46 protein-coding genes and 2 tRNA genes (1 of these 48 running past the window's edge) are annotated in these 57,671 nt (G+C 57.2%); 27 read left to right on the forward strand and 21 right to left on the reverse strand.

Annotated features, from left to right (window positions below):
• A partial coding sequence (locus RW023_RS05440; protein ID WP_315580246.1) for a DUF2510 domain-containing protein occupies nucleotides 1–408 on the reverse strand: 408 nt, incomplete at its 3' end.
• A gap of 159 nt (nucleotides 409–567) precedes the next feature.
• Between RW023_RS05440 and RW023_RS05445 the strand changes: the two genes are divergently transcribed.
• A complete protein-coding gene (locus tag RW023_RS05445) occupies nucleotides 568–2,136 on the forward strand; it encodes a TrkA C-terminal domain-containing protein (RefSeq protein ID WP_315580247.1) in 1,569 nt (522 codons plus the stop codon).
• Between the two features lie 15 nt (nucleotides 2,137–2,151).
• On the forward strand, nucleotides 2,152–2,667 hold the full coding sequence (locus RW023_RS05450; protein ID WP_315580248.1) for an NUDIX domain-containing protein: 516 nt from the start codon (nucleotides 2,152–2,154) through the stop codon (nucleotides 2,665–2,667).
• A 115-nt stretch (nucleotides 2,668–2,782) separates the two neighbouring features.
• Here the strand turns inward: RW023_RS05450 and RW023_RS05455 are convergent, their stop codons facing one another.
• Nucleotides 2,783–4,093 (reverse strand): M18 family aminopeptidase, encoded by a 1,311-nt coding sequence (locus tag RW023_RS05455; protein ID WP_315580249.1) that lies wholly within the window; start codon nucleotides 4,091–4,093, stop codon nucleotides 2,783–2,785.
• A gap of 261 nt (nucleotides 4,094–4,354) precedes the next feature.
• Between RW023_RS05455 and RW023_RS05460 the strand changes: the two genes are divergently transcribed.
• On the forward strand, nucleotides 4,355–4,813 hold the full coding sequence (locus RW023_RS05460; protein WP_315580250.1) for a MarR family winged helix-turn-helix transcriptional regulator: 459 nt from the start codon (nucleotides 4,355–4,357) through the stop codon (nucleotides 4,811–4,813).
• 58 nt (nucleotides 4,814–4,871) lie between these two features.
• Here RW023_RS05460 and RW023_RS05465 read toward each other — a convergent pair whose 3' ends face one another.
• From RW023_RS05465 to RW023_RS05475, 3 genes are all read right to left on the reverse strand, one after another.
• Complete coding sequence (locus tag RW023_RS05465) at nucleotides 4,872–5,312, reverse strand: GNAT family N-acetyltransferase (protein WP_315580251.1); 441 nt, start codon at nucleotides 5,310–5,312, stop codon at nucleotides 4,872–4,874.
• A gap of 67 nt (nucleotides 5,313–5,379) precedes the next feature.
• On the reverse strand, nucleotides 5,380–6,654 hold the full coding sequence (locus tag RW023_RS05470; protein WP_315580252.1) for a bifunctional glycosyltransferase family 2/GtrA family protein: 1,275 nt from the start codon (nucleotides 6,652–6,654) through the stop codon (nucleotides 5,380–5,382).
• A gap of 3 nt (nucleotides 6,655–6,657) precedes the next feature.
• On the reverse strand, nucleotides 6,658–7,758 hold the full coding sequence (locus RW023_RS05475; protein WP_315580253.1) for a phosphodiester glycosidase family protein: 1,101 nt from the start codon (nucleotides 7,756–7,758) through the stop codon (nucleotides 6,658–6,660).
• 148 nt (nucleotides 7,759–7,906) lie between these two features.
• On the opposite strand from RW023_RS05475, the gene RW023_RS05480 reads away from it, so the two are divergent.
• The gene (locus RW023_RS05480; protein ID WP_315580254.1) at nucleotides 7,907–13,192 is read left to right on the forward strand and encodes an endo-alpha-N-acetylgalactosaminidase family protein; all 5,286 of its coding nucleotides are present in this window, start codon (nucleotides 7,907–7,909) and stop codon (nucleotides 13,190–13,192) included.
• 110 nt (nucleotides 13,193–13,302) lie between these two features.
• On the opposite strand, the gene RW023_RS05485 is transcribed toward RW023_RS05480, so the two are convergent.
• From RW023_RS05485 to RW023_RS05500, 4 genes are all read right to left on the reverse strand, one after another.
• On the reverse strand, nucleotides 13,303–14,157 hold the full coding sequence (locus tag RW023_RS05485) for a hypothetical protein (protein ID WP_315580255.1): 855 nt from the start codon (nucleotides 14,155–14,157) through the stop codon (nucleotides 13,303–13,305).
• 20 nt (nucleotides 14,158–14,177) lie between these two features.
• The gene (locus tag RW023_RS05490) at nucleotides 14,178–14,831 is read right to left on the reverse strand and encodes a hypothetical protein (RefSeq protein WP_315580256.1); all 654 of its coding nucleotides are present in this window, start codon (nucleotides 14,829–14,831) and stop codon (nucleotides 14,178–14,180) included.
• The gene (locus RW023_RS05495; RefSeq protein WP_315580257.1) at nucleotides 14,764–15,102 is read right to left on the reverse strand and encodes a hypothetical protein; all 339 of its coding nucleotides are present in this window, start codon (nucleotides 15,100–15,102) and stop codon (nucleotides 14,764–14,766) included. The genes RW023_RS05490 and RW023_RS05495 overlap by 68 nt, the downstream gene beginning before the upstream one ends.
• Nucleotides 15,103–15,361: 259 nt before the next feature.
• Nucleotides 15,362–16,516 (reverse strand): methyltransferase domain-containing protein, encoded by a 1,155-nt coding sequence (locus RW023_RS05500; protein ID WP_315580258.1) that lies wholly within the window; start codon nucleotides 16,514–16,516, stop codon nucleotides 15,362–15,364.
• Between the two features lie 165 nt (nucleotides 16,517–16,681).
• Here RW023_RS05500 and RW023_RS05505 point away from each other — a divergent pair, with 165 nt between their 5' ends.
• From RW023_RS05505 to RW023_RS05525, 5 genes are all read left to right on the forward strand, one after another.
• On the forward strand, nucleotides 16,682–17,137 hold the full coding sequence (locus RW023_RS05505; RefSeq protein WP_315580259.1) for an RNA-binding S4 domain-containing protein: 456 nt from the start codon (nucleotides 16,682–16,684) through the stop codon (nucleotides 17,135–17,137).
• 252 nt (nucleotides 17,138–17,389) lie between these two features.
• Nucleotides 17,390–19,246, forward strand: coding sequence for a molecular chaperone DnaK (dnaK, locus tag RW023_RS05510; RefSeq protein WP_315580260.1), 1,857 nt, complete (start codon nucleotides 17,390–17,392; stop codon nucleotides 19,244–19,246).
• Complete coding sequence (locus tag RW023_RS05515; protein ID WP_315580261.1) at nucleotides 19,243–19,896, forward strand: nucleotide exchange factor GrpE; 654 nt, start codon at nucleotides 19,243–19,245, stop codon at nucleotides 19,894–19,896. The genes dnaK and RW023_RS05515 overlap by 4 nt, the downstream gene beginning before the upstream one ends.
• Before the next feature lie 45 nt (nucleotides 19,897–19,941).
• Nucleotides 19,942–20,985 carry a DnaJ C-terminal domain-containing protein gene (locus tag RW023_RS05520; protein WP_315580262.1) on the forward strand — a complete coding sequence of 348 codons (1,044 nt, stop codon included), beginning with the start codon at nucleotides 19,942–19,944 and terminating at the stop codon, nucleotides 20,983–20,985.
• Nucleotides 20,985–21,509 carry a heat shock protein transcriptional repressor HspR gene (locus tag RW023_RS05525; RefSeq protein WP_315580263.1) on the forward strand — a complete coding sequence of 175 codons (525 nt, stop codon included), beginning with the start codon at nucleotides 20,985–20,987 and terminating at the stop codon, nucleotides 21,507–21,509. The genes RW023_RS05520 and RW023_RS05525 overlap by 1 nt, the downstream gene beginning before the upstream one ends.
• A 79-nt stretch (nucleotides 21,510–21,588) precedes the next feature.
• Here the strand turns inward: RW023_RS05525 and RW023_RS05530 are convergent, their stop codons facing one another.
• On the reverse strand, nucleotides 21,589–22,167 hold the full coding sequence (locus RW023_RS05530; RefSeq protein WP_315580264.1) for a GtrA family protein: 579 nt from the start codon (nucleotides 22,165–22,167) through the stop codon (nucleotides 21,589–21,591).
• 86 nt (nucleotides 22,168–22,253) lie between these two features.
• Here RW023_RS05530 and RW023_RS05535 point away from each other — a divergent pair, with 86 nt between their 5' ends.
• The 6 genes from RW023_RS05535 (at nucleotide 22,254) to RW023_RS05560 (ending at nucleotide 29,673) form a co-directional block, all read left to right on the forward strand.
• Nucleotides 22,254–23,567, forward strand: coding sequence for a MurT ligase domain-containing protein (locus RW023_RS05535; RefSeq protein ID WP_315580265.1), 1,314 nt, complete (start codon nucleotides 22,254–22,256; stop codon nucleotides 23,565–23,567).
• Nucleotides 23,564–24,370 carry a glutamine amidotransferase gene (locus tag RW023_RS05540; protein WP_315580266.1) on the forward strand — a complete coding sequence of 269 codons (807 nt, stop codon included), beginning with the start codon at nucleotides 23,564–23,566 and terminating at the stop codon, nucleotides 24,368–24,370. The genes RW023_RS05535 and RW023_RS05540 overlap by 4 nt, the downstream gene beginning before the upstream one ends.
• On the forward strand, nucleotides 24,360–25,160 hold the full coding sequence (locus RW023_RS05545; RefSeq protein ID WP_315580267.1) for a hypothetical protein: 801 nt from the start codon (nucleotides 24,360–24,362) through the stop codon (nucleotides 25,158–25,160). The genes RW023_RS05540 and RW023_RS05545 overlap by 11 nt, the downstream gene beginning before the upstream one ends.
• A 193-nt stretch (nucleotides 25,161–25,353) precedes the next feature.
• Entirely contained in the window at nucleotides 25,354–27,969 is a 2,616-nt protein-coding gene (clpB, locus tag RW023_RS05550; protein ID WP_315580268.1) for an ATP-dependent chaperone ClpB, read from the forward strand.
• A gap of 113 nt (nucleotides 27,970–28,082) precedes the next feature.
• A complete protein-coding gene (locus RW023_RS05555; RefSeq protein WP_315580269.1) occupies nucleotides 28,083–28,856 on the forward strand; it encodes a helix-turn-helix domain-containing protein in 774 nt (257 codons plus the stop codon).
• A gap of 10 nt (nucleotides 28,857–28,866) precedes the next feature.
• A complete protein-coding gene (locus RW023_RS05560; protein WP_315580270.1) occupies nucleotides 28,867–29,673 on the forward strand; it encodes a serine hydrolase domain-containing protein in 807 nt (268 codons plus the stop codon).
• Here RW023_RS05560 and RW023_RS05565 read toward each other — a convergent pair.
• Nucleotides 29,657–30,442 carry an exodeoxyribonuclease III gene (locus RW023_RS05565; protein ID WP_315580271.1) on the reverse strand — a complete coding sequence of 262 codons (786 nt, stop codon included), beginning with the start codon at nucleotides 30,440–30,442 and terminating at the stop codon, nucleotides 29,657–29,659. The two genes, RW023_RS05560 and RW023_RS05565, sit on opposite strands and share 17 nt — an antisense overlap.
• Nucleotides 30,443–30,480: 38 nt before the next feature.
• Between RW023_RS05565 and RW023_RS05570 the strand changes: the two genes are divergently transcribed.
• Entirely contained in the window at nucleotides 30,481–31,242 is a 762-nt protein-coding gene (locus tag RW023_RS05570) for an SDR family oxidoreductase (RefSeq protein ID WP_315580272.1), read from the forward strand.
• Nucleotides 31,243–31,306: 64 nt separating this feature from the next.
• Complete coding sequence (locus RW023_RS05575; protein ID WP_315580273.1) at nucleotides 31,307–34,078, forward strand: choice-of-anchor M domain-containing protein; 2,772 nt, start codon at nucleotides 31,307–31,309, stop codon at nucleotides 34,076–34,078.
• Nucleotides 34,079–34,143: 65 nt separating this feature from the next.
• Here the strand turns inward: RW023_RS05575 and RW023_RS05580 are convergent, their stop codons facing one another.
• Nucleotides 34,144–35,790: a pentapeptide repeat-containing protein gene (locus RW023_RS05580; RefSeq protein WP_315580274.1), complete on the reverse strand. Its 1,647-nt coding sequence runs from the start codon at nucleotides 35,788–35,790 to the stop codon at nucleotides 34,144–34,146.
• Nucleotides 35,791–36,128: 338 nt separating this feature from the next.
• On the opposite strand from RW023_RS05580, the gene RW023_RS05585 reads away from it, so the two are divergent.
• Nucleotides 36,129–36,467, forward strand: coding sequence for a helix-turn-helix domain-containing protein (locus RW023_RS05585; RefSeq protein ID WP_315580275.1), 339 nt, complete (start codon nucleotides 36,129–36,131; stop codon nucleotides 36,465–36,467).
• Between the two features lie 32 nt (nucleotides 36,468–36,499).
• Nucleotides 36,500–37,327: an IS3 family transposase gene (locus RW023_RS05590; protein WP_315580276.1), complete on the forward strand. Its 828-nt coding sequence runs from the start codon at nucleotides 36,500–36,502 to the stop codon at nucleotides 37,325–37,327.
• Between the two features lie 73 nt (nucleotides 37,328–37,400).
• On the opposite strand, the gene RW023_RS05595 is transcribed toward RW023_RS05590, so the two are convergent.
• The 5 genes from RW023_RS05595 to RW023_RS05615 all read right to left on the reverse strand — a co-directional run bounded on the left by RW023_RS05595 (nucleotide 37,401) and on the right by RW023_RS05615 (nucleotide 42,857).
• Nucleotides 37,401–37,871 carry a response regulator gene (locus tag RW023_RS05595; protein ID WP_315580277.1) on the reverse strand — a complete coding sequence of 157 codons (471 nt, stop codon included), beginning with the start codon at nucleotides 37,869–37,871 and terminating at the stop codon, nucleotides 37,401–37,403.
• Complete coding sequence (locus RW023_RS05600; RefSeq protein WP_315580278.1) at nucleotides 37,868–39,970, reverse strand: ATP-binding protein; 2,103 nt, start codon at nucleotides 39,968–39,970, stop codon at nucleotides 37,868–37,870. The genes RW023_RS05595 and RW023_RS05600 overlap by 4 nt, the downstream gene beginning before the upstream one ends.
• On the reverse strand, nucleotides 39,971–41,383 hold the full coding sequence (locus RW023_RS05605; RefSeq protein WP_315580295.1) for a DASS family sodium-coupled anion symporter: 1,413 nt from the start codon (nucleotides 41,381–41,383) through the stop codon (nucleotides 39,971–39,973).
• Between the two features lie 139 nt (nucleotides 41,384–41,522).
• Complete coding sequence (locus RW023_RS05610; RefSeq protein ID WP_315580279.1) at nucleotides 41,523–42,029, reverse strand: hypothetical protein; 507 nt, start codon at nucleotides 42,027–42,029, stop codon at nucleotides 41,523–41,525.
• 9 nt (nucleotides 42,030–42,038) lie between these two features.
• Nucleotides 42,039–42,857, reverse strand: a complete 819-nt coding sequence (locus RW023_RS05615) for an HAD-IIA family hydrolase (protein WP_315580280.1) — start codon at nucleotides 42,855–42,857, stop codon at nucleotides 42,039–42,041.
• Between the two features lie 46 nt (nucleotides 42,858–42,903).
• Between RW023_RS05615 and RW023_RS05620 the strand changes: the two genes are divergently transcribed.
• Complete coding sequence (locus RW023_RS05620) at nucleotides 42,904–43,527, forward strand: RNA methyltransferase (RefSeq protein ID WP_315580281.1); 624 nt, start codon at nucleotides 42,904–42,906, stop codon at nucleotides 43,525–43,527.
• Here RW023_RS05620 and RW023_RS05625 read toward each other — a convergent pair.
• From RW023_RS05625 to RW023_RS05635, 3 genes are all read right to left on the reverse strand, one after another.
• On the reverse strand, nucleotides 43,524–44,273 hold the full coding sequence (locus RW023_RS05625) for a glycerophosphodiester phosphodiesterase family protein (RefSeq protein WP_315580282.1): 750 nt from the start codon (nucleotides 44,271–44,273) through the stop codon (nucleotides 43,524–43,526). The two genes, RW023_RS05620 and RW023_RS05625, sit on opposite strands and share 4 nt — an antisense overlap.
• A gap of 52 nt (nucleotides 44,274–44,325) precedes the next feature.
• Nucleotides 44,326–45,744 (reverse strand): DUF4032 domain-containing protein, encoded by a 1,419-nt coding sequence (locus tag RW023_RS05630; RefSeq protein ID WP_315580283.1) that lies wholly within the window; start codon nucleotides 45,742–45,744, stop codon nucleotides 44,326–44,328.
• A gap of 97 nt (nucleotides 45,745–45,841) precedes the next feature.
• Complete coding sequence (locus RW023_RS05635; protein ID WP_315580284.1) at nucleotides 45,842–46,972, reverse strand: sn-glycerol-3-phosphate ABC transporter ATP-binding protein UgpC; 1,131 nt, start codon at nucleotides 46,970–46,972, stop codon at nucleotides 45,842–45,844.
• Between the two features lie 209 nt (nucleotides 46,973–47,181).
• On the opposite strand from RW023_RS05635, the gene RW023_RS05640 reads away from it, so the two are divergent.
• From RW023_RS05640 to RW023_RS05655, 4 genes are all read left to right on the forward strand, one after another.
• Nucleotides 47,182–49,062, forward strand: a complete 1,881-nt coding sequence (locus tag RW023_RS05640) for a serine/threonine-protein kinase (protein ID WP_315580285.1) — start codon at nucleotides 47,182–47,184, stop codon at nucleotides 49,060–49,062.
• Between the two features lie 140 nt (nucleotides 49,063–49,202).
• Nucleotides 49,203–50,054: a thioredoxin domain-containing protein gene (locus RW023_RS05645; protein WP_315580286.1), complete on the forward strand. Its 852-nt coding sequence runs from the start codon at nucleotides 49,203–49,205 to the stop codon at nucleotides 50,052–50,054.
• A gap of 228 nt (nucleotides 50,055–50,282) precedes the next feature.
• A tRNA-Thr gene (locus RW023_RS05650) sits at nucleotides 50,283–50,358 on the forward strand.
• A 213-nt stretch (nucleotides 50,359–50,571) separates the two neighbouring features.
• On the forward strand, nucleotides 50,572–53,904 hold the full coding sequence (locus RW023_RS05655) for an RICIN domain-containing protein (protein ID WP_315580287.1): 3,333 nt from the start codon (nucleotides 50,572–50,574) through the stop codon (nucleotides 53,902–53,904).
• 88 nt (nucleotides 53,905–53,992) lie between these two features.
• Here the strand turns inward: RW023_RS05655 and RW023_RS05660 are convergent, their stop codons facing one another.
• Nucleotides 53,993–54,679 carry a uracil-DNA glycosylase gene (locus tag RW023_RS05660; RefSeq protein WP_315580288.1) on the reverse strand — a complete coding sequence of 229 codons (687 nt, stop codon included), beginning with the start codon at nucleotides 54,677–54,679 and terminating at the stop codon, nucleotides 53,993–53,995.
• Nucleotides 54,680–54,812: 133 nt separating this feature from the next.
• On the opposite strand from RW023_RS05660, the gene RW023_RS05665 reads away from it, so the two are divergent.
• The 3 genes from RW023_RS05665 to rpoB form a co-directional block, all read left to right on the forward strand.
• Entirely contained in the window at nucleotides 54,813–55,391 is a 579-nt protein-coding gene (locus RW023_RS05665) for a LytR C-terminal domain-containing protein (RefSeq protein WP_315580289.1), read from the forward strand.
• Between the two features lie 66 nt (nucleotides 55,392–55,457).
• Nucleotides 55,458–55,531, forward strand: a tRNA-Ile gene (locus RW023_RS05670).
• 250 nt (nucleotides 55,532–55,781) lie between these two features.
• Nucleotides 55,782–57,671, forward strand: the 5' portion of a protein-coding gene (rpoB, locus tag RW023_RS05675) for a DNA-directed RNA polymerase subunit beta (protein ID WP_315580290.1). The gene runs 1,596 nt beyond the window's last position; the window shows 1,890 of its 3,486 coding nt (coding positions 1–1,890); the start codon lies at nucleotides 55,782–55,784; its stop codon lies beyond the right edge, outside the window.

Consider the following 57,671-nt stretch of genomic DNA (forward strand, 5'->3'; position numbering starts at 1 on the left):
CGTGTAACTTGCGGGACGGGGAGGGAATCCTGGCGTGTAACTTGCGGGACGCGGAGGGAATCCTGGTGTGTAACTTGCGGGACGTGGAGGGAATCCTCCCGTGGTGGCAGGTGCATTCTGTGCGGGTTGTTGGGCTGGGTACGTTCCCATTGTTCCGCCCTGAGCGGGGGGATAACCGCCCTGTTGCGCCTGGTAGTGCGCCTGAGCAGAACCGCTATTTGCTGCAAGAGGACTTTGGGGAACAGCGCTGTACGAGGACGAAGTTGTCGTTACCGGACGCTGGGGCACTGATGCTTGTGTGGTGCCCTGCGCTGCCCGAGTGTTATTCGTCCACTGCGTCCCATCCCACCACCGCAATTGTGAGGGATTTGAGGGATCGCTGTACCAACCCGCTTGGGGATTTGTCATGGAGGGATCCTTCCGTATTCGTCCTTTTATTGAACGGTAACATGCTGGGCGCTGTCTGTGAGAATTCTGGGTGCAGTGCGATTGGATACGTGTGTGTATTCACACTCCACGCCTATGGTGCGCCCCTCTTTTACTCATTTGACCACTACCCTTAGACCTATGGCCCAATTCCTCGCACAGAACCATCTTTTGACAATATTCCTGGTTGTCGGACTGGGCGCTTTTCTGGGCGCGATCCGCTTTGGGCCGCTGCGTTTCGGTGCAGCCGGTGCGCTGTTCGTCGGCCTACTTGTCTCGGCTTATTCGCCGCAAGCCGGTCAGGGGACTGCGATCATCCAACAAATCGGGCTGGCATTCTTCGTCTATACCGTTGGTATCGCCGCGGGCTCGACGTTCTTCTCTGATCTTCGCAAACAAACCTCACTTCTAGGTTCGGCCACGATCATCTGTATTGTCGGCGCGGTCGTCGCTACTATCGGAGGACATTTGCTGGGACTGGGCAAAGGCCTCGTGACCGGGCTCTATACCGGTGCGCTGACCGCTGCGCCTGCGTTGGATGCGGCGACACGAGTTAGTGGCGACCCTCAGGCAGCAGTTGGCTATGCTTTCGGCTACCCCATCGGCGTAATTGTCGGAATCATTGTCGTCACCATGACGGTGACGCGAAAGTGGGTGGGGGAGAAGGACACGCCATCGCTTGCGGGTGCTGGCCTCGACGCCGTTACTGTTCGAGTGGACCGCCCGATCTTGACGCGAAAGATTCTCGCTTGGCGTGAGGGGCGCGTACGTATGTCCTACCTTCAGCGTGAAGGGCGCACCCGCGTCTTGATCCCTGGCGAAGAACTTCGCGCTGGCGATCTTGTTGTTCTGGTCGGTGGCACTTCCGCTATTGCCGAGGTCGTCGAGCAGTTGGGAACGCAGGTTTCCGACCACTTGGCTGACGACCGCTCCGATGTTGCCTTTGAGCGAATTGTTGTGTCGAGTCCCGATGTCGCGGGACGAGCGATCGTTGAGCTCAATCTGGCCACTCGTTTCGGTGCGACCATTACCCGAGTTCGCCGAGGGGATCTTGACCTGCTGGCACGCGACGATCTCAAGCTCAATCTGGGTGATCATGCGGCAGTCGTTGTTCCGCAGGAGGAACTTGATAACGTCCAGAGCTTCTTGGGTGACTCGGAACGCCGAGTGAGTGAAGTTGATGGAATGGCCTTCGGTATCGGTATGGTTCTGGGCATGGCCTTGGGTGCGATCCCCTTCCCAATGTTTGGTGGAGCAACCTTCCAGCTGGGATCTGCGGCCGGACCTCTGATCGTCGGAATGCTGCTGGGTGCACTCCGTCGAACCGGGCCTCTGGTATGGACGCTTCCTGCCTCGGCGAATATCACGATTCGCTCTGTAGGACTGATGCTCTTCCTGGCTGCTTTGGGCTTGAATGCGGGGCCGGCACTTGTTGATCTTCTGCTGCGTCCAGAGGGTTGGAAGGCTGCGATACTAGCGACAATCATCGTGGCGGTCTGTTGCACTGCTCAGGCGATCGCCGGCCGATATCTGGGATTGTCTGCGCCGCGAACCGCGGGAGCTGTTGCAGGTTTCTTGGGGCAGCCGGCTGTCTTGCAAGCGGCAGATGCACGTGTTGCTGATGAACGTATCGAGGCCGCGTACGCGACATTGTTCGCCTTCGCAATCATCGTCAAGATTTTCTTGGTGCCATTTATTTGGACACTGTGAGCACAGGAGTAACACATGGCAACACCGGATTTTGTTCTGGAATTACGACGGCACGTGGGGCACTCCATGTTGTGGCTTTCGGGCTGCACCGCTGTCGTTTTACGAGGCCGTGGTGGGGCTGCGATTAATTGGCGCTCTCCCATCGACCCGGCTTCCATTGAGGTGCTGGTTGTTCAGCGCGCCGATAATCACGCGTGGACACCGGTAACGGGAATTATCGATCCGGGTGAAGAGCCGGCTCAGGCCGCATGTCGAGAGATCCTCGAAGAGACTGCATGTCAAGCGCGAGCCGTGCGCTTGCTCAGTGTGGAAGTTGTTGGCCCGGTTACCTACGAAAATGGTGATCGAACGACTTACCTGGACGTTGCTTTTGCGTGTGAATGGCTCAGTGGGGATCCTTTCCCCGCAGATGGTGAGAACACTCAAGCGATGTTCGTGCCGGGAGATCAGATCCCGCAGATGAATGATCGATTCACTCGCACTATTGCACGGGCATTCAGCGGTGAGCAGGCGGCTGATTTTCAGCGCTAATCGCCAGATTTCCTGTAACAAGCGTTAGGTGGAAGTCGGGGGCCGGGGAGTTTGTGAACTCCCCGGCCCCACGGCCGTAAATACGTGCGGCCTTGTCTGTTCAGAGCGTATCCGATCAGGCGCCAAGCCAGTAGGCAGCCAGAACCTTACGCAGTCCCAGAAGGTCTGCAACATGGCTCATTTCGCGAGCCGAGTGCATAGAGAGGAGGCCAACGCCCACATCCACTGTCTCAATACCCAGTCGGGTTGCGGTGATTGGGCCAATTGTTGTTCCGCATGGCGAGGCGTTATTCGACACGAAGTTCTGTGTTGGAACCCCTGCCGCATCACAGGCGCGCTTCCACAGAGCCATTCCGACCCCATTGGTTGCGTAGCGTTGCTTGGCATTGATCTTGAGGATGGGGCCGCGGCCCATGACCGGGTGGTGTGAAGGGTCGTGAACTTCGGGGTAGTTCGGGTGAATTGAGTGTGCGGCATCGGCACTCACGCAGGTTGAGGAGGCGATCATTCGCGCGTAACCATCTTCGTCACGTCCTAAGGCGAAAGCGGTGCGGCGCAGAACGTCTTCCAGAATTGGACCAGCTGCACCCGTGCGAGACTCTGAACCGACCTCTTCGTGGTCGAAGCATGAGAAAACGAGGATGTCACCGTCTGAGGGAAGTCCCTGGCGAGCGAGATCTTCAAGTGCACACAGTCCAGGGTGAACCGATGAGAGATTGTCCTGACGTCCCGAAGCAACGAACTGCGAATCCGCGCCGAAGGTGACAGGTCCCTGTGAGGGGACGCAGATCAGATCGAAAGAGACCACATCATTTGCGTTATCCAAGCCTGCGGCCCGTGCGATGGTATCCATGAGTGATGCATCGGGAGTGTCGACCGTCCATACCGGGTGCAGGTGCTTTTGGGGATCGAGGTGCAGAGAATCGTTAACCCCGCGGTTGAGGTGGATTGCTAGCTGAGGAATGCGGGCCAGCGGAGCGGTGCGAACCAGGATTTCTTCTCCCGAGGCCAGAATGAGTCGGCCCGCAACGCTCAGTTCACGGTCCAGCCAGGAATTCATGATCATTCCGCCATAGACCTCGACCTCGATTTGTCCCCAGCCATCAGCCGTTGTTGTCTGAGGTGAGGGCTTGAGGGTGAACGCAGGAGAATCTGTGTGTGCCCCAACGATCCTGAAACCAGCGGTTTCACTGATATTTTCGGGAACTACCCATGCCATGACGGCGCCTCCGCGAACCAATACGTGTCCGCCGGGAGTCGCATCCCATTCTGCTGTTTCGTCTTGGCGACTGAAACCGAGGTTTTCCAAGCGCTGCGCAACTAGATGTGCAGCGTGGTAGGGGCTGGGAGAGTCTGCAAGGAAATGGACATAGTCCAAAGTATTTGCGTCGAGTTCGGGATGATCCGATTCAAGTCGTGGTGTCATGCATCCATCCTACGCTGCACGTTTCATTCACGAAGATGTGCTCATTTGTGCACGACGGAAAAAGCAAGCATCTCGTTCATTTCGCCCACTAGCTCACAAAATGTGAGCTGACAGAAATTCAACTTTGATCATCGTGGTGGATGATTTTGTTGTCAGATCGTAACACTTCGTATTAATTCGGTGAAAATCTGTCCGGTTCATTTGGGCATTTGCGCAGGTCAGAGGGTAGTTTTATTGTTGCTAAGCTGATAAATTAAAAGGGTGATTACACAAAGCAATGAGACTCTCCTCGATGAGAGCGAATCTGAGCTTTGGCACGCGTGGAGTTCTGTTACACGTGCTGTTCAAAGCACGTTAGGTTCGGAAATTAGTAAAAGCGCACCTCTTGCTCTGATTGAGTTTGAGATGCTTGACGAGCTTGCTAACGGTGAGCAGCCCATGCGTTCTGGCGAGCTGGGTGCGCTGGTCTCGTTGACACGTTCGGGAACTAGTCGTGCAATCTCTCGCCTTGTGGCGAAGGGATTCATTACCAAAGAAGGATCGTCAACGGATCGACGTTCTGTCCTTGTGCGCATTACTCCTGAAGGGCGTCAGGCCTATGAGGCCGCAAATGGCGTCTTCACAAGCGCAGTGCGCAACGGGCTTCTTGGCGCGGTAGAAGGCGATGATCGCGATACCCTGCTCAGAATCCTCAACGTTATCTCAGATACGCTTCTTTAAACAGAAAAGGTGGGACAGCGATTGCTGTCCCACCTCCCACACACGGGTCCTACGGGGGTCAGAAAGACTTCCTGTAGACGTTGGTTTCGCGCTGAAGGAAACCAACCCGACGGTAGAGGCGGTTCGCCGCCTCTCGCGTCGGCCGAGATGTGAGATCGACTGTTTTAGCTCCCAACTCCCGAGCGTGCTCAACCGCGGCATCAACAATGCTCTGTCCCACGCCCTGACCGCGTGCGGCCTGATCGGTAACGACATCTTCGATCCATGCTCGCCGGCCAGTCGGAATATCGAAAACAACCAGCGAGAGCATCCCTAAGATCTGGTCATCCTCGTCGAGCGCGCATACCAAGTGCAAGCAGTCCTGAGCCAGAAGCTCCTGGATTTGTTCGAGCGACAAAGGCTGTGCGGAAGAGGAGAGCTGCGGAAGTAGACGCTTAAAGGCCTCGTGAACCTTTTCGGTCGTCGATGAGTCACATTCGCTGAGGATCTCGATACGCATGGATGCTCCTTGTTTATGCGTTATACAGTCCATAAGTATGCCACTGAGGATATTTATTATCCGACGCTCACGAGGCCCGACTCAAGGGGACACTAGACTGCCGAGCGCTTAGGCCTCGTGGATTTAGTGAACGGATGGTAGAGGCGGACGGTGTCGCGGGCGCGGGCAGCACTGGTTTTGCCGGAGTGTTTCCTGCTTGCTTGCTCAGCTGCGCTGAGGTTGCTCCTGAGACACTAACTTCAAGGTCCTCCGACTGGGTCTGAGTCGGAGACTTTGGGTGAGCCTGGGACTCATGAAGCGTGGGTTCGGTGCTCTGCTCCTGTGTGGGTGCAAAGACATAGCGGCTCTGCGCGGAATAGGACACCAGGTACATCGTCGTGTCAGCGATGATCTTTGCTAGCCACAGCGGCACGCCCACGCTCGTCATTACGGAAAGCATGATGTAGGAGCCGGCGACGACCGCAAGGGCCAGGGAAGCATAACGCATAGCGCTGCGGCGCAGGGAGGTTCCCTTGGCCTCGAAAACGTGACGATTCATTGTGAAGTTCACCGAAGCGCTGACCAAACGGGCAGTAACAACGGGGAAGAGTAAAGTACCCGTGAGCGCATTCAGGAGAAGAACCAAAACATAGTCGATGATGGTCGCAATTCCCGAAGAGGCAGCGAACTTCAGGAGCGGGGCCCAAATTCGCGCGGAATCTTGCAGCGGACGGAAGTGAGAGGTGGGGTTGCCGGCCTCGTAAATCGTCTCAATCGGGATTTGTGTCACCGGATGACGGTACTTCGCAAGCTGCAAAAGGACGCGGAGCTCGTACTCATAACGATCGCCCTCGATATCGATCAACGTCGGCAAAAGTTCAATCGGGAAGGCACGAAGTCCGGTCTGGGTGTCCTTGAGCTTCCAGCCGGTTGCAAGCCAGAAGAGTCCAGAAGTCGCGCTATTTCCAATCCTCGAACGCGCCGGAACATGACCGACAAACTCACGAACGCCCAGAACAGTCTGATTGGACCTTGCGCAGGCCTGGCCCACGCGGAAGATATCCACCAAGGTGTGTTGGCCATCGGCATCTGCAGTCACAACGCAGTCACTGATTCCAAGGCTTTGGGCGCGATCGTAAATGTAGGTGAAACCCGTCCGAAGCGCGTATCCCTTACCACGGTTACGCTCGTAGGAGATGACGTGCGCGCCCGCAGTGCGCGAGGCATCGAAGATATCCCGGTATTCTTCGCCGGAACCGTCGTCAACGACAACGATCTTTGTTGAAGGATCTGCGCGATGCAGCTCAAGGATGAGACGCGGCAATCGTGCGTCCGGTTGGTAAGCGGGGATTAACACGTACATCGCTCATGCTCCCTTCGTGATGTAGATGATGTCGGAGGTAGCGCGTTCGCCACCATTAGAGGGGTTATTGACAACCTGGCCGTTGAACCACATTTCAGAGGAGCCGCCGCCGTCGAGGTTGTAGGCAGTCTTTGCGCCCAGGCTCTGCATGATTTCGGCAAGGCCGCTCATGGTCACGCCGCTTGAGGTGCGAGAACGTCCATCCACAACGACGAAGACGAAGTGGTTGTCGTCGATGATTCCGATCGCGGTTCGCGGTTGCTTGCCCTGGATGGAGTGGTTACCGAAGTTGGTATCAATCTCCAGGTTGTCAATTCCGCTGATGACCTGGCCGTCCTCCAAAAGAGCCGGACCGAAGGAGAGGGTCTGCCACACGCCCTCGTTGACCAAGGTTTGAGCGTTGGTCTGAGTTTCGTCGTAGACCTTCATTGTGCCGTCCTTGTAGATGGCTAGGCCCTGACGAGCGCCGCTATCGCGATAGATCGTTCCGTTTCGGATCACGATGCCCGTCGAACGGAAACCGTAGTAGTCGCCGTTAATGGCGAAGACGGCGTTGTTATCCGTTGCGATCGAAGAAACGAGGTCCGTGATGTTCGCGCCGAACTGATCGTTTGCGAAAGCGGAACGAAGTGCAGTTGCATCGGAGAGCTGGACATCGGCGACGTAGTAGGTGACGCCGTTATCCTGGACCTGCTTGATGGAAATCTTGGTGTTTCCGTTCGTGTAGGTGTCCGAGGTTGTGGTCGCGGTATCGGTATTCAAGGACGTGGTCTGCGCGTTGCCCTGTGAGGCCTCGTAAGAAGAAGCGCTGGTAACTTCAACGTGATCGATCACGTAGCGGTTGAGAGCCCAAGCGGTGGTGCCGCCCAGAGCCAGCGTGATCGCAGTTGCTCCCGCAATGATTCCGTTGCGGAGCCTCTTGCGGCGGCGCTTTGCGGGGCGGGTGCGTGTGGGCTTCGCGTGGTGGGCTGAGGCCGAGGAACCTTCCGTGCGGGAGGCCTGGGACTGGGCGGTGGCTGCCTGTGCCTGCTGGCGAGCAGCGAGGGTGCGTGCAAGATCATCGGCCGAAGGAGTGGCCGGCTGGGGAAGGTTGTTCGTGTTCATGGCTATAGAATCCACTGGCGGATTCTGTAGGGATTATGGACAAGCTGTGTTCTGCCTGTGGAAGAAATACCTCTCAAAAACTCCTTGCAATTGATGAGTGTTCGCTGGAAGATAGATGAGTCACGTCTAGGCAAAGGAGCCCGACACGATGATAGACAAACGCGTCTTTTGGCGACCCCTGGCCATCCTGGGGGCGCTCGCCTTATCCCTTCCGGGATCAGCGGTTGCACATGCTACTGAAGGTGCAACAGATACCCCCGTTGTTCTCAACGCGCCCACGACCATTAGTGCGGGACAACTTCGTGCAACGGTCTCGCACGAATTCCCGCAGGTGACCGGATATACCTTCGCGGGAAATCCCGTTGGCGGCCGCGCGGAAACGCTTCACCAGGTCACGATCGACGGAAACCAATACACGGTCGACACTGTTGAAGCGCAGCGCGTGTCCGACCAGAAAGTCGCCTATACGGTAACTTTCGTCGGCAGCGAGATCACGATGAAAGCCGAGATCGAGGTACAGGAAATCACCTCGCACGCCCAAGGAACGGAGGGCGCAAAGCGGCCGACTTTGACCTTCCGCATCACTGAGATGAGCGGCGCGCACACGGTGGAAATTCCCGGCCACGGCCTCGTCTCAGTAAATGCAGACCAAGGCGGAGCATACGCATGTGGCATCACGGGAGTATCCCGAGGCGCGGCCAATGACGATTCCTATGCGGGTGTTGACGATACTTTTGCCAGCATCACTGCCTCGACGCCCACTGATTACTACGAACAACCCAGCGCCTACCTCATGGTCAACACCAATAAGGTCGCCGTCGGTATGGAGACCAACGCGACCTATGACCAGCCCCAAGGCTATGAAAGCAACTGGAATTCCAGGTGGAAGCGCCAGGTCATCGAACAAAACGGCATCAAGACTCTGATCGCGCAAAACGGTCAGTGGACCTACCGTTCCGAGGCCGCGACGGACGCCATTGGGGACGAAGAACGCCCCTACACGACACTTGTCTTCACAGGAGACGCGAACTCTTCGGGAAGCGTTGATTGGCAAGATGCCGCAGTTGCCTATGCGGATATCACTCCCGAGATCACTGGCGCAGCCGACAATCATAAGTGGGTCGTTACCCACATTCCCTTCAATTTTGGTTCGGCTGCAACGCATCCCTTCCTCCAGACCGCAGATGATGTGAAACGCGTGAGTCTTGCGACTGACGGCTTGGGGCAGCGCGTCATGATCAAGGGCTATGCCTCTGAAGGCCACGATTCGGGCCACATGGACTACGGCGGTAACATCAATACTCGCGCCGGTGGTGAGGCTGACTTCGGTACCCTCTTCACCAGCACGAAGGATGTCAATGCGATCTACGGCGTTCACGTCAATACGACCGAGGCCTACCCGGAAGCAAACTCTTTCCGTTCTCTTCCCTTCACCGGTGGCCGCGGGTGGAACTGGCTCAACCAGTCCTACTACGTCAATCAGCGTGACGACTTGGGCAATGGCGGCGCTGTCAATCGCTTCCAGGAATTGCGCAATCAATTCCCCCTCAGCAAGTACCCGAATTTCCGCTGGATCTATATCGATGTCTACTACGGTTCGGGCTGGCAAGCTGACCGCTTGGGCAACGAACTCAACAAGATGGGATGGGAAGTCGGATCTGAATGGGCAGACCGCTTCGAGAGGCACTCGCTGTGGTCGCACTGGTCGAATGACGAGCACTACGGTGGAGCAACCAACAAGGGATTGAACTCCCAGGTTATCCGCTTCATCGACAACGCGAACAAGGACAATTGGAACCCGAATGTTGTCTTGGGCTACCCCCAGATCGTCGAGTTCGAAGGCTGGACCGGCCACCAAGACCAAGACGCGTTCTACCGCAATATCTGGTCAAACAACCTGCCCAGCAAGTTCCTCCAGAACTCGCGCATCATGCGCTACGACACCGCGGATGCAGGAGATGGAAAGACGAAGCATACCTACACCTTCGCCAATGGGACGATAGCTTCGGGTTCGACGGCAGTTACTGCTCAAACAGAGGCAAGCTACGTCGTTGGAACGATTCAGGCAGACATGGCGTCCTCTCGCGAATTCGTCTACGACGGGGCGACAGTCCTTCGCGGAGACAGCTACCTCTTGCCCTGGAAGGACAACGGGACCTCCGCAGGGGCAGACCGCCTGTACTACTACAACCCTGCAGGAACTGCGACGGAGTGGACTCTCACCAAATCATACCAAGGCGTTGGTTCTCTGGCGCTCTACCGACTCACAGATCAAGGCCGCGTGAAGGTCACCGATTTGGCAGTCTCCGGCGGAAAAATCACAATCCCGGCCTCGGTCTATGACGGAGTGGCTGACGGCGATCGCGACCACACGGCCTTCGTGTTGGTTCCAGAAAACGCTCCCGCAGCTGTCTCGACCCCCGCATGGGGCGCAGGGACCGTCTTCGCTGATCCTGGATTCAACTCGGGAAGTCTGAACGGCTACACAACGACCGGTTCAGTCAGCGTCGTGAAGGATCCCCACGGTGATCCTGTCGCACAACTGGGTGCGGGCAAGGCCTCACTGACCCAAGAGATGACCCTCAATGCAGGAACCTACCAGGGCAGCGCGTGGGTCCAAATCAACGATGGAAAGACCCGCAAGGTCACTATTTCCGCCTCGGGAGATGGCGTGACAAGCGCCGGATCGCAGCAGCGAAATGGTGACTTGGGGGCGAGTCGAGACAAGCCCGTGACGACAGTCTTTGAAGACTTCGAGAATATTGCGGAAGGCTGGGGTCCCTTCGTCAAGGGCGACGCCGGCAATATTACGGACCCGCGCACAGTTCTGGCCTCGCTGAATGCTCCCTACACTCAACGAGGCGGAGTCCTTCCCGATCGTTCGCGTAAGGCGACAGATGATGCGATTGCGGGACACTGGTCACTGAAGAGCCACGAAGAAAACGGTGGTCTTGTCTACCGGACGGTTCCACAGACCGTGAATCTGCAGGCAGGACACCGCTACCGCATTTCCTACGATTACGACAACGCCGTGAGCGGTTCATACTACTGGGTCAGCGCGTACGACTCTGCGGGAGCTGACGGAGTCACCGCGAACTACCTTGATTCAACGCTCCTTCCCCAAACGGAGAGTCCCTCGCACTTCGTTGAAGAACTCAATGTTGGTGCTTGCGGCTCCTACTGGGTTGGCCTCTACAACGTCCAGGGAGGAAAGTCAGGAAACGATTTCTCGATTGATAACTTCCGAGTTGAAGATCTTGGAACAACCGCCGACGTCCCCGCGTGCGCTGCTGCAAGCATCGCAACCCAGGGAAGCGCGATCGAAGGCAAGACTGTCCAGGTGACAACGACCTTGGTGAATAATGAGTCCGCGGATGTCACCAATGTTCGCAGCGAATTGAGCCTTCCAGCTGGGTGGAGTGCACAGGCGACTTCGCCCACGACTGCTGAGACTCTTGCCAAGGGAGAAACCTTCACCACCACGTGGACGGTGAGCATTCCCGAAGGGGCCGGTGGCAATGCCGTCACCTTGACGCACCAGGCCCACTACCGGATCGGCGATGAGGACCGTACCGCTGTGGGCACAACGAGTGTGACAGCTCTGGGATCCATCAGGTCCAATGCCGTCAACTACCTCTCTGACATCCCCTTCTCATCGACGTGGAACTCCAACGGCTGGGGACCTGTCGAACGTGATAGCGAGGTCGGTGAAGATCAAGCAGGAGACGGTGATCCGATATTGATGAATGATCAGCCCTATGCCAAGGGTCTGGGTGCACACGCCCCCAGTGACCTCGGTTTTGAGCTGGAAGGAAAATGCACAACCTTCAAGGCAACCGTTGGCGTGCAGGATGGACAGTGGAGTGGCTCAGTGACCTTCCACGTCATCGGTAGCACTGACGGTTCCAACTGGTCCGACGTCGTTCCAGAAACCTCGGTTATCAGGGGAGGAAGCGAACCGAGGGACATCTCGGGCAATGTTCGAGGGATGAAGTACATCCGCTTGATCGTTGGAGACGGAGGCAATGGCAACGGTAACGACCACGCGAACTGGGGCAATGCCCGCGTCCTGTGTGGAAATGCTACCGAGGGTGGCGACACTCCCGCCCCTGAGCCCACGCCAACTCTGACGCTCAAGGACTACACGGGAGCCCTCCAGCTGGTAAGTGCACCGGCCGCCTACGAAGCGAACCCGGCCTCGAACATGTTCGACAAGGACCTGACGACCTTCTACGACAAGGATTGGGTCAACCTCACCGATCACCCCAGCACGATTGATCTCGCCCTCTTCGAAGGAAGCGATCCCACTGGCGCGCAGCCGGTCAGTATCGGCGGTCTGTCGATCGCAGGACGAGCGGGGCAAGCGAATGGCCGGCCCAAGGCCTACGAGGTCTATGTTGGCCAAGACGCAGCAAATATCAATCAGAAGGTCGCCGAAGGCACTTTGAGAAACACGGCTCTCGCTCAGCGTATTACCTTCGACGAAGCGGTGAACGCGAAGTATGTTCGCATCCGAGTCCTGAGCAATTACAAGACCAAGGCCGACCAACCCGATGGCCTGCTTGCAATCGCAGAGCTGGGAGTTCTTGTTCCCGACGGAACGACGCGCGCAGCTGTTACAGGAAGCGAGCGCAGTGCTGGTACGCGAAGCGCACGCCGTGCTCGCTCCTTGGATGATGAACAAGCGCTGACGGTCAATACAAATGCTGAAGGACTGGTCGGACAGAACTATCTGGATGTCCAGACGGTGAACGATAGCGATCCTGCTGCAAACCCAGAGACCGTCATTGACCGGACCTGGGCCGAAAACTGGATGGCTGCGGATCAGAAGCACCGGACCAATAGCGATCCTAGTTCCTTCCAACGCGTTCCTGTGACTTTCACGGTCGCGAAGGATGGAACGAAGGTGCGCTTCACTATCGCCGCTGATGAGGGCGATGCGCCGGTCTTATTCGACAATCTCCGCATGGTGAAGATCGAGCGTCCCACAACCAACGATCTTCTTGGCGTGGATTGCACGGCTGATCCGACTCCGGAGGCATGCACAACAATGCGGGCGAACGCACGCATTGGCTTGAGCACTGCCCTCAGCGTCTCGCTGCCTACACCGACTCCAGACCCGACGACGGATCCGAGCACTCAGCCGACAATGGATCCGAGCACTCAGCCGACAACGGATCCCACCACCCAGCCGAGTGGGGATCCAAGTGCCCAGCCAAGCGCCGATCCTTCTCAAAACGGATCGCAGCAGGCAGGGCCAGCGCCTGCAGAGCAAGCGGGCGCGGCCTCGGCAAAGGATGGAAAGAAGAAGAGTACCCGCAAGGGCAAGAAGTCATCTCTTGCTCGCACGGGTGGCGAGACAAGCACCATCGTGATCAGTGCCGCCCTTCTAACAGCCGCGGGCTATGCGCTGCGCAGACGGCGCATGAATTGAGGTGAATATCCCGGTGGGGAGCTGAGCTGAGGGGCAGCTCCCCACCACACACAAGGCGGGGGTGCCGCGGTGAATCACCGGCACCCCCGCCTATAGCTTTGAAACGTGAATTAAGAGCGCTTCTTCCGCATTGTCGCGGCGCCAATTGCGCTTGTTCCAACTGCGAGTAGCAGCACTCCGCCGGTGAGAGCACCGGTCTTGGCGAGCTGCGTTGCAGGCGTGGGAGGAACCGAGGGCGTAACCGTCGTCGGTGTAGGCGTCGGACTGGGCTTAAAGGACAGTCGTGTCACGTAGGGATGCGACTCGCTGGTCGTGTACTTCAGGGGGTGCTCCATGAGCGGAGCTTCATCCCATCCGGCAGAAGGGCCGGTCATGGGGAAGGTCCATCCGGCGGAAACAGGGGTGTCACTAGGAGGACAAGAAGGCGACGGGGGATCGAATACTGTTCCAAGAACAGGGCGAGGCTCGGCCGGTTCGACAGTGGCGTAGTCGCCCATAGTCGGAGGGCATGCGGGTGAAGGCTGCCCGGGCCTGACAATGACACCGAGTTGCTTCTCGACATCAACCGAGATAGTGCCCTGCGTGAGGTGATCGATCGTGTAATCCGAATCGGCAGTTGCGGAATCAGTGAAGGCAATCTTCTTAATGGTGATCACCGCTTCGCCGTGAAGCCCCGCCATCGCATCCTTGAGGGCTTCAATGGTGGTGATCTGATCGGGGTTATCGAAGTCAACGGCGACTGTTGCGGTCTGTCCGTTAATTGCCACTGTCTTCGCTGAGAAGCCCTGGGGAAGCCCAGTCACCGAGATGGCCGAGGGGTCAGAAAACTTCAGCTGCGCAGGAAGAGTGATCTGGGTTGTAAAGCCCAAGTGAGCATTCTTCAGTGCAATATCGTCGAAAGCGTTGGGCGTCTCGTCGTATTTCTGGAGGAGATCCGCAATGCGTCCACCGCGAAGGTCATTCAAGTGAACGACGTTCTCAATGGTCAGAAGAGAGTCCTTATTCTCGGCGTGGATCTCTTCCTTCTGAGTTGGGGGGGGGGGTTCTCATCGGTGCCGATCTTAAAATCGGTGTCGATTGTCGGGTCGTCACCGTTGACCGGAAGGGAGCCAAATGCCTTCTTGTACTTGTAAATACCGGTCAAGCGATCCGAAGACAGCTCCCAAGTGGAGAATTCGTAGTCGGGAATTCCTGCGGCTTGGAAGAAGTTCGGTCCGGTCTTCGGGGGCTGTAAGTCGTGGCCGTCTTCTTCATCAACCCAGCGCGTTGTCCGGGTTGGTGCGGACGCGAAGCAGTCGGTAGGCGACTGCGAGAGTGTCAGGGTCTTCGTATCGAAGTTAAAGACCTGAGCGGGGGTGGTCGATGATGTGAAGAAGTTGAACTTACCTGTAACGGTAACCTGTTCGCTGGCCAGTCGAGTCGCTTCCGTGGGGTCAGTTGTGCCAACGGCATAGGGGACCTGGACCTTGATCGTGTGCTGGCCGGGGTTGGCTTTCTCTGCATCGTAGATATCGAGCAGCTGCTGCCAGTTCAGATCATTGAACTGGATGTTCGCAGTGACCTGTGTCTGGTCAGAGTTGGAGGAGAACCAGGTGTAGGAGAGCATTGACGAGGTAGATTTCGCGCGAGACGTCCCCAACTTGGCTTCCTTGGGGGACACTCACGGTCAGTGCAATATCGGAGTTGTAGGAGCTGCCGGAATCGTGGGGGGAGAGTCCCTGCGCAGCTGCAGCGCGGATTTCGGCCTCGTGGCCTGCAAGAAGCGTGGTGATCGGGATATTTACTACGACGGTACCGTGATAGGTCGTGATCACAGGGTTGGTATTACACACAGTCGTAGTTGTAGAAGATGTGTACTGTGAAAGAGGGAAGGCCTGATCATCGGCTTGCGCACCGCTAGGCGCAAACATTGTTATCGTACCTGCGGCAAAAAGGGCCAGACCAGCGCCTGTAGCCAGAATTCTCCGGCTTTTCCTCACTATGTCCCCCAGACTTTAATGCGTGTTTAAAGCGTCGTGATTCAGGATTTTTCAGTGTACTCATTGTTGATACAAAAGCACATCGTCTACTGACGAGCTTAGCTTTGGATTGAATGTTCTACAAGGCGCGGTCACATCGCGCACACGTGATCCACGTCTGCTCCATCCCACACTCGACGCCGCCGTCACGCTATGGCAATTTTTTCAGCAATACCGCGCATTCCATGTGTTCGGTGTGGGGGAACATGTCGAAGAGGCGCGCTTCTTGGAGTCTGTAGGAATTCATGAGCCGAAGGTCGCTGACCAGTGACTTTGGATAGCAAGACGAGTAAATCACCGTGGAAATGTCGCTCCGATTAATCCACTGAGCAAGCTCTGTTCCGATTCCGCGCCGCGGCGGGTTGACGACCAGTGCCTCGGGGTAATGATCCCTATCCTGTGCGAAAGCCCACTTTTGTGCATCGCTGGCCACCAGGCTTACACGCTCACTCACACTGAGTTCTTCAGAGGTTTCTCGAGCGGAGGCAATGGCCTCGGGTGAAATCTCAACACCGCTGACGCGTTCAACCCCGCCAAGTGCCGCGTGCAGTGCAAAACCACCCACTCCGCAGTAGAGGTCCCACAGGGAAGACGCCCCGCTCTGTTGTGCCCAGCGCGCGACCTGGCGATAGAGCTGTGAGGCTACGCCCGTATTGGTTTGTGAAAACGACCGTGGTCCCAAGTGAAGTTCGACATCGCCGACAAACATGGGCAGTGTCTGCTGTTGGGAAATAACGATCTCTTCGTCGCCTTCTACCAGTGCGGCGTGTGCGGGCAGAATGTTCACGGTAACGACCTGGGTCGCGGGAATGAGTGAGTACAAGAGCGAAAGTTTTGAACGCAGCAGTGCTAAGTCGCGCTTTGAGCGCATGACGAAGCGGATCATCAGTGCGTCATCAGTTCCCTGCGTGACCAGGATGTGCTTGAGCTCGCCACGCCTGCGCGCAATATCGTAGGGCTCCAAGTGGAGCTCGCGGATGAATGCTTTTAAGGGGTCGATGGTGTCTGCGATGACCCTTGTATGCGCAATGCAGTGGGGGAGGTCTACTCCTGTGTAGCTGGGTGCACCTCCTGTGATCCCCAAAGTCGGGTGCTCGGAGCTTCCCCCGACCGCAAATTTTGCTTTGCTTCGGTAGTGCTCAGGCGTTGATGCGGCGGCGGGCAGCCATTTCATTTCCGAGGCCTGAGGCAGAGTTGCCAGTAGCTCGCTGGCTTCTTTTTGGCGCTGCTCAAGCTGAAGGTTATAGGGAGTGGGCATGAGGGGGCATGAATGGCATTCCCCGCTTGTTAAATTCACGCACTCCATCGCTTCATCTTGGCATCTTGAAAGTGTCTTCGCCACAACGAGGCCGGGCGTGCGCTGAGTGGTGGAGTGCCACTTGTGTGGGCGGCGGGGGAGTAAGAAGGCTGCAAGCGCGTGGGCGGCGGGGGAGTAAGAAGGCTGCAAGCGCGTGGGCGTTAAGATGCTGCTATGAGTGAAAAGCCGGGCGTGAGCGCTGGTGATGAACCGCGTGAGGTCCCTCAGGGGGCGCTCGCGGCGAGTGAGACCATGCGTATTGATACGTGGCTGTGGGCAACGCGCCATGTGAAGTCACGTTCGCAGGCAACCTCAGCTGCACGTGCCGGTCACGTCAAAATTAACGGTGAATCGGTGAAAGCTGCGCAGAAAGTGCGCGTGGGTGATGAGGTTCGTCTGCGAGTTGAGGGCTTTGACCGTGTTCTTATCGTTCGCAAGCTCCTTGCGAAACGACTGGGTTATCCCTTCGCGAAACTCTGCTATGAGGATCTCAGTGAGCCGAGGCCTCGGTTGGGCATTGCTTTTGCTCAGCGAGAACGCGGAAGTGGACGTCCGACGAAGAAAGAGCGCCGTGATATGGAGAAATTCCGTGGAATGAATTCCGATTTTTCCGCGGATTTTCAATGGTAAGCGGCAGAGCCTCCGATTCTTAGAAAATATTTTGGGAAATTGGGGAATAAAACCCTTTGAAATAAGTTGAGTATGTCAGACTCAAGTTTTGATGTAGGGCTTGCGGGCGTGAGGCTCAATCCCTAAACTTGAGTGCAACAGACTCAAGGTGGTCTGAAGGTCGTAACCTCGGCCACCACAACAGAAGACGTACAAAGCGCGGTATCGCCTCGGCGACAATTTCCACCACGCTTTGATGAAAGGAAAATCATTATGGGACGCGCAGTAGGTATTGACCTCGGCACCACGAACTCCGCTATTGCAGTGCTCGAAGGCGGAGAACCCACAATCATTGCAAACGCAGAAGGCACACGCACGACCCCCTCGGTCGTTGCTTTCTCCAAGACCGGCGAGGTTCTGGTTGGCGAGATCGCCAAGCGTCAGGCGGTCACCAACGTTGATCGCACCATCTCTTCGGTCAAGCGCCACATGGGCACTGACTGGACCGTCAGCATTGACGACAAGAAGTACACCGCTCAGGAAATCTCCGCACGAATCCTCTCCAAGCTCAAGAGGGACGCAGAAGAGTACCTCGGTGAGCCCGTCACCGACGCGGTCATCACCGTTCCTGCGTACTTCAACGACGCAGAGCGCCAGGCAACCAAGGATGCCGGCCAGATTGCAGGCCTGAATGTCCTGCGTATCATCAATGAGCCGACCGCCGCGGCACTGGCCTACGGCCTCGAAAAGGGTAAGGAAGACGAGCTCATCTTGGTCTTCGACCTCGGTGGCGGTACCTTCGACGTCTCCCTGCTGGAAATCGGCAAGGACGACGATGGCTTCTCCACCATTCAGGTCCGCGCAACCGCAGGCGACAACCGCCTCGGTGGCGATGACTGGGACCAGCGCATCGTTGACTGGCTGATCGAGCAGGTGAAGGCTAAGAGCGGTGCTGATCTCTCCAAGGATCCGGTCGCACTTCAGCGTCTGCGCGCAGCAGCCGAGCAGGCAAAGAAGGAACTGTCCAGTGCGATGAGCACAAACATTTCGCTGCAGTACCTCTCGGTGACCGCTGATGGCCCCGTCCACTTGGACGAGACTCTCACCCGCGCAAAGTTCGAGGAAATGACCTCGGATCTGCTTGATCGCACGAAGGCTCCCTTCGAGAAGGTCATTAAGGACGCAGGAATCTCCGTAAGCGAGATCGACCATGTCGTCCTGGTTGGTGGCTCCACCCGTATGCCGGCCGTTGCCGAGCTCGTCAAGAAGCTCACCGGTGGCCGCGAGCCCAACAAGGGCGTGAACCCCGATGAGGTCGTCGCAGTTGGCGCAGCCCTGCAGGCCGGCGTCATCCAGGGCGACCGCAAGGACGTTCTGCTGATCGACGTGACTCCTCTGTCCCTGGGCATCGAGACCATGGGCGGCGTCATGGACAAGGTCATCGAGCGCAACACCGCAATCCCGACCAAGGCATCGCGCGTCTACTCGACCGCTGCCGACGGCCAGACCTCCGTTCTGGTCCAGGTCTTCCAGGGCGAGCGTCAGTTCACCGCTGACAACAAGCTCCTCGGTAACTTCGAGCTCTCTGGAATTGCCCCCGCACCGCGCGGCGTTCCTCAGATCGAGGTAACCTTCGACATCGATGCGAACGGTATCGTTCACGTCTCCGCGAAGGATCTTGGAACCGGCAAGGAAACCTCGGTGACCATCACCGGCGGTAGCGCCTTGAGCAAGGAAGAGATCGATCGCATGGTCAACGAGGCCGCTCAGCACGAAGAGGACGACAAGAAGCGCCGCGAGGAGCTTGAGATTCGTAACTCTGCCGAGCAGCTGGTTTACACCATCGAGAAGACCCTGAAGGAAGACGCTGACAAGGTCTCTGAAGCGACCCGCCAGGAAGTCCAGGGTGACCTTGACGCTGTGAAGGAAGCCCTCAAGGGCACCGACACTCAGGCCGTGAAGGATGCCGTTGAGAAACTCAACCAGTCCGCGATGAAGATCGGCCAGGAGGTCTACCAGAACGCTCAGGCTGCTCAGGCCTCGGCCGAAGCAGGCGCTTCACAGGAGCCGACCACTTCCTCCGATGACGACGTCATCGACGCCGAAGTCGTGGATGAGGACGACAAGTGAGCACCGAGCCCACGAATACTTCCGACGACGCCCAGGAACCGGTGGTCGGCTCTCAGCCGGCCACCCCGGGCGACGCCCAGCCCCCTACCCAAGAGGGCGCAGCTGCACACGCAACCGCGGCCTCGGTAAACAGCCAGGGTGAGGACATGGGTGAAGTCGATATGTCGGACTTCGAAGAGCAGCTGGAAGACAGTGAACTGTCCAAGGCTCTCGACCAAGCGGCGCAGGCGGAAGAAAAACTCGCCCGCGCTCACGCAGACCTGTACAACTTGAACCAGGAATATTCGAACTTCGTTCGCCGTTCCAAGGAATCCGTTGCCGGCCACGTCCAGTCCGGACGCGACCAGGTGCTGGAAGCCATGATCGGTGTCTTGGACGATGTCGAGGCCGCGCGCAAGCACGGGGATCTCAATGACGGTCCCTTTGCCTCGATCGCGAACAAGCTGGAAGACACGCTTCGGACGCGCTTCGAGCTGGAACGTTTCGGAGACGAAGGGGACGATTTCGACCCCATGCTTCATGAAGCGCTTATGGCTCAGCCCAATCCCGATGTGGACCACCCGGTCCTGGGACAGGTCTTGCAATCTGGATATCGTCGCGGAGAGACCATTATCCGCGCGGCGAAAGTCCTGGTGTACAACCCTGAATAAGGAACATTCAACGAACTGCAGAGTCAAAAAAGGAGGTGACGCGCAGTGAGTGGAGAAGATTGGCTCCAAAAGGATTTCTACAAGGTCCTTGGCGTAAGCAAGGATGCTGATGAGGCCACAATCAAGAAGGCCTACCGCAAACTTGCGCGCACCTGGCACCCCGACCAGAACAAGGGGAACCCCGAAGCTGAAGAACGCTTCAAGGAAATTGGCGAGGCCTATACGGTCCTCTCCAATCCTGAGCAGCGCCAGCAATACGATGCGATTCGCTCGATGGGCGCCGGCGGTTTCCGCGGCGGTGCCGGTGGCGGCGGAGCAGCCGGCGTGAACTTCGAAGATCTCTTCGGCGCTTTCGGTGGGGGAAACGGCGGAAATGTTCGTTTCTCCACCAACGGTGGCTCAGGTATCAACTTGGATGACATCCTGGGTGCGTTCGGCGGTTTTGGTGGCGGCTCTTCGCGTGGGTCCTCTCCCTTCGCTGGCGCATCTCAATTCGGTGACTTTGGTGGAGCGAACGGCTCGCCTTACCAGAAAGCCCCCCAAAAGGGTGAAGACTTGCGCGCATCGACGCGCATTACGCTCAAGCAAAGCCTGAGTGGAGTCAACATCAAGTTGGCTGTCTCCGGTAAGCCTATGACCGTCAAGGTTCCCAAGGGAATCAAGGACGGACAGAGTGTGCGTCTGCGCGGCAAGGGGAAAGCCTCGATCAATGGTGGGAGCGCTGGCGACCTGATCGTCACGATCCATGTCGAGGAGGATCCGGTCTACAGCCGTGAGGGTAACGACCTTCGCATGACCCTGCCTGTGACCTTTGCCGAGGCCGTGCTGGGTGCCAAGGTTGAGCTTCCCTTGATCGATGGCTCGACCGTCACCGTCAAGGTTCCCGCCGGCTCGGATTCTGGTCGAACCCTGCGCCTGAAGGGTCGCGGTGTGGCCACGAAGAAGGGAACGGGCGATCTCTTGGCAACCATCAGTGTGGTGGTCCCCAAGGATCTCACACCTGAACAGCTTGATTCGATCAAGTCGCTGGCGGATTCTCTTGATCAGAGTGATCCGCGCGCAGATCTTGTGAAGAAGGTGAGTGCGTGATGGGGCATCAGGATGAAGTAACTTTCGTGATTTCCGTTGCCGCAGAGCTCGCGGGAATGCACCCGCAAACCTTGCGTCAATACGATCGGATTGGCTTGGTGACACCCCTTCGTACGAAGGGACGCGGGCGGCGTTACACCCGACGCGATATCGAGCGTCTGAAGGAGATTCAGCGCCTCAGCCAAGATGAGGGAATCAACTTGGCCGGTATCCAGCGAATCATGGAGCTGGAGGATGAAGTGGATCGCCTGCGAGAACAACGCGATGCCTTGGCTGAGCGGGTCGAAGAATTCGAACCCGTCTTTGATCGAGTATTCGTGGCAAGCCCAGATGGTCAGATTCGTCCCATGCGTCGTGCACATGTACGCCGTGCTGAAGAATCTCGACGCGGCGCCGTGGTACCCGTCAGGGACCGAGGCCTCGTAGCGTGGCGACCTGCTGGTAACCAACGCGTTCGCGCGCTTATTGAAGCATCGCCCGAAGGAGTTCGGGTCATCGAAGGAACCGTTGTGGTTTCTCGATAACACACCCCTCGAGCGATGTCCTCGAGGTGGAGTGAGTGAGGGGAGGCATGAAAATGCCTCCCCTTTTTGCTCCCTATTTTCAGGCAGCTAAGACCAGATCCCGCCTGGTAATCCGTGCAAGCATCGACGAAAGGATGCCGGTGACCCGCATTGCTGTCTGCTGAAACCCGGCCACGGCCTCGGAAATTGAGGAGTGAAGGTCAGCTAAGGTGCCGAAGACGAAGAAGTTCTGGCCCAGGTAATTGACGATGAAGAGCGTAGTGTTGGCGGTTAAAGAGGCCAGCCACAGAGCCATGCCAGCTGTTACCAAAGCTTGGATCATCAGGTAGGACATTGTCATTACGCTTGCTGCCATGATCGCATAGCGGATTGCGGTCGCGACAATTCCACCGCGAGCGTTGAAAACCTTCCGGTTCAGAGCGAAGTTCAAGGAACACGAGGAGACCCTGGCCACTGCGACCGACAGGAAGACTCCGCCGGTGGCTGCATTCAGGATGAGCAGCATTGTGTAGTCCAGCACGGTTGAGGACAGTGATGATGCCAAGTAGCGCAGGACGCGTGCATGGGTGCGGATCGAGTCGACAAGCTTCGCGCTGAGAGTGGAAGCGAATGTCGTGGCGCTCTGCCCCTGCGTTTGGAGTGCTGCGTTCGTGTTCATGACACTAACTTTGCCCACAGCTGATCTGTGAGAATTATGTCCAAGCTGTGGAGAAGCTATGAAGCAATCAATGTAGTGTAGGTTCCATGACTTCATTGACTTTACGTTCGCGCGTGGCAGTAGCAGCGGGGAAGGGGGCCAGTTGGGCCTCTCGCCGCCTCGGACGCGGTTCGGGTGGAATGATCGGTGGCAAAGTAGCCCTGAAGCTTGACCCGAATTTGCTCGCAGAATTGGCAAAGAACCGCCGAAGTGTTGTCGTTTCTGGCACCAATGGAAAGTCAACAACAACTCGCCTGCTTCGCGCTGCGCTCTTTTCGATTGGTCATGTTGCCTCCAATACAAATGGAGACAATATGACCCCGGGAATTACCACCGCACTCATGCGTTCGGATGCTCCGCTTGCCGCGCTCGAAGTTGACGAGATGCACATGCCCACGGTGTCGCGTTTTGTGGATCCGCAGGCCATGGTTTTGCTGAACCTTTCACGAGATCAGCTGGATCGAGTGGGTGAGATCGGAGCTGTTGAACGCCGCCTCCGGAAGGCGGTCAATGAACATCCCAATGCTGTTGTGATTGCGAACTGTGATGATCCCTTGGTCGCTTCGGCTGCCTGGGATAGTCCCAATGTTCAGTGGGTTGCTGCCGGACATGCATGGATGGGGGATTCGACTGCCTTCCCGCGCGGTGGACGCGTCATCCACGCTGATGATTCCTGGCGAGTCGTTCCTTTGACGGCCTCTTCTTCGGATGAGGGTTTGGACCAGTATCGTCGCCCCGATCCACTGTGGTGGCTTGAAGACGAGGACCTTTCCGATCCTTCCCACCCCGGTGCGACTGCCTGCCGTAAGGATGGTTTGCGAATTCCTCTGCGGCTCTCTCTGCCGGGGCGTGCCAATTTGTCCAATGCGCTCCAGGCGCTGGCTGCGGCCGTTGCGATGGGTGTTGACCCGCAGGCCGCGTGCCGCGCAATGTCCGAGGTCGTTGAGGTCGCAGGGCGCTATTCGACCTACGAAATCCATGGCCGACTGGCCAGGCTCATGCTGGCAAAGAATCCCGCGGGCTGGCAGGAAGCCATGTACATGATTGACCCCAGTGTTGATCAGGTGATTGTCGCGATCAATGGCCAGGTTGCTGACGGGCAAGACCTGTCGTGGCTGTGGGATGTGGACTTTTCGGTTCTTGGCGCTCCACATCGCAAGGTTTATGCCTGTGGCGAGCGCGGTGCAGACCTCGCAGTTCGATTGGAATATGCGGGCGTTCACTGTGAACTTTTCCCGCTGCCAATGGATGCGCTGCAATCGTGCGTACCGGGCAGGGTTGAAATTCTTCTCAACTACACGGCTTTGCGTGATTTTAAGCGGGTTTTGGATTCTCATCGTCAAGCGGAGGAAGCGGAATGAGTGCACTGCGAATTGGTGTTCTTCTCCCCGAAGTCTTGGGGACCTACGCGGACGGTGGCAACGCCCTGGTGCTCGCGGAACGCGCGCGTCGGCGTGGCTTTGACGCCCAGATTCAGTATGTCGGTGTTGGTGATGTGATTCCCGATGATCTCGATATCTACACCCTTGGTGGTGGTGAAGACGCGGCCCAAGAACTTGCGGTTGAGACTTTCACTGCCGATCCCGGTTTGAAGAATGCTGTCGCAGCGGGTAGGCCTCTTCTGGCGATCTGCGCTTCACTTCAAATCTTGGGCCACTGGTACACAGATGCGCGCAATCGCAAGGTAGATGGCTTGGGCCTCTTGGATCTGACGACTCGTCCCCAGGGAAAGCGTTCAATCGGCGAACTTGTTGTTCAACCCGAGATTGATGGACTATCTGAGCCGCTGACAGGTTTTGAAAACCACGGTGGTGGAAGCCAGCTGGGTCCCGATGCGCGTCCATTGGGGAAGGTACTTTTCGGTAAGGGGAACTCGATTCTTCCTCCCGAAGGCTTTGATGAGCAGAATGCTTCTGAGGATGATGCTCTCCTCAAAGCGCCGCGTATCGACGGTGCTGTTCAGGGGTCAATCATTGCGACCTACTTACATGGCCCGGTTCTCGCGCGTAACCCCCAGCTTGCGGACCTTTTGCTTGAGCGCGCTTTGGGACACAAACTTGAACCCCTTGAAGTTCCGGGGGTCGCGGAACTTCGTCGCGAACGTTTAGCAGCGACCATTTCGCGCCCAGAGCTCCGCGAGCGTTTGGAACGACATGAGCGCTGAGGAATCGCGATCAGGGCAGGGTGTGCCCTGGGATCAGTATGGTGAGCTGGTCCTTCCCTCGCGCGGCCCGCGTTTTGAACGTTATTCCGAGGCCGAGCCCGCGATCACCCCCGCGCGGGCACCCGAGACCCGGCAGGCCTCGTCGATCGAGGCTGCATCTGAGAGGGAAGGGGACTCCGTACCGGAGGGGAGCGCGCTGCCTCGCGAAGGGGAACAAAGACGGATCAAACTACGCACTTCCGGCGGGAAACTCGGCTATGCGCCACCGGCTCAGCCGATTCGTGGTGAGGAAATCGGTGTTCCTGCGCAGGCTCGTCGTTCGGCGAAGAAACGCCGTCGCGGAATTGGCGTGATCGTGCTGGGCATTGTTATGTCCGTGCTCATTGCTCCCGTGACTTTCTTTGGAATTGCAATGTCGGGTGCGGATTTTTCTGCGATGCAGGCGAGCGCTCGCGAGGTTTCCAGCGGTCAGAGCGTGAGTGTGGATTCAAGCGGTGGCTATGTTGTTCAGGTGACCTCGGGGCAGGCGAGCTCGTGCCTCCTTCGCGGAAGCGATGGGGGAGAGCATCCTATGCAGTCCACCTTGAACCAGTGGACAGTTTCGGGACTGCAGGCTGGTGACTACACGCTCGTGTGCTCTCCTGATGGTCTGAAAATGGTTGGAATGACGGGCTTTAATGAGTCGGTCGCGCTGTCAAAGGCTCCCGATGCGATGACGTGGTCGAGTGTCGTGGGAATGCTGGGCTTGAGCGTGATCGGTCTGGGGATTTACCTGCGTCGTTCGCGCTAAAACTGCTCATATGTGGGGCGCTGAGCTGGCGTGTTACGCGTTCAGCTTGGCGTTCTTTTTTCTTTTCTGTGAAATCTGTTTTCGAATGCTGATTCGTGCAGAAAAATAAAGTTGAGTGGAATAGACTCAAGTTTGTTGACGTTGTGTAAGTCAGAACGAAAAAAGCCGCCCGTTATGAGCGGCAGGAGGAATGATGACTGAACAATTTACAAGCAAAGCCCAAGAGGCAGTGAGCAGTGCGGTCCAGTCGGCACAGGCCGCTGGGAACCCGCAGGTGGATTCTCTGCACCTCTTGGAAGCACTTCTTGAACAGGGTGAGGGCATTGCCTACTCCCTGCTTCAAGCAATTGGCGCAAACCCGCAGCAGATCGGTGCGCGTACGCGCAATGCGCTGGTGGCGCTGCCCTCAACCAGCGGTTCGAGTGTCGCCCAGCCGCAGACGTCACGTGGTCTGATCCAGGTGATTAACGACGCCCGCAAGCGAGCAGACGCTAAGGGAGACGCCTACGTTTCTACTGAACACCTGCTCATTGCGTTGGCCGCAAATGACGATAGCGCAGGTGAGATCCTGCGTGAAAACGGTGCAACCGCAGAACGCTTGCAGAAGGCTCTAGATGAGCTTCGCCCCGATCCCATTACCAGTGCCGATCCCGAAGGCTCCTTCGAGGCCCTCAAGAAGTATGGACGCGACCTCACTGAGGTGGCTCGCGAAGGAAAACTGGACCCGGTGATTGGCCGTGATAGCGAAATTCGCCGCGTGATCCAGGTGCTATCTCGTCGAACCAAGAACAACCCTGTTCTCATCGGTGAGCCCGGCGTCGGTAAGACCGCCGTCGTCGAAGGCCTCGCTCAGCGAATCGTCGCTGGAGACGTCCCAGAATCCCTGAAGAATAAGAAGCTGATCGCTCTTGATCTGACCGGGATGGTTGCAGGCGCGAAGTATCGTGGCGAATTCGAGGAACGCCTCAAGGCTGTTCTTAGCGAGATCGAACGATCTGACGGCGAGATCATCACTTTTATCGACGAACTTCACACGGTCGTCGGTGCCGGTGGCGGTGCTGAAGGGGCAATGGACGCGGGCAATATGCTCAAGCCCATGCTTGCCCGCGGTGAGCTCCGCATGGTTGGTGCAACAACCCTGGATGAGTACCGCGAGAACATCGAAAAGGACCCCGCCCTTGAGCGTCGTTTCCAGCAGGTGTTCGTTGGTGAACCTTCGGTTGAGGACACCGTCGCAATCTTGCGTGGTATTGCTCCGAAGTATGAAGCACACCACAAGATCACCATTTCTGACGGTGCTTTGGTTGCAGCGGCCCAACTGTCCGATCGCTACATTACCGGGCGTCAGCTTCCCGATAAGGCCATTGACCTGATCGACGAGGCCGCCTCCCGCCTTCGCATGGAGCTTGACTCCTCGCCCGAGGAGATTGACGTTCTGCGTCGCCAGGTGGATCGTCTCCGTATGGAAGAGTCCTACCTGACCGAGTCTGACCCCGATGGTCTGGACGAGGCCACGGCTGAGCGCCTCGAGAAGCTTCGTGAAGACCTTGCGAACAAGAACGAAGAGCTTTCCGCTCTCACCAGTCGTTGGGAAGCCGAAAAGGCTGGTCACAACCGGGTGGGTGAGCTCCGCGTCCAATTGGATGAGTTGCGTACCCAGTTGGAGCTGGCGATTCGCGCTGGTCGATTCGAAGAAGCTGGACGTCTCCAGAACGGCGATATTCCTCAGATTGAACGTCAGATTCGCGAAGAGGAAGAAAAGGCTGAGGCTGAAGAAAAGGCGAACGAGGCCAATGAGCCAATGATCGCTGAGAAGGTCGGTCCGACTGAGATCGCTGAGGTTGTCGAATCGTGGACCGGAATCCCTGTGGGCAAACTGCTCCAGACAGAAAGCGAGAAGCTCGTCCATATGGAGGACTTCATTGCTCATCGACTGATTGGTCAAAAGGATGCTGTCCGCTCGGTTTCCGATGCGGTCCGTCGTTCACGCGCCGGGCTGTCCGATCCGAATCGGCCCACCGGTTCCTTCCTCTTCCTTGGCCCCACGGGCGTCGGTAAGACCGAACTTGCCAAGTCCTTGGCAGAGTTCCTCTTTGATGATGAACGTGCGATGGTTCGAATCGATATGTCGGAGTATTCCGAGAAGCACTCTGTAGCCCGTTTGGTCGGTGCCCCTCCGGGATACGTCGGCTACGAACAGGGTGGTCAACTGACCGAGGCCGTGCGTCGTCGCCCCTACAGCGTCGTCCTCTTGGACGAAGTTGAAAAGGCAGACCCTGAGATCTTCAACATTCTTTTGCAGGTCTTGGATGACGGACGTTTGACCGATGGTCAGGGACGTACCGTGGACTTCAGGAACACAATCCTGATCCTGACCTCGAACTTGGGATCGATGTTCCTGACCGATCCTTCGCTCAGCGAAGAAGAAAAGCGTGAAGGCGTAATGAACGCCGTGCGCGCATCCTTCAAGCCTGAGTTCATCAACCGTCTGGATGAGACCGTGATCTTTGATCCGCTCAGCCCCGAGGATCTGTCTGGAATCGTTGATCTCTTGGTTGAATCTATGGCGGATCGCTTGAAGGACCGTCGAATCAGTCTCAATGTCACCGAAGGTGCGCGCGGCTGGCTAACCAGGCGAGGATACGATCCGGCCTACGGTGCGCGTCCTCTGCGTCGACTGATCCAGCGCGAGATCGGCGATCGACTGGCCAAACTGCTTCTGAGCGGTGAGGTTGAAGAGGGCGATACTGTCACCGTTGACGTCACCGATGATCTTGAAGGGCTCCGCGTTGAGGTGTCCAATCACTGATCGGTAGTGACTTGCGGGTGGTGCGAATAATTTCGCACCACCCGCATTTTCGCTTAGACTTTAAGAGTTATCCCCACCCAACAGAGCAGAACTGAAGAATGAAGGAGGTAGCCGTGAGCGAAGACGAAAATTCGCAAACCGGTCCTGCCCGTAAGAAGCGAGGTAGCTACTCCGTTGGACGTTCCACCCGGACGACGATTATTCGCGGGGCAACGCAGTTGTTGTCAATGCGCGGCTACTACGGTTTTTCTTTGCGAGATCTTGCTGAAGAAATCGGTGTTTCCCATCCGACCGTTATGTATCACTTCCCGACGAAGGATGCTCTGGTCCTGAATGTTATCGAAGCCTTCGAAGAGGCTTTCGGTATTTTCGATGTTGAGGTCGTGACTGCCGAAACAGAAGATGGTACTCCCGGCGATCCGATCCTTGAAGAACGCGGTGCAAAAGTTGCGACCATGAATGAGTGGATCGCTGCGCACCTGCGCCTTGCTGCAGCCTCCGACAACCAGGTGATGACTGATCTGGATCGCGTTTTTACCGTTGAGTCTGTGAACGAGAGTCATCCGGCCCATGATCATTTCTCATATCGAGTCGATGCGATGCTCCAGCTCCTTGAGAAACTGGCCAAGGAGATGCCCGATTATGATCCCGAGAATCCGGTGGATACTCGCAGGCTTGTCGAGCGGTGGTACGGAATGGTGATCCTCGGTGGTTGGGACGGCGAGCGTCTTGATAGCCGCGAACTCATCATTAAGTACTTGGCCTTCGCGGTTCGGGAATTGCGCTATAGTGCCGAGCAGCTTCTCGCGCTTGGATCGATGATTCCACGCAAGGCGGCAGCGCCCTTCCAACAACTCCTGGTGGAGTACTCCAGCGCTCAGAACTGACGTGCGGGCGATGTCTCCAGAGTTTTCCTCGATTCCCTTCCAGGCAGTGATTTGTGCTGAAAATGACGGCGGTAGCTCGCTGAGCTGGGGGGATCCCGAGAAGGTTTTCCCTCTGGCCTCGGTCACCAAACTCTTCACCGCGTGGTCCGCGCTGGTTGCGGTTTCTCGGGGCCTCATCACCTTGGATGCGCCAGCTCCCTTCCCGGGAGTGACGCTTGAGCACCTGCTCTCGCATGCCTCGGGAATGGCGATGAGCGAGGCGCGCCTACAACGCGCACCAGAAGAGCGACGAATTTACTCAAATGCGGGAATTGAAGTTGCCGGACAGATGCTTGAAGAAGCGACGGGAAGCCCGATTTCTCGCTGGATTGAGGAAAGCGTAAGTGAGCCTTTGGGGCTGGCTAGCCTAGAAATTGAAGGTTCACCTGCCTATTCGGGCCGTGCGAATGCGGCTGACCTGATGGTGTTTGCTCGCGAACTTGCCCATCCGACTCTGATATCAAGCGAACTCGCGTCCAGTGCACAGAATGTTCACTTCCCTGAACTGACTGGCATTGTCCCCGGATATGGGAACTATCATCCCTGTCCATGGGGATTGGGCTGCGAAATTAAGGGAGAAAAGAATCCCCACTGGACTGCACCCCAGTCGTCTGCGGCAACTTTCGGCCACTTCGGGCAGGCTGGTTCATTCCTGTGGGTTGATCCGATTTCCGCAGAGCGTGCGGTCTTTGTAGGAGAACGCCCCTTCGGCCAATGGCATCACGATCATTGGGGCCCGCTCAATGAAGAGATCGTGCGGGCTATGCGAGGTCAATGATCGCGGGAACGTGATCAGAAGCGCCCTTCCCCTTGCGTTCATCACGATCAATTTCTGCTGCTGTGACGCGTTGCGCGAGTTGTGGCGAGGCGTAGATGAAGTCGATGCGCATTCCCTCATTTTTGGGGAAGCGAAGTTTCTGGTAGTCCCAGTAGGTGTATTGATCGACGCGCTCGCGGGTGACCTCTTCCCAGCCGTGTTGAGCGAAAGCGAAGAAGGCATGTCGTTCAGCGGGGGAGACGTGTGTCTGGCCTTCGAAGGCGGTCACATCCCAAACATCATGATCGTAGGGTGCGATATTCCAGTCGCCAACCAGTGCGATTTGGCGTTTTTCTTCAAGCCAGGAATCTCCAACTGTGAGTAGGGCTTTGAGCCATTCGAGCTTGTAGGAGTAGTGCGGATGGTCGAGCTCGCGTCCGTTCGGAACGTAGAGACTCCACGTTGTCACTTCTTGGTCGCCATCGAGGACGGTGACTCCCAGTGCGCGGGCCTCAACGACCTCAGGATCACCGAAGCCGGGCTGACCGGGGAAGTTCACCTCGTGTGAAACGATTGGAAGGCGCGAGGCGACGGCGACGCCATTCCACTGGTTGAGGCCGTGCATGATCACCTGGTATCCGGCGGCCTCGAAGGCTTCAACTGGGAATTGTTCAGGCTTGCATTTAATTTCTTGCATTGCAAGGACGTCGACGTCGGAGCGCTGAAGGAAAGCAATAACGCGGTCGACGCGGGTGCGGATTGAATTAACGTTCCAAGTTGCAAGCCTCATGCAAACCAGCATACGCGGAGGCCATTAAGATGATGGCCATGGGTATCGCACTTGTGACCGGAGCAACCTCGGGTATTGGCGAAGAATTTTGCTGGCAGCTAGCAGCGGCTCATCACGACCTGGTCCTTGTGGCGCGGCGCGAAGAGAGGCTGCGAAAACTCGCTGAGGATTTGCATCAGATCGCTGGAGTCAATGCGGAAGTGATCGTTGCTGATCTTGGTGTTGCTGGTGATGTTGAGCGTGTCGCTCAGCGTTTGTCGGATGAGCAATCACCCGTTGGTTTGTTGGTGAATAACGCGGGTTTTGCGCTGGGGCGCTCATTTATCGATAACGCCATTGAGGCCGAAGAAAACGCTCTGGATGTTATGGTTCGTGCGCCCATGGTTCTTTCCTATGCGGCGCTCAATGCCATGCGTGCGCGTGGACGGGGAGCCATCATCAATGTTTCCTCGGTTGCATCAGAGACTGGTGCGGGGACGTATAGCGCGCATAAGGCGTGGATTCGTGCATTCAGTGAGGGGCTATCGGAGGAACTTCGGGGCAGTGGTGTCACTGTGACAGCAGTATGCCCGGGACCGGTGCATACGAACTTCTTCGAGGCCGCAGGCGTCGACATGTCCGCAGCGCCTCAATGGTTGTGGGCAACCTCAGAGCAGGTTGTGACCGAAGCTTTGGCTGCAATGCGACGCGGTCAGGTATTGGTGACTCCCACGCCGGTCTACAAGGTGGCAATGGCTGCAATGCGAATTGCTCCGCGTTGGGTCACGCGCCGCGTCATGCGTTCGATTCCGCATATGTAGTGTTTTGTGTGGTCAGTGGCGGAATTGACGCTCACACACTTCTACTGTGATAATGATTCTCATTATGAGAGTAAAGAGGATCATTTCTACCGGAGCCCTAGCCCTGACCATTGCCCTTATGCCCCAGCTCGCATGGGCTGGGCCTGATCGCGATGCCGAATGGGTCGTTACCGGTCAACACGTCGATGCCCCCATTCCGATCTGGCATGCGGATACGCATAGTTTCACGATGAACACCATCAATATGCCGGTGGAAAAGACCGTTCTATGGCTTCCCAAAGCCTGGGCAGGCAGCGGAGCACAAGACGCGAAGTATCAATTAGAGATTCCTGAAAAGCGTCCTGACCTTGCCTTCCTTGGTCCTGAGCACTCAGTCCTCAACGCAGCCCCGCAAAACCCCGGTCCCAACAACACTCCAATTTGGGCGGGCCTCGGCGCAGACTCCTCCGTCGAATGGGCAGCGCCTGATGAATTTGATGGAAGCACCTACACCCTAGACCTGATTAATGTTGACGGTCCGGGTCGGATGGAGATGTTTATCGATCACGGAGATTCGGTGTCGCGTTTCCTGTCGAGCCACGACATCGCCTATCGATCGGTCTACAACCCGCGTCACACGCACCTTTTCACGACCTTCACGCAACCGGGACGCTACCAAGCACGCTTCCGTGTGAATGCTCGTTCAATCGATGGGAAAACGATCTACACCTCACCCATCCAGTCACTGACCTGGCAGGTCGGTGGATCTAACCCGTCTTCCGGAAGTATCACAGATATTCACCAGGCTTTTGCTGCTGCACAGGCACAGCGCAGCGATGGCGTTCAGGCGCAGCCCTCGTTGACCCTTGCTCCCAACCCGGAGCGTGAACATCCCGGAGACCAGCACCTGACGGAGATCACCTTCAATACTGGTCACTCAACAGATCAAGGTCGCCTCTGGTTGACCGTCAACGGATACTTCCTCACCGAAGAACCCGTGGTCGACGGGAAAGCGCAGGTGCGTGAACTTCTGGGTGACGATGATGCGCTAATTCAGGCGGTCTTTATTCCCGAGGCTGGAAGCGGTAGTGCACGCTGGGCATCGACGCCTCAGGCCTTCTCACAGCGAGACCGCGCGGAGGTCCGCGTCACTCGAGCGAGTTCGGTCATCATAGAACCCTCTAATCCGGATCCGAGTCCCGTTTGGGATCCAGCGCAGATTTCGGTTTCGCGCCCAGGAGTTCATGTCTCCTATATCCGTAAGGAAGGAAGCGAAGACCAGTACACAGTTCAGGTTCAGGCTGATGATCCCGAATTGCGTGCTGCCTATAAAGTTGAGTTCTTCGAAAGCGAATATGACTTTTCCCCTTGGTGTGCCATTGAAGGCACCCTTGGAAAGGGGGGAATTGATATCCAGCAGCAGGATTTGGGTGCCTGCATTGGGCAGCCCATGTATATGAAGTTTAGTGTTCGCCCGCACCCCAAGTCTTTGGCATCCATGACTACGAAGGCGCAGGAAGATGTGGAACTATCCTCCTCATTCGGAATGGATCTGAAGTTGAAGATGTGGCCGGGTGGCAGCCCTGCTGAACCGGCTCCCGCACCAACCAGTGAACCGCTGCTTCCTTCTCCGGTGCCGACTCCTTCTCCCGCGCCGAATATTCCTGATACCAGTAACGATCACGCGGCTGATGCCCTGAAGACCAATCCGGTCGAACTCGCACGCGGACATATGGATCTGCGTCTTCGCGTGGATTCTGGCGCCCCCACGAACTACTCGCTGGTGCTGAAGGATGATTCCCTAACGGGAGAGAAGACCTCAGTCATGCGTGCAATAGATTCAGTGACGTGGAAGGTCGGTGTCAACGCGCGCTTCACCCGTCCGCAGAGCCTATCTGATCCCAGTTATGACGTTCTGGGCGCGATTGGTGAATCCAGCTATGTGCTTCCTGAAACTCAAAATCCCGACATCGTCTGGCCTGGGGTCAGCACGGAAGGTATCGACTATTCTCAATTCCCCAAGGGAATCGATTATGAGCTGAAGGTTGTGGAATCTCCGAAGGACTCGAGAGTTGCCTTCTTCCAGGGAGGAACTTTCGGTGGTCCGGCAAATATCATGGTCGACTCTGCAGACCCCGCAAAGTCGCTCATTCACACTGACTCGCCGACTCACATGCACGCAAACTGGGTGTTCTCGCGTCCCGGTCACTATCGACTACAGATTCGTGCGCTCGATGGAGACAAGGAGATCGCTGCACCGGTGAGCTGGAACGTATCCGTTCACGAGGCCGCGGTCCCCACGCCCGCCCCCTCAAGCGAACAGCCCTCTGAGCAGCCGACTCCTTCGCCCAGTCCCTCAGTAGATACCCCCTCAGTGGCGCCGGTGCCCACGCCGGATCAAACAAGTGCTCCGACGCCTGTCCCGACAGAATCTGCGCCGGCTCCTGCGGCGAGTCCTTCGGCTGCAGATCTAAAGGCCTCGGAAAGTCCATCGGCTCAGCCGCCCACCCAAACGAATTCGACCCCACCGAGCAATACTCTGGGGCAAGTCAGTGCGGGTGAACGCTTGCTTGGATCGCGCACTAACTCTTCTGGTTCCCAACGCGTTCTTGGGGGAGTAAGTGGTGGCAGCGGGGCTGTTCCATTGGCTGTCTCAGCAGAGTCAAGCGCTACTCCGACGCTCAGCGAGAGTCCGGCTGCCGATTCAGATTCTCCGGCTCAAGCAGCCCAGCTGAGCAATGATGAGGCCGCTGAATCGACCGTGGCACAATTCCCGCGATGGTGGTGGATACCTGCAGCAGCACTGGCAATTGTGCTGGGTGCTGGCGCCGCCCTAGTGATTCGTAGAAGACACTGATAACACGCAAGTGCCCCGGTTGGATGCATTGATCTGCCTCCCCGACGGTAGGGGAGAGCTAGGTTCTACTGCGCAGGCTCACTGACGCGGGTGTAGTCCTGTTTCTCTTCGTCCCAGGAATCCGGGTCGTACAGCACCGCACCAAGAGGGAGAACGAACGTTCTATTAAGAAGCTTCGCCGTGCCGCAGCTGAAACCGTGCGGGCTTCCCGGGAGTGCCTCGAACAGGTAATCCTGCGGATCCGCCTGCGCTGAGAACCGGGCACTCTTCTGTCGACCCTCCGAGTCCCAAAAAGACGGCTCAGCGTACGAGAATCTAGTCTGCCTGAAATCAGCCTTCTGACTGAACGTCGCATCCGTGAAGTAGGCTCCCTCAAAGCTCGTCCCGTTGAAGCTCACCGCCCCCGCGAACGTCGCCTTGTAGAAGCCGACAGACGCTGTGAACGTCGCCTGACTAAAGTCGGCATCCTGCGCGAAGGTCGCGTTACTGAAGTTCGCGTACTGCGGGAAGTCCATCTCATAGCGCGTCCTTGGAAGCGCAATAAAAGACGACCGGCTGAACGTGGCGTCGCCGTCGAACCGCGCCCCACCAAAATCCTCGTACTGTGTGAAGGACGCCCCGCTAAAGTCCGCCGCGCCCGTAAAGCGCACGTTGCTGAACATTGCGGACTGCTTGGTGGCTATACCGGCAAAGCGCGCGGCCCCGCCGAACAGCGACTTGGAGAACACCGCCGGGCGGTTGAAGACCGACGCGGCGAAGTGCGCTTCATCGTGGAACGTGGAGGCGGTGAATACTGCCTTTCCGTCAAAGGTGACCGCCGCGAAGCTGGCTATGCCTGCGGTGTTCAACCGTGAGAAGTCGGCATCGGATTTGAATACGGATACCGCGAAGTCCGCCGCAGCTGAAAAGACCGCGTCTGAGAAGTTAGCCCCGCCGGTGAAGGTTACGGTTGCGAAGCTTGCCGCATCTGCAAAATGCGCCCCGCTGAACTCAGCCGCGCCCGCGAAGTGTGCGGCGCTGAACCCCACCCAGTCGGTGAAGTTCGCACCGCGGAAGGATGCGTCAGCCGTGAACTGTGCTGCGGAAAAGCTGGTGTCACCGTGAAAGGTCGCGCCGGAGAAATCCGCCGGACCGTGGAAAGTCGCGGAGGCGAAATCTGCGTTCTGAAAGTACAGCTGCCCCAGCGGGTAGAAGATGGGTGCGCCGCCAAAGTCGAAGCGCAGGTCAGCCCACATGGGCGATATTGGCGGCACTGCGTGCTGGATTGCCTCGCTGTCTGCATTGTTACTCTCGGCGACTGCGGCGAGGTGGCGGCTGAACTCCATGAAGACTGTGCGGCGTACCAGCTGCTCTTCGCGTAGTGCCTCCTGATCGCGCGTAAAGTCGCCTTCGTACCCTTCGGGTGCCTCGTCTGATTCTAGGGCCTGCCGGCTCTGGGTGAGGGGGTAGGGCGTGCGGATGCACCCGGTTAGCGCGTCAACAATGACCTGGGCTTCTTCGCGGCGCACCTGCTCAGGGAGGGATGCGTCGGCGAGCCATTCGTCTGCGAGGTTTACGAGTGTGTACACCCCGCCGAGGCGGACGGCGGGCTGATGCCCGTCGAGGAATTGTTCGAGGGCGTGCGTGTAGCGTTCGTGCCGCCCGGCCTGCTGGTTGCGTGCCGGGGTGTTTTTGCGTTGCCGTAGCGCGGTGAAGAGTTTGTTGAGGTTCATGGCGGTGTTCCCTACCTTGCTCCGGTGCTGGCTTATATCCAGCATAGGGGAGGGATGCATTATTTTTGTTTGGGTAACTGCATAAAATGCCCCCACCGTATGGTGTAATCTGCCTCCCGTTTCTTGGACATCGAAAGTGAAGTCCAGGGAATGGGAGGCTTTTCATGTCTGTGGATCTGCGGTTGAGGCATGATCGTTTGCTTCGCGAGCAGGCTGTGGAGATGTTTGAGAGGGGGATTGGCTATGGTTTGACCGCCTAGAGGCTGGGTGTGCCTGCTGAGGCCGTGCGACACTGGCAAAAGACATACCGCGCTATCGGGAAGGACGGGCTTCTTGCCATGGGAGTGAAGCAGGCCAGATATGACTATGCGACCAAGGTCGCTGCAGCGAGCGCCGTGGTTGATGGTGGGATGAGTAAACCTGAGGCGATGGTGCGCTTCGGTATTGCGAGCGCGACACCGCTGAAGAATTGGTGCAGGCTGTACCGGCAGGGCGGCGCGCAGGCCCTGATGCCCAAGCCTAAGGGCAGGCCGAAGGGGTCGGTGCGGGCGGTGCCTCCAACGCGTGAGGAGGAACTCGCCGAGCGTGTGCGCAAGCTTGAGGCGCAGGTGGCGTACCTAAAAAAATCGATTGCCCTGAAGGCGCAGAGGCGCTCCCAAACCGGGACAAAGCCCTAGTGGTCGCCGAGCTTTCAGGGCTTGGACACGCGGTGGGTGATCTCCTTGAGGTGGCTGGCCTTGCTAGGTCGAGCTACTACTACGCGCTGGCTCACCCCCAGCAGCCAACCAGGGCGCATCTGCAGCCTAAGGTCGCACAGATCTTTTCGGGAACCCCCAACGGGTGCGGTCACAGGCAGGTAGCCATGTGCCTGCGCGCTGAGGAAGGGGAGCGCATCGCCGACAAGACGGTCTTGAAGATGATGCGTGAGATGGGGCTGCGCTGCGGCATACACCGGGAGACGAACTACCACAGGTACAACTCCTACAAGGGACCCGTGGGACAAAGCTTCGACAACATCATCGGTCGCGACTTCACGGCGACCGGCCCCTGGCAGAAATTGGGGACCGATGTCACCGAGTTCAAGCTCTCCTTCGGTAAGGCCTACCTCGCTCCGGTCTACGACTTTGCCAGCAAAGAGATCGTCGCCCACTCCATCTCAATGTGCCCCAACCTCGCCCAGCAACAAGAGATGCTCCAGATACTCATGGAGGCCAAACCAGCAGGGGCCAAGCCGATCTTGCACTCAGACATGGGATGGCAATACCAGCACGAGACCTACATCAGCACGCTCGCCGAGAACGGTTTCATCCAGAGCATGTCACGCAAAGGCAACTGCATCGACAACGGCGCCACCGAGCAGGTCTTCGGACACCTCAAGGACGAATTCTTCCGCGGCCAAGACTGGCAGACCTTCGAGAGCTTCAAAGCCGACCTCGACGCCTACATCACGCACTGGAACACAACAAGACGCCAAGTAAAGCTCAAGGGCCTGACCCCGGCAGAATACCGGAATCAGGCCCAACGAGAAGCCGCATAACGGCTACCATTAAAAGCGTCCAAGTTTCGGGGCGCAGTTCACATCTCCAACCGGGGCACTTCAGTTTATTTCGCTACCGAATTGACTCCATGATTCGAACTGCGTCGAGTACGGGCATGTAGGGAAGAGGGTCGATTCCGGTCTCAAGCACATAGTCCGTCAGCTGCTCGCGGACAACGTTTCGAAGCGTTTGTGGATCCCAAGGCTTGGCGATGTAGTAATCCAAACCGGCCTGGTTCAGCGCCTTGATGGTGTCGCTTTGATCGGCCTGTCCCGTAACCAACACCGTGCGAGTCGAACTAAACCTTGGATCTGCAGTCAGCTCAACAAGGAAATCGACACCCGACTTTCCCGGTAGGCGATGATCGGAGAGGACCAAAGCGAGCTCATCCCCATCCGAGTCGATTTCGTCGACAACGCTCCACGCATCGGAGGCGTCTTCTGCCAATTCCAAACGGACGCGACCGTCGAATTCCTCAAGGTCACGTTCCAGCGCCTGACGAACCTCAGCCTCGTCTTCGAGGGACAAAATGGTCAGCGTCATGATTCCTCCTCGTGTACATGGTGTGCTGGAATAAGGATCCGCATCGTAGTGGATCCCGGGTAAGAGTCAATGAGTAGTCGCCCATCCAAATCAGCGATGATCGAGTGGACGATGGACATGCCCATTCCCAAGCCGAAGCGCACGCGGCCAGCCTTCGTTGTGAAATGTGGTTCCATAATACGGTCCAAAACCTCGGGTGCAATACCGGGGCCGTTATCGCAGATCTGGACCTCGACCTGATTTCCATCCATTGCGACCCGGATGATAATTCGCGCCTCGTCATGCCCGCGCGCGGGAAGGTGAATTCCCGAGGCCGGGCTGGCCTCTGCGCGCGCCTTGAGGTCTGCGGCCTCGTCCTCGATTGCCTCAGCCGCGTTCACAATGAGATTGGTCCATACCTGCTGCAATTTGCTGGGATGGGCGAGGACCGGCTCCACATCCTCGTATTCGCAGACGACATCGATCCCGTGAACCCGGTGCGAGGTCAATCGCAGCACATCATCGATCCCTCGCCGAACATCGACCTCTTTGCGTTCGTCGGCATCAGGGCGCGCGTAGCCCTTTAGTGACTGCGTGAGTGCGATGATGCGCTCACCAGAGGCTAGGACTGATCGTAGGGAGCTTCCTAATCGAGCTCCTGCCTGGAAGGCAAGCAGCTGTTTGGGGTCATCTGCGAGCTTTTGCGCCTGCTCGCGCTCGCTCAGCCCTGCACGGATCAGCTGCCGAATAACGCTGCGATCGTGAAGGATTGGCAAGAATTCCTTTTGTAATTCCCTTTCGCGAGCGGTTGAAAGGGGTGGAAGGTCCATCGCAGAATTGAGCGCCTTGAGACATGCCTCCGGTTCGGGTGAACTGACTACGTCCTCGGTATCTTCACGAAGATGCCCGGCCGCCCTCAAAAGGGCGGTGACGGGATTATTGAGTTCGTGGGCAATTCCAGCGCTGAGTTCGCCGAGCATGGCAAAACGAGCGCCTTCAACAAGCTTTGCGCGCGTTGCACGCAGGTCTTCCAAGGTAGCCGCCAGTTCTTCTTTTTGGCGTTCCAAGTCTTCAGCCAGCATCGCATTTTCGACATGAAGGTCCTCGGCTCGCATGAGACGTCGCGTCAGTGAACGAATTGCCAACGCAGTTAAGACCGTTGAAATTGACGGATCTTCCGTCAGTGCGATCTGAAGCTGTTCGGTGGTCAGACGCACCACGGTTGCTTCGCTTGTCGTCAGGGCGGTAAAAAAGGCGCTCTCGCCTCGTGCAAGTGAAATTAGACCAATGAGCGGGCCCGAGGTCGCAAGGTGGGCAAGAACCTCGCCGTGGCGTGAGTCGCGGTGGAGCGAAACCGTCCCCTCAAGGACCAGGTGAACTGCTTCGACTCTGTGGCCCTGAGTTAGCAGGTGAGTTCCCCTTGGGAGAATGATCCGAGGTCGAGGACCCAGGACCCTCTCGACACCTTCAAGTAACTCGTGGACAACCTGAGCCTCATTGAGATCGAGGCCTTCGAGGATTGGCCCTTGAACCGCGAAAGAAGGGGGACCCTGGATGAGAGTGAGGATCTCTCCTCCGCAGTATCCGCATTCCTCGAGGTAGCGGCGCATGGTTGAGTACGCTTGGCCGGATAGCAAGGGGACTGTCCACGGGGAGCGTACTACTGAGGCTAGATGTCCCGATTCAGTACATACCGCTAGGTCGGTATGAATTTCTTGGTCGCTCACCAGCATCCACTGTGTCGATGCCATGAGTGAGGATGTACGCGCGGATTCAATCAGGGCATCGACATTGGGGACCTCGCTGGTTGCAACTCCCAAGACCACATGGTCATCGTCTGCTAGGTCCTCGAGGAAGACGTCTAGATCGCTGAGATCCTTGATGCGGTCAAAGCAGAGGTTTGGGAAAGACTGCGTGAGATCGCGCGTGAGAGGAGCGGCAATTTGGCGGGAATTATCTCCAACTACGAGGACATGAATGTGATAGCCCGCCCTGTGCCCACCACTGCGGACATCGGTTCGTTCAAGAACCTGAGCATCTCCTTGTGCAGGGCCTCGCGTCCACCCGTGAGCAAGCCCCGGTGCGCTCGCGGAAGAGGCCTCGGCTGGGGGGAAAGGCACCTACATCACCCCTATCGCACCCCAGGTCAAAGGTGCGACGAAGGACAGAAGGATGATGCCGATGACGCCGACGATGACACCAACGATGGCCATTTCCTTTGTCGGGGTGGTTCCTGTTGAGTAGGCAATTGCGTTCGGAGGGGTCGAAATCGGTAGGCACATGCCCAGCGAGCAGCCGAGGGCAATGACCATAGCGATCTCTGCGGCGCCTGTCGATACCGTGGCTGCTAGGCCCATGCCCATGGGGACCAGAAGGTTCGCCGAGGCCGAGTGGGAGATGACGTTGGAAGTTACCCATCCGACCAGAGCCAGAACCAGAATGAGCAGTGCACCTGGGATCGAGGCCCATTGGATCGAACCGAGCATCCATTTATCCAAGCCAGTCGCACTGACACCGGAACCGAGTGCGATGCCTCCGGCAACGAGCCACAGAACGGGCCAATCCAATGCGCGCAGGTCATCTCCGCTCATCACCTTCGTCATGAGCAGAATGACGACGGGAAGGAAGCCAACGATATTGGAGGAGATGTGGTGCAGAGATTCGGTCATCCACAGAAGGATCGTCAGGCCTGCGACCGCATAGAAGATGATGGCGTTTTTTGACTTCTCGAATCGCGCAGAGGTGTCAATGTCAAACTTTGCATTGGAGGGAATGTAGCGCCACGCGATGAATGCCCACGATAGTGCCAGAAGAACCAGCATGAGCGGGACGGCTGCCAGCATCCATTGGAAGAAGGTGACTTTGATACCCGCGTTTTCCAGGGCGCCCAGGGCGATGGCGTTCGGGGGAGTGCCGACAGGTGTTCCCATGCCTCCAACATTCGCAGCAACCGGGATCGATAAGGCGATACCTGTTCGTGCCTTACCTTCGGGAAGGGCCATGATGACCGGCATCATGACGGCAAACATGGTTGCCGTCGTTGCGGTGTTTGACATGAACATGCTCATGATTGCGGTGATGAGCATGACGCCCATGACGGTCAGGCGCGGCTTGCCAATGAATGGTTTCAGCAGCACTGCGGAGAGCGCGCGGTCGACCTTGTACTTCGCAGCTCCGTCGGCAACCATAAATCCGCCCAAGAAGAGGATGATGACTGGGTTGGCCAGAGCTCCAAAAAACTTTGTGTAGGCGGGGGCATTCTCGGGGATGCTCAAAAGAGCGTGGTCAGAGATGAAGAGAACCTCGAGGAAAATCACCAGGACCGCGGTACCCGCAAGCGGGACGGCCTCGGTGACCCACAAGAGAATTGCTGCCAAGAAGATCCCAAACATTCTGGTTCCCGAGGCATCGAGGCCCGGTAGCTGGATGAGTAGACAGGTGATGATCGATATCAGTGCGCCCACAGCTCCAAACACCTTGAAGGGGTTCAGGCGTTGCTTGGTCGCAGTGAAGTCGGCTGGTCGGGTCGACATGTTCTGCGCGGAGCGCGGGTTAATAGATAAAGATGCAGTACTGCGGTTGCGGCGTACCATGGGCAGACCTCGTTGTCTTCACGGATTGAGTAAGCATAATTATATGTCATACATCACGTGATGATGACCATTTTGGTGATCAATCAGCAAGCGATGGTGCGCAGTAGGTGAGTCCGGCTTCGCTTGCGAAATCCCGCGTCGAAGGGTCGGGGAGGAGGGAAACAACTCCGACCACCGTGACACCAGCGCTTTCAACAGCTTTATGAAGCACGCCGGTGTCGACCAAAGAAGAGTTCGCTAGAAGGACCGCCGGACGCCCGTGGATGGGTGCGCCATTGAAAAGCGCATCCGAGGCCGTCGCCTGAGTCGGACGGAGAAGTGCGGCATCCAGATCCAGCCCTCGCCCTCCCGCTGCGTGAATCATCGCGGCAGCAAGCGCGCCGTCACCTTCGGGTGCGATCACCACTTCGTAGTCACCGATTGCGAGGTCATTTTCCTCAAGAAGGTCAATGAGGACGTGACCGCAAACAGCCGCACCTTGAGCGCTCAAAGAAATCTCATTGAGGTGTGTCAGTGGTTCTTCGGTGTCCAGTATCGGTGCAGTGAGCCTACGAAGGGCAAGGAGCTGAGGATCGTGAGTGATCATTGTTCCCATTCAGTTGGATGCGGGCTGGATGTAACGGATCAGGTCACCAATTCCGTTGTAGATACGGAAGGGGCGGTAGGGGAAGTTCGCCACGTCATCTGAGTGTGTTGAACCCGAGAGCACCAAGAAGGTCCTCATGCCTGCCTCGACACCTGCGCGGACATCCGTATCCATGCGGTCGCCAACCATAGCAGCTTGTTCGGAGTGTGCACCGATCTTGTTGAGGCCGGCGCGAATCATGACGGGATTTGGCTTACCGACGAAATAGGGGGCCTTGCCGGTCGCTGCCCGGATCATTGCTGCGATGGAGCCTGCTGCAGGTAGGGTTCCCTCATCGGAAGGGCCCGAAACATCCGGGTTGGTTGCAATAAACTTTGCGCCGCGTTCGATCAGGCGGATTGCAGTGGTGAGTGCGTAAAAGTCATAGAAGCGAGTCTCTCCAAGAACGACGTATTCGGGGTCCTGGTCGGTCATCACGTAGCCCGCGTCGTGGAGTGCCGTCGTCAGCCCCGCCTCGCCAATGACATACGCCGTGGAGTTGGGGGACTGCTGAGAGAGGAACGCGGCAGTCGCATTGGCAGAGGTCCAAATGTGTTCCTCGGGGACTTTCAGGCCCGAGTTTGCAAGCCGAGCAGAAAGATCACGGTTTGTGAAAATCGAATTGTTCGTGAGAACCAGGAAAGGGATCCCATTTTCTTCCAACGCTGAGATGAAGTCCTGAGCGCCGGGAAGAGCACGATTCTCTTTTACAAGAACGCCGTCCATATCTGACAGCCATGCGCTAATCGGGGGCATATCCGACAGTGCGGTGGAAAGTGAATTCGTCATGCATCTAATGTATCTGTTTGCGGGTTCATTCGGTAGGAAGAAGGCGATGATGGACACAAACTCTCAGCCACAAGTGGGCGTCGGCCCCTGGCCTGGCGGCCGCGAAAACTGGCCGAGCGATAATGTCTATGACCCGCAGCTCCTTGCCGATGGTGATTCGCGAAATGTCGAGGACCGCTACCGATATTGGAAAATGGAGGCGATCATCGCCGATATCGCTGCCCACGCACTGCCCTTTGAAATTGCCATCGAAAATCTGGGACACGACTTCAATATCGGCTCAATCGTTCGTAGCGCGAATGCTCTGGGAGTCAGCCGCGTACATATTGTTGGAAGGCGACGATGGAATCGGCGTGGCGCGATGGTCACGGACCGATACCTGGACGTTGTCCACCACAGTGATGTCGCGGAATTCGCTGATTCGGTGCGCGAACGGGGATTGTCGTTGGTCGGCATCGACAATGTGCCAGGCTCAATTCCGCTGGAAGGCCACCAGCTCCCCGCTCAGGCATGCCTGATATTCGGCGAAGAATCCAGTGGATTGAGTGAAGAAATGCGCGCGCAGTGCGGCGAGATCCTCCACATCACGCAGCGGGGTTCGACTCGCTCGATGAACGTGGGCCACGCCGCGGCAATCGCTATGTGGGCGTGGGTGATTCAGCACTCTTAAGCGCGAGCCAGGGCCTCTGCGGGAAAATCTTGTACGCGGTCGGTAAAGATTCCCGTCACGCCCCACTGTGCAGCCTTTCGCGCATCCTCGAGGGTGTTAACGGTCCAAGCGTTCACTTCGAAGCCCGAGCTAAGCATATCGTTCACCTCGGTCTCGGTCAGCCCTTCCCAAGCGGGATGGATAGCGCTGCACCCAAGATCGGCAGCCTGACGCCAGGAACCAGCAGTGACCTCATCGCGACGGCACAGCCACGCCAGCGGCAGCTCGGGCATGGCCCGGCGGACAGCGGCGAGCAGCTTGTGGTCGAAGGAAGAAATGAGCAGGCCGCCCTTATTTTCGAAGGACTGCAGTGCAACCTGAAGGTTTTCAACTAATGTATCTCGGCGTTTCCCCGCGGCTCGCGGCTTGAGCTCAATATTGAAGGAGGTCTGCGTCGCATTCGCAAAAGACACCACATCGGCCAGCTCAGGAATGCGTTCAAAACGGTAGGTCGGAGAAAACCATGCACCCGCATCGAGTCGGCGCAGTTCCCCGTAGCCCCAGGAATCCCAAGAACCTGAAGAATTCGTTGTGCGGTCGACCGTGTCATCGTGGATCACCAGCAGCGTCCCATCAGCCATGACGCCCACATCGCATTCGCACCAGCGCGCGCCAATTTCCGAGGCCTTGGCGAAGGCTGCGATCGTATTCTCGGGTGCAAGGGTCGATGCGCCGCGATGGGCAATAATCTTTGGGAATTCGCTCATTGTGTATCCTTCATTTCTTCACAACAGGTGCCGGTTGCCATCTCAGTCGGGTCTAGAGGTAATCGTCGACGGGAATTAATCCAATTCCCGGGACGAATTGCATCTTTGGGCGACCGGGATTTTCTTCGGTCTCATCAGCTTTTCCATGCATTCCGTCAATTCCTGCGCGCTCTTCTTGGCGGCTGAAACCCTCTTCTTCAGTGAGCGTTTCCATCTCCGAGGCCGTGCCTTCGTCAGGTTGGGTCATGAGCGCCGGATCCAGTAGCATCGCTTCGTCACGTTTGGTCGGAAGAATGCTCTTCACGTAAGACTCGATGGCCTCATCTTGGGGGATATCGCGCCCGGCTTTTTCGGTCAAATACCAGCGGTGCTCAAGGAATTCGTGGAAAATCTGTGCGGGTTCAAGCTTTGCAGCAAGTTCTGCGGGAACAGCGCTGATGACGGGTTCGAAGACTTCGTTCATCCATTCGTGTGCAACGATTTCCAGGGGGATTTTGTTCTTTCCAGTCATCGCACGGTAGGTCTCGATGTCGTTGAGCATTCGCTGTGCCTGATTTTCGCCGACATCCATGCCGGTCAAGCGCATGAGCTTTCGATGATGATGTCCTGCGTCGACGACCTTCGGAGTGATGATCATGTGGGCGCCATCAAGATCCGAGGACATCTGAAGTTCTCCGACCTCGAAGCCCAGGTCATTGAGGCGACGGATACGCTGAGCAACGCGCCATTTTTGATTGGTTTCGATGACTTCAGGGCCCGTGAGTTCATTCCAGAGCTCAAGGTAGCGCGAACGAATACGGTCGCCAACTGCGATGGGGTCTTCTTCGCTGGGGAAGAAAGAACCGGCCTGCAAGTCCATGAGCTCGCCGATGATGTTGGTGCGTGCAAGATCGACGTCGTACAAGCGTTGCCCTTCGGTGAGTGAAGGGTGAATTTCACCGGTTTCTGCGTCGACGAGGTAGGCAGAAAATGATCCGGCATCGCGCCTGAACAAGGTGTTTGACAGTGAAACATCGCCCCAATAGAAGCCCAGAAGATGGAGGCGAACAAGAAGGACGGCCAAAGCATCAATTAAGCGTCCCGCGGTGTCTGGGGACATGTGCTGCGAGAAAACTGCACGGTAGGGAAGGGAGAACTGCAGGTGTTCAGTCACCAATACGGCTGCGAGCTCCTCACCAAAGGCATCCTGTCGGCCGCTGACGACTGCTGTGGGGATTACCGAGGGAGCTCCCATTCGTGAGAGGTCGCGAAGGAGTTCGTACTCTTTGTACGCGACGCTTTCCCCGATCTCTTTGACTGCGATCACCCTGTCGGAAAGATTGACGAAGCGAACGACGTGGCGTGAAATGCCGCGAGGAAGTGCGGCAAGGATTTCCGTAGGCCAGTCTTCAAGGGGAAGGTCCCAAGGCAAATCCAGCAGTGCCGGGTCAACCGTTGCTGCCGTGATCTCAAGCGTTGAGGGAATGGGCATGGCTCTATTGTCTCATTCATTGGGCGATAGGGCACGGGGCCCGCAACCGTGTGGTTGCGGGCCCCGTCTGAGCCGTTTTAGTGATCAGAAACCTTGATCACTCGGGCAGACGGTTGCCGGTGGATGCAGAGAAGTTGTGCTGCTGTCCTTCCTTGATACGGGTGTGGATCACGCCGCCGGGCTTCGGAGCGGTACGCGGGGGAACGCGGACGATCAGCTGCTCGCCCTTTCCTTCGCTGCCGGAACCCAGACCGTGGCCGGAATCTGCACCTGCTAGGTGGCCGTAGATGTAGGCATCCGAACCCAGTTCCTCAACGAATTCAACTTCGATCGGAATGGTGTTTTCGGTTTCGGCGGAAACGACCTCAAGGCCCTCGGGACGGAAGCCGATCGTGATCTTGCCTTCGTCTTCGGGAACCATGGCATCCAGCGTTGCCTGCGAGAGCGGAACCTCTGCGGTGCCGAGCTTTGCGACATTGCCTTCCACCTTGAACTTGCCCAGGTTCATGGCGGGGGAGCCGATGAAGCCTGCAACGAATTCGTTGGCCGGGTGCTCGTACATTTCCTGAGGAGTTCCAACCTGCTGGAGCAGGCCGTTGTTCAGAACCGCGATGCGGTCACCCATGGTCAGAGCTTCGGTCTGGTCGTGGGTCACGTATACGGTGGTGACGCCCAGCTCGCGCTGCAGCGAAGCAATCTGGGTACGGGTCTGGACACGCAGCTTGGCATCCAAGTTGGACAGAGGCTCATCCATGAGGAAGACCTGAGGCTTACGGACGATTGCGCGGCCCATTGCCACACGCTGACGCTGACCACCGGAAAGCGCCTTCGGCTTACGATCCAAGTAGGGCTCCAGGTCGAGGATGCGTGCTGCTTCCTCAACGCGCTGAGCAATCTCAGCCTTGGGGGTGCCTGCGATCTTCAGTGCGAAGCCCATGTTCTCGCGAACGGTCATGTGCGGGTACAGAGCGTAGTTCTGGAAGACCATTGCGATGTCGCGGTTCTTCGGCTGTACGTCGGTGACGTCCTTATCGCCAATGAAGATACGGCCGGAGTTCACGTCTTCAAGACCTGCGAGCATTCGCAGGGACGTGGACTTTCCACAACCGGAAGGGCCGACGAGAACCAGGAATTCGCCATCCTGGATCTCAAGATCGAGCTGATCGACTGCTGGCTTGTCAGACCCGGGGTAGATGCGGGTCGCCTTGTCAAAAGTTACAGTTGCCATATTGAACCTCCACCGGCGGTACGTGCCGGACGATCCTTTGTAGAGACCAGACGACAGCGTCTTCACTGCCGCCGTGCTTACCCCACATCAGATGTGAAGTTCGCACTCGCTCACCATAGCACCGCTTGTCGAACAAATTCCAGCCCGATTTGTTGCCGACAGTGCACTTGAGGCCTGAAATTTGTCAACCATTCGCTAGGCTTGGGGTGATGCGTGAGCAAGAAATGATTGGTGGGTACCGCCTTCTCAAGCGCCTGGGCGCGGGAGGCGCTGCCACCGTGTGGCTTGCCTGTGACGAGGCGGGAGAACGTGTTGCCTTAAAAATTCTTCACCCCGCCCTGGCTGCCGATGAGGACTATCGTGAGCGTCTCGTACGTGAAGCTCGTACGGTTAACTCGATTCGCGGTGGAGGGGTTGCGCACATCTTAGATATTGAGATCGATGCCACCCAGCCCTTCGTCGTTAGTGAATACATCCCCGGCCCGACTCTGTCCGAACTTCTTGCCAGAGGGGCACTGAACATCGGTGGTGTTGCCGCGATCGGCGGCGCTCTTGCTCAAACCCTTGAAGATGTTCATGCACGCCGGATTATTCATCGCGACGTCAAAGCCTCCAATGTCATTTGTTCACCCCGGGGTCCCGTACTCATTGACTTCGGTATCGCGATGGGACAGGACGAGGCTCGGCTCACCCAAACCGGCCTCGTTTCCGGTACCGCGGGCTATACCGCACCCGAATTGCTGAGGGGAGGGCGTGCCTCGGCGGCTACGGATTGGTGGGGATGGACGGCAACTCTGCTGACTGCGCTCACCGGGCGTCCACCCTACGGAGAAGGCGCAACAGAAGGGATTTTGGACCGAGTCCTTAAAGGCGAACCTGATACGCGAGGACTTGATCCGCGAGTTGCTTCGCTCATGCGCATGGCTCTGCATCCAGATGCTCATGTGCGTCCAAGCCCGGACCAGGTTGTTCGAGAACTGGCCCAGTGGGGCAGGTTCCGCCTGAGCGACATGGCGGTCTATGGCGGCTCTATGGCGTGGGAAGGCCTCAATTGGGCCCGTCTTCTTGCACCTGCAACCTCCTCACAGGCCCCCACTGTGGTGGCGGGCCTGAGCGAGCGCGATGAAGGCGAAGAGCGCTTTGTTTCTGACCAAGAGCACACTTCGGTCCTTGAGCCCGCAGACGCGGATGCAACTCGCGTGATGGAGAGCGGTTTTGCTGAGGATCCCTCCTATGTTGATCCCGAGGCCACGCAGGTTTATCCCCAGACCGCTAGTGACCCTCGAGGCTGGGAAGGTAGAGGCGGGGGAGGGGAAACTGCTTATTTGCCTCCCGTTGCTCCAACGGCCTCGTCAATGGGAACAAGCTATCTTCCCGCAGAGGATGGATACCGCCAGGCGGCAATCCCTCCGAATGTCGAGTTCGTGACGGAACAACGTCATTACGAGTGGCAGCACCTGAAAACTGCGAATTTCATTGGACTTATTGTGCTTGCTGTGCTTGCTCTTGCACCTATATATATGGGGATGAGCGGGCTCATCCTTGTCGGTGTGATCACTGCTATTTTCGCGGTGCTGGGCGGTGCATACAGATGGCGAGAAAACCGCCGGATCCGTAATCAAAAGGTTCGTTCCAGTGACAACTGGGCAGCTCTGGGAATGCTTCCCTTTACGGGGCTCGGAGCAATACTGTCGACGGCAATTGGCCTTTTCCCGGGGACGGCATTCGCTTGGGGGCAGTGGGTTCTCTTCTCACGTGATTTCTACGCAGAGATTGGCTGGTCAATCCACTCGGGCTTCTTTGCAACTAGGTTGGGTAATCCCGGCATTTCGTGGTTCCCTCTGGTCCTGACGGGACAGACACCCATTCAGTCTGATTCCTGGCTAGCAATGAATCCATCCTGGGTTCTGCTGACGTGGGTGCTGACAACGATTTCCCTGTGGGGAATGTGGGTGATGCCAACGGGGCGGCCTCTTCGCAGTGGCCTGAGCGTAGCGGTACGGGTCTGCGCGCCGCGAGTGTGGATGCAGGTCATTCTTGGGCTGATTGGTGTACTTGCTATCGGTGTTATTCTCGCGGGGAATTTCTGAGCGAGTGATCGCATAGCCTCAGCGCTGGACGCTTGCGTCAGGACACTGCGGAATGAAACGCGTAGCAACAGCGTTGGTATTGTGCGTCGGTGGGTAATGCTCGCTAGGCTTGGATGCACATCAACAGAAAGGCCCAGATAATGGCAAAGCCGTCTCGCTCGCAGGAAGTGCGTGAGAAAGCTCAGCAACTGCGTGAGCAACAGGCACGTGCGGATCGTCGAACCCGAAACATCATCATCGGACTGGTCGCACTGATTCTTGTTGTGATCATTGGCGCGATCGCTGCGGTGATTATTCAGTCGAACCACAAGAAGGCTCAGGACAGCCAAGCTGCGACCGCCGCTATCGGTGCCTTCGAGGACGGCGCACCGATTGTGGTTTCTCACTTGGGTATTGGTAAGGTCGATGAATCTCTTCCGACGCTGACGCAATACTTTGATTACTCCTGCCACGTCTGCGCAGCCTATGACGTTGCCTTCGGTGAACAAGCCGTTCAAGATGCTCTCGATGGCAAATTCAATATCAAGTACCAGCCAGTGAATACGGTGAAGGCGCCTTATCAGTACGCCGCAACCACCGCTTCTTTGATCGCCGCTCAAAAGGTCGATGCTCAGACCTGGGGCAAGTTCCACAATGCACTTCTTGCTTACTTCAACGAGGCCTACAACTCGGGTAGCGGCTCCGTTGTTCAGGACCTGTCGAAGTCAGCCAAGCAGGTCAAGACCATTGCATCGCAGGTCGGAATTCCCGAGGATGTGGTGAATTCCTTCCCCGAGAATGCCGTTGATGAATACCTGACCAAGACCACTCAGGCCTGGGCAAATGCCAACTACGAGGGACGCAGTGCCAATTCCTTGGGTACTCCCGAGTTTGTCATCAATGGCAAGACTGCTCTGGACTTCTCAAAGTTTGGCGTGACCACGGTTGATGGTGTGTACCCGGTAATTCAGCAGCAGCTTGCTGCCGCGGGACCGGCATCCGCTTCGAACTAAGGGACAATGTGATCCCCTAGGGTAATCGCGCTTTGGAACCCGAAGTGTTAGGGCGCGTGCGTGACGTGGTCGCGTACGCGCCCTTTCTGTGTAGCTGTGGGGCCTGCTGGAGCGCAGCGTTTTTGCCGTGATGTGCAGATTGTTTTGAGGGCTTAAAGGTGGCGTGTGAGCCACATTGCGATTTTTAATTCGTCTTTGCGGCCTGAGTCATGGCACACTATGTGGGTTGCCACCTTAGCTCAGTTGGTAGAGCACCCGCCTTGTAAGCGGACGGTCGTCGGTTCGAGTCCGACAGGTGGCTCCATTTTTTCCGGGAAATCGACCCTTTTCATCCGGGAAACCGACCCCTGTTTTCCTGTGTTTTCAAGCTTTCAAAACATTTTGAATCTCATAAATTTATGTTGTCGAAGCAATAAATACTCCGTTGGCTCGATAGACTCGGCTCTGTCCCACCAATTTTGCACGGGCGCACCCCGAATTGCGCGCCTGAGCTGCCCTGATAGATGGTTTTTCCCTCATGCACCGTGTACATCGTTTTAGGCAACAGCGCCCCCTTCGAACTCTCTTTATTGCGACCCTCCTGTCGACAGCACTTGGACTTGGGACGTTGATGGCGCCCGCCCAAGCTGAACCTGCCGTTCCCTCTCCCGAGGCCTCCTCCTCTGCTCCCTCTCCCGAGGCCTCCTCCTCCACGGAAGGGGCTGTTCAGACACCCCGCGAGACGTCCGCACCCAGCGGCGAAGATCGGGCGGCTCAGGGAGCAACTGCCTCGTCAGAAATTACCCTGACCAATGAACGCAATACGACGGATGTTGTCATTGAACTTCCCGAGGGCGCGGCTCGCACAGCCCTTCTTGAGAGTGTGGATACCGTGCACCTACGCGCAACCATGAGCTACCACGGGAAAATAATGCGCGAAATTGATCAGCGGATCTCATTGAAGGACTTCACTGACAACGACTATTACATTGTCGATTTCACAACCTATGGAAAGTTCACTGTCGAGCTCTCGACCGAGAAAAACGGTTCGCTTGTTCGACGATTCCCAAAGCAGACAGTTGGCGTAACTGCGGATAGCTACAACATTGCACCGGTCAGTGCGACCCTACCGGTTGCGATGTTCTCCCTGAATCTGTGGGGAGAAGACTCGATTCGTAAAACAGGTCCCGTGATCGCGATGTTTGAGCGTCCCAACGCCTACGACTGGGGTGCCTTGCCCGGCCCAGCAGCACCAGAGAGTGGTGTTTATGCGCTGCCTTACCTGAGTGAAGGTGAGATCGCCCTTCAGCCCGGTGGCTTCGACGAGGCCTCGCAGCAGTTCCGTGATCGCATCGATATCGTCGCCGACTACGTGCGTGACCTGCGTGAGTTGGATCCTTCTTCAGAATTCCATCTTTACTCGGTTGATATGTTCCCGAACATCATCCAGAAGGTGATCTACGCCAACCGGATTCCTGAAGATCAGTACACGATCAACCTCATCACTGATGGTGCGTATTCCTACGTGAAGTTCGCCGATCTTTACAAGGGAACAAATCCCAAGGGGACGCATGATCGCTTGGTCCGTGAGTGGAAAGAAATGAAGGAACACGCCTACGCCAATGGGCGTGCTGATACGAAGGCGTCCGACCAGTGGAGTACTGCTGACTATCTGTGGGCACTGGTTGATTCTGAGCCGAATGCACAGTGGTGGCTGGCTCGCCCGAAGCTTCTGAGTACTTCTGGAGATGGGAATGCCTTTGCAACCCAGGTTCAAAAGTCCCCAAAGGTTCGCGGGGTTAATATCTCTCAGCTGCTGAGTGCGAATATCAAACCTTCGAAGAAAGCGACGGAGCAGTTTAAGGCCCTCTATAACTTCAACGATGGGTACTTCAGTGCCGCGGAACGTGAAGGCAAGGATGTCCTTCTGCTTCTTGGAACGATTCATCCCAATGAACAGGGCTTCGAGGACTATGCCCGCTTTACGAAGAGCTACTACGGGGATCGTTACGCCTACTACTACAAGGGGCACCCAGCGACGCCCACGGAAATGTCAGTTCCCAAGCAAGAACAACTCAAGCGCCTAGGAATGGAAGATGTCGATTCCTCCATTGCGGCGGAATTGATTCTGTTCTTCAACCCGGGAATCGACATCGCCGGTTATCAGTCTTCAACTTTTGAGTCGACCCAGCAGGGGCGCTCGAAGGGAGTGTTTAACTACACCAAGGGTGAAGCCATGGCGAAGGCTGATTCCCCCTACCGTGACCTCGACTTCTGGATTGTCCCGATTGATCGGGCATGGGACCAACTGAAGCGCTTGTGTCCAGGTGGACACAGCTGCTATCAGGTGGAGTTCTCTGATGAGATCACCGCACGCGAAGGCTATACGCATGCGCTGTGGGACGCCACTGATTCGGTCATCGTCTACTACAAGAAGCAGGGGGATCGTTTCGAGAAACTCCGTAGTCAAGATGCGATTGGTGAAAAGTCCTCGGTAGAGCCGGGAGAGTACTTCATTAAGTCAGCGCTCGCGGATCAGCTGGTTCTGGATGTTCCTGGTGCTAGCCGTGATGATGGTGCGAATGTCCAGCTGTGGGACGCTAATCGAAGCGATGCCCAGAAGTGGCGTGTTTCTTATGATTCGCAGGGCTTTGCGACTATCACCAATGTGGCCTCGGGTAAGGTGCTTGATGCCCAATGGGCTTCCTCGCGACCTGGGACAAACGTTGATCAGTGGAGTTCGAATGGCACGCGTGCGCAGAAGTGGCGCATCACTGCGGGCGATCAGGGCCGAGTGAAGATCGTCTCCGCTTTGGATCCAGCGATTGTTCTGGATGTTGCGGCGGCCAATGCCTCCGCAGGAGCGAATGTTGGCTTGTGGAATGCGAATGGCTCTGATGCTCAGGCATTTTCATTCATTCCGACGCAGCCCAAGGTTTCCTCTGTGGGGCAGGCAGATATCACCCCTGGTTACTACGAGCTGGCAAGCGTTGTTGATCCCACGAAGGGGATTGATCTGAAGGACTTTGCGCTCAACAACGGAGCTCGACTTCAATTGTGGGGCTCAAGCAAGACCGATAATCAGATCTGGAAAATTAGCCGTGAATCTGATGGCTTCTACCGATTGGTGAATACCTGGTCGAATAAGTCCTTGGATTCCACTGATGGCACTCCGATTCCGGGTACTGAGCTCCAACTGTGGGACACGGACACGTCGAATATGAACCAGAAGTGGGCGATCTTCTCGGTGACAGGAGGGGCGTATATGCTCCGTAACGTCGGGACCGGTCTGGTTGTTAATCTCCGCTGGGGACAGGCACGTGATGGTATGGCCATTGACGGTTACCTGGCCAATGGAACAACCGCTCAACAGTGGCGTCTGAACCCGGTCCAAGGACCCCAAGAGATCTTGGACCAGTGGGCGAAGGAGAACCGCACCTTGGTTCCTGATGGTGAGTATCAGATCCGTCCAGTTGCTGCCCCGAATAACCGTGTCGAGGTCCAATGGGCATCTCGGGACGCGGGAGCACGTGTGTGGTCTTACCAGTCCAATGGAAGTACAGCACAGAAGTGGCGTATCAGTCACGATGACAAGGGCTACGTGACCTTGACCAACGTGGCTTCAGGGAAAGTCTTAGATGTCTTCGCGGCGTGGAAGAATTGGCCGGCTCGAGTGAATCAGCAGCCCTCGAACGCCTCCGCAGCTCAAAAGTGGGTCATCCAAGACAGGGGCGGCCATAAAGTTCTCATTTCGGCACTCTCGCCCATGCTGGTCCTTGATCTTGAAGGTGGGCGTAGCCAGAACGAGACAACGGTTGATCTCTATCAGGACAATGGAAGTTCGGCCCAGCGCTTTGATTTCCTGAAGTAGCTCGCCGCTCAGCCAAAATATTGGGGGTGCGTTCGCGTCACTATGCGCGAGCGCACCCCTGTTTGTTGTACGTGCCCAGGCGACGAACTTACGGCAATCTCCAGTCCACTGGCGTTGCCCCCTGCTGCTCAAGCAGCGTGTTTGCGCGGCTAAAGGGCCTCGAGCCAAAGAACCCGCGCCTGGCCGACAGGGGAGAGGGATGGGCAGACTCAATCGCGGGAGTATCCCCCAACTGCTCGCGCAAGGACTGCGCATCGCGCCCCCACAAGATTGCAACCAGCGGAAGGGGGTTACCGGAAGAATCGCGGCGCTCGACCAGAGCATCAATGGCCCGCGAGGTCACTTCTTCCCATCCCATCTTTCGATGAGATCCAGCCTGTCCGGGGCGAACCGTCAACACGCGGTTGAGAAGGCACACTCCCTGCCTAGACCAGGGAGTGAGGTCACCGCTAGTGGGCATGGGAACACCCACGTCGGTGGTGAGTTCCTTGAAGATATTGCGCAGAGATGCAGGGAAAGGAACGCCGGGTGCAACAGAAAAACTTAAACCCATGGCATGCCCGGGAGTGGGGTAGGGGTCTTGACCGACAATAAGAACCTTCACTTGGTCAAGAGGATAGGTAAAGGCTCTCAAGACATCGCTACCGGCGGGAAGATAGCCGTGCCCGGCCTCGATCTCCCGACGCAACTGTGCTCCCAATTCATGGATTTTTCCCTCAACCGGTGCCAGTGCCCGCGCCCAGGAGGGATCGATAACCGTATCCAAAGATTCCACGCACCTACTGTAACCGCAGGCGTGCCCCGCCACGGCCTCGACCACGGCCTCGACAAGGGGAAGCGTTCAGGGAAATCTAAGGCACGCGGGCAGGGACTATGCGGGGGCGGTGGTATTTCGCTACTCTGAAGCCGTGACTTCACAGTATCCAAAGGACGAATTTGACCGCGCCGGCGAAGACATGCCCCAGGGTATGCACCTTCAGCAGCCCTCGCGATGGAAGAGCGTATGGCCCTTCCTTGCAGTGCTGGTGATTGTTCCCGCTGCCGCGTGGGGGATCAGCCACATCCTGACCTCGGGCGGTGCTCAGCAGAAGACGACCACAAGCGTCTCCACGACCGCTGCAACGACCCAGGCCCCCGCCGCCTCTGCGACTACCGAGGCCACTCAGACGCCTTCCGCAACCCCGACGACCAGTGAGACTCCCTCTCCTTCGCCGTCGATTCCCGTGCGCCACTCTGCGAAGATTTCCGTTCTGAATGGAACCGGGACACAGGGCCTGGCAGCACAGAAAGTTTCCGCGCTTTCCTCCGCAGGCTTTGACGGTGCCACTGCAGCGAACGCGAGCGGTTGGGATACCGAAGTGACGACCGTTTACTACGAGGATCCAAACCTCAAGGCCACTGCTGAAGAGGTCGCGAAGGTCCTTGGAATTAGCCGCGTGCAACAGACGCAGACCGGCGACCCGGATGTCGTTGTCGTTCTGAAGTAAGGTTTATTCGCCGCTGAGCAAGGCTCGTGTTGCGCTGAAGGTGAGAATTCGCGTTACACTTTCAGAGCCCCAATAGCTCAGTCGGTCAGAGCAGCGGACTCATAATCCGTGGGTCGTCGGTTCAAGCCCGACTTGGGGCACGGACCACGTTCTGTGAAGAGCTTCAATGACTGAAGTTGGACTGAGCGTCAGCTGAACGTGAGGTTGGACATATTCTTGTCCGTACATTGCACCCCTATATTCGTGTGCCTAAAATGAGTATTTGCGCTTTATTGTGCCCGAGGTGGCCCGTATCCATTCGCTGTAATAGGCGCTGGGCGGATGCGGACGGTGCCAGTTAATGGGCTAAAAGGCGTGTGCGCGCAATGAAAACGCAGGGAAGGACCCCCGTTGGCTGCAAGTACCAACACTGCCAACCAGCCCAAGAACCGCATTTCTTTCGCTAAGCTCCGCGAGCCCCTGCAGGCACCGAACCTGCTCGGCCTGCAGACCGAAAGCTTTGACTGGTTACTGGGAAGTGACGCATGGAAAGCACGCGTGGATGCCGCAAAGGCTGCTGGACGCGTGGATGTTCCGGATGTTTCCGGCCTTGAAGAAATTTTCCAAGAGATCTCGCCGATTGAAGATGTGGCTCGCACCATGTCTCTGTCATTCCGTGATCACCGCTTGGAACGACCGAAGTACTCGGTCGAAGAAGCAAAAGCTAAGGATTACACCTACTCGGCACCCATGTACGTGACCGCCGAGTTCATGAACTACAACACGGGTGAAATTAAGTCCCAGACCGTGTTCATGGGCGATTTCCCGCTCATGACCCCCCGTGGCACCTTCATTATCAATGGCACCGAGCGTGTCGTTGTCTCTCAGCTGGTCCGTTCGCCCGGTGTCTACTTCGAACGTACCTCGGATCGTGGTTCGGACAAGGAAATCTTCAACGCGAAGATCATCCCCAGCCGCGGTGCATGGCTGGAGTTCGAGATCGATAAGCGCGACGCTGTCGGCGTGCGTATCGACCGCAAGCGTAAGCAGTCGGTGACCCACTTCCTCAAGGCGATTGGCCTGACGGAAGGTGAGATTCGCGAGCAGTTCGCCGAATACCCTATTCTTCTTGAGACTCTTGAGAAGGACACCGCGCGTACCCGCGAAGAGGCACTGACCGATATCTACCGCAAGTTGCGCCCGGGTGAGCCCGCAAACGTCGAGGCCGCTGAAGCACTCCTGCACAACTTCTACTTCGATCCCAAGCGCTACGACCTGGCAAAGGTTGGCCGCTACAAGATCAACAAGAAGCTTGCGGTTGATTCCCCCGAAGGCACCTCTGAACTGGTGCTCTCGATCAACGACATCGTTGCAACGGTGAAGTACCTGCTTGCTCTGCACACAGGTGAGAAGACCTTCGCAGGCGTCCGCCACGGCGAGCCCGTTGAGGTCCGCGTTGAGTCCGACGACATCGATCACTTTGGTAACCGTCGTATTCGCGCTGTGGGTGAGCTAATCCAGGCTCAGGTTCGCACCGGTCTTGCACGTATGGAGCGCACCGTCCGCGAACGTATGACCACTCAGGAAACGGACTCTATTACTCCGCAATCCCTGATCAACATTCGTCCCGTTGTTGCGGCGATCAAGGAGTTCTTCGGAACCTCTCAGCTGTCGCAGTTCATGGACCAGAACAACCCGCTGGCCGGTCTGACGCACAAGCGCCGTCTGTCGGCACTGGGTCCCGGTGGCCTGTCTCGCGATCGCGCCTCCATGGAGGTTCGTGACGTTCACCCCTCGCACTACGGCCGTATGTGCCCGATTGAAACCCCTGAAGGCCCGAACATTGGTCTGATCGGTTCGCTGGCAACCTTTGCTCGCATCAACCCCTTCGGTTTCATCGAGACCCCCTACCGCATCGTTCGCAACGGACAAGTGACCGACGAGGTCAACTACCTGACCGCTGACGATGAAAAGGGACACTTCATCGCTCAGGCTTCTTCGCCTGTCGATGACGAGGGCCACTTCGTTGATGAGCAGGTTCTGTGCCGTGTCGCAGGCGAGGATCCGACGCTGATCGCCCGTGATCGCGTGGATTACATGGACGTTTCCGCACGCCAGATGGTGTCTGTGGCAACCGCGTTCATTCCCTTCCTCGAGCACGACGACGCGAACCGAGCCCTCATGGGTGCGAACATGCAGCGTCAGGCTGTTCCCTTGCTCACCACGGAAGCGCCGCTGGTGGGTACCGGTATGGAACAGCGTGCCGCACATGACTCCGGTGAAATGGTCATCGCTCAGCAC

This window comes from uncultured Actinomyces sp. (assembly GCF_963542285.1).
Lineage (GTDB): Bacteria > Actinomycetota > Actinomycetes > Actinomycetales > Actinomycetaceae > Pauljensenia.

Excerpts from the sequence above, each read along its gene's own strand:
- RW023_RS05625 (WP_315580282.1), bottom strand. The coding sequence starts at position 44,273 with ATGAGCGAATTCCCAAAGATTATTGCCCATCGCGGCGCATCGACCCTT.
- RW023_RS05455 (WP_315580249.1), bottom strand. The coding sequence starts at position 4,093 with ATGACACCACGACTTGAATCGGATCATCCCGAACTCGACGCAAATACT.
- RW023_RS05445 (WP_315580247.1), top strand. The coding sequence starts at position 568 with ATGGCCCAATTCCTCGCACAGAACCATCTTTTGACAATATTCCTGGTT.
- RW023_RS05620 (WP_315580281.1), top strand. The coding sequence starts at position 42,904 with ATGATGGACACAAACTCTCAGCCACAAGTGGGCGTCGGCCCCTGGCCT.
- RW023_RS05655 (WP_315580287.1), top strand. The coding sequence starts at position 50,572 with ATGCACCGTGTACATCGTTTTAGGCAACAGCGCCCCCTTCGAACTCTC.
- RW023_RS05645 (WP_315580286.1), top strand. The coding sequence starts at position 49,203 with ATGGCAAAGCCGTCTCGCTCGCAGGAAGTGCGTGAGAAAGCTCAGCAA.
- RW023_RS05635 (WP_315580284.1), bottom strand. The coding sequence starts at position 46,972 with ATGGCAACTGTAACTTTTGACAAGGCGACCCGCATCTACCCCGGGTCT.
- RW023_RS05570 (WP_315580272.1), top strand. The coding sequence starts at position 30,481 with ATGGGTATCGCACTTGTGACCGGAGCAACCTCGGGTATTGGCGAAGAA.
- RW023_RS05640 (WP_315580285.1), top strand. The coding sequence starts at position 47,182 with ATGCGTGAGCAAGAAATGATTGGTGGGTACCGCCTTCTCAAGCGCCTG.
- RW023_RS05560 (WP_315580270.1), top strand. The coding sequence starts at position 28,867 with ATGTCTCCAGAGTTTTCCTCGATTCCCTTCCAGGCAGTGATTTGTGCT.
- RW023_RS05500 (WP_315580258.1), bottom strand. The coding sequence starts at position 16,516 with ATGGAGTGCGTGAATTTAACAAGCGGGGAATGCCATTCATGCCCCCTC.
- RW023_RS05465 (WP_315580251.1), bottom strand. The coding sequence starts at position 5,312 with ATGCGTATCGAGATCCTCAGCGAATGTGACTCATCGACGACCGAAAAG.
- RW023_RS05565 (WP_315580271.1), bottom strand. The coding sequence starts at position 30,442 with ATGAGGCTTGCAACTTGGAACGTTAATTCAATCCGCACCCGCGTCGAC.
- RW023_RS05585 (WP_315580275.1), top strand. The coding sequence starts at position 36,129 with ATGGGAGTGAAGCAGGCCAGATATGACTATGCGACCAAGGTCGCTGCA.
- RW023_RS05615 (WP_315580280.1), bottom strand. The coding sequence starts at position 42,857 with ATGACGAATTCACTTTCCACCGCACTGTCGGATATGCCCCCGATTAGC.
- RW023_RS05610 (WP_315580279.1), bottom strand. The coding sequence starts at position 42,029 with ATGATCACTCACGATCCTCAGCTCCTTGCCCTTCGTAGGCTCACTGCA.
- RW023_RS05580 (WP_315580274.1), bottom strand. The coding sequence starts at position 35,790 with ATGAACCTCAACAAACTCTTCACCGCGCTACGGCAACGCAAAAACACC.
- RW023_RS05530 (WP_315580264.1), bottom strand. The coding sequence starts at position 22,167 with ATGAACACGAACGCAGCACTCCAAACGCAGGGGCAGAGCGCCACGACA.
- RW023_RS05450 (WP_315580248.1), top strand. The coding sequence starts at position 2,152 with ATGGCAACACCGGATTTTGTTCTGGAATTACGACGGCACGTGGGGCAC.
- RW023_RS05525 (WP_315580263.1), top strand. The coding sequence starts at position 20,985 with ATGGGGCATCAGGATGAAGTAACTTTCGTGATTTCCGTTGCCGCAGAG.
- RW023_RS05535 (WP_315580265.1), top strand. The coding sequence starts at position 22,254 with ATGACTTCATTGACTTTACGTTCGCGCGTGGCAGTAGCAGCGGGGAAG.
- RW023_RS05545 (WP_315580267.1), top strand. The coding sequence starts at position 24,360 with ATGAGCGCTGAGGAATCGCGATCAGGGCAGGGTGTGCCCTGGGATCAG.
- RW023_RS05605 (WP_315580295.1), bottom strand. The coding sequence starts at position 41,383 with ATGTCGACCCGACCAGCCGACTTCACTGCGACCAAGCAACGCCTGAAC.
- RW023_RS05505 (WP_315580259.1), top strand. The coding sequence starts at position 16,682 with ATGAGTGAAAAGCCGGGCGTGAGCGCTGGTGATGAACCGCGTGAGGTC.
- dnaK (WP_315580260.1), top strand. The coding sequence starts at position 17,390 with ATGGGACGCGCAGTAGGTATTGACCTCGGCACCACGAACTCCGCTATT.
- RW023_RS05575 (WP_315580273.1), top strand. The coding sequence starts at position 31,307 with ATGAGAGTAAAGAGGATCATTTCTACCGGAGCCCTAGCCCTGACCATT.
- clpB (WP_315580268.1), top strand. The coding sequence starts at position 25,354 with ATGACTGAACAATTTACAAGCAAAGCCCAAGAGGCAGTGAGCAGTGCG.
- RW023_RS05630 (WP_315580283.1), bottom strand. The coding sequence starts at position 45,744 with ATGCCCATTCCCTCAACGCTTGAGATCACGGCAGCAACGGTTGACCCG.
- RW023_RS05595 (WP_315580277.1), bottom strand. The coding sequence starts at position 37,871 with ATGACGCTGACCATTTTGTCCCTCGAAGACGAGGCTGAGGTTCGTCAG.
- RW023_RS05540 (WP_315580266.1), top strand. The coding sequence starts at position 23,564 with ATGAGTGCACTGCGAATTGGTGTTCTTCTCCCCGAAGTCTTGGGGACC.
- RW023_RS05495 (WP_315580257.1), bottom strand. The coding sequence starts at position 15,102 with ATGTTTGCGCCTAGCGGTGCGCAAGCCGATGATCAGGCCTTCCCTCTT.
- RW023_RS05475 (WP_315580253.1), bottom strand. The coding sequence starts at position 7,758 with ATGAACACGAACAACCTTCCCCAGCCGGCCACTCCTTCGGCCGATGAT.
- RW023_RS05470 (WP_315580252.1), bottom strand. The coding sequence starts at position 6,654 with ATGTACGTGTTAATCCCCGCTTACCAACCGGACGCACGATTGCCGCGT.
- RW023_RS05480 (WP_315580254.1), top strand. The coding sequence starts at position 7,907 with ATGATAGACAAACGCGTCTTTTGGCGACCCCTGGCCATCCTGGGGGCG.